Below are 56717 nucleotides of genomic sequence, written 5' to 3' on the forward strand. Positions count from 1 at the left end.
GACGAGCAGGCACAGCACCAGGGCCAGGGGGACGGGCAGCCCCCACTGGCTCTCGGCGGTCATCTGCCAGTAGGCGAAGGCCACCACCATCCCGATGGCTCCGTGGGCGAAGTTGAAGACGCCGGAGGTGGTGTAGGTGACGACCAGGCCGCTGGCGGCGATGGCGTAGATGGCCGCCGACTGCAGGGCGAAGATGACGAGGTACTGGAGGATCTCCTGCATCGCCCCCCGGTCCTACCCCTCGTAGGCCTGTTCCGACTCGACCACGCCGGCCGGGTCGCACTCGAAGCCCTCGTCGGGGAACTCGCGGGCGAACTCGCCGTCGGTGACCCGCAGGTAGAGGAAGCACTCGTTGTGGGTGCCGGCCCCCGGGTCGGTGGCCATCTGGAGCCCGCCGCCGTCCCACTCGTGGATGCCCTCCAGGGCGGCCACCAGGGACTCGCGGGTGACGTCGCCGCCCAGGGAGGCGGCGGCCGTGGCCCACAGGAACCCGGCGCTGAAGGCCTGCACGCCGAGGGTGCTGACCTTGTCGTCGCCGGCGCCCACCTCCTCCAGGTAGCGGCGGTAGAGGCCGAGCATCGGGGTGATGTCGGTCTCGGCGAAGGGCACCGTGTTGGTGAGCACGTAGGCGCCCTCGCTGACCGCCTCCTCGGCCACGGCCGGGTCGTAGTACTGCTGGCCCAGGTCGATGACCTCGAGCTCGACGCCCTGGGTCTCCATCTCGCGCATGAGGGAGAGCGTCTCGGACGAGGCGCTGACCGCGGTGAAGTACTCGATGCCCTCGGACTTCATCTGCGAGATCAGCGGCCCGAAGTTGGTCTCGCCGAAGGGCAGGGCCACGTCGACCAGGAACTCGAAGCCGGCCTCGGCCTCGCAGTTGTCGCGGATCTGCTCGCCCCGGACGCTGGCCGCCGGCAGGTCGGTGTAGACGATGGCCGCCTTCTTCACCGCCTCGGGGTAGAGCTCGGCCATGTACTGGCAGGGGCCCACGTTGAAGAAGTGGGAGCGGGTGCCGGGGATGGGCTGGAAGAAGTCCGCGGACTCGGACCGGGCCGAGGTGGCCGAGTAGGCGGCCACCTCGGGCAGGCCGCAGGCCTCCCGGGTCTCGATGCCGAGCTGGTCCTGCACCGAGCCGCTGCCGACCAGGGCGAACAGGTCGTCGTCGCAGGCCTGCTTGGTCACATCGTCGGTGGCGGTGATCTGCGAGTCGTAGGTGACCAGCTCGATGGTCCGGCCGTTGATCCCGCCGGCGGCGTTGCAGAACTCCACGAACGCCTTGACCGCCTCCTCGATCCCCACCGTGGGCAACGGCACCGTGGGGTTGGCCTTGTCGGAGATCACGCCGATGCGGATGGCGTCGGCGGTGACCCCGGGGGTGTCGGCCGGCGGCTCGCCCTCGGCCGCCTCCCCGGAGCACGGGTTCTCCAGGTCGCCGAGCATGGTCGACTCGGGCGTCGGCACGGCGCCCGAGGGGGCCGCCTCGCCGTCGGTGGTGAACGAGCCCAACCCCGGGCTCTCGGTCTCGGCGCCGTCGTCGGCGCGCGAGCCGCACCCGGCCGCGGCCACCAGGGCCAGCGCCAGGAAGATGTGACGGGCCCGGTGGCCCCTGCGGTCGGTCCTCCTGGTCATGAGGCGGTCCCTTCGGTCGTCGTGCGCGCTGGGCGGGTGGGGAGCGGGAGGTGGGCTCGTGGCATGTCGCCTCCGGTGGGCCGGGGTGCCCCTGGTCACACTACATCTGACGGAGCGTCAGATGAGGAGGGCGGGCGGGAGGTTCGCCGCCGGGCCCGCCCGTCCTCCCCCGGCCCGGTCGGTGGCGACGCACGGTCAGGCCGCACCCACGATCCGTGCCCCGAGGGCGACGAGGTGGGGGTGGGCCGTGCCCAGGACGTGCTCGGCCGCCTTGGCCGCCCGGAAGAACCGGTGCAGCGGGTAGTCGGTGTCGACGCCGACGCCGCCGTGGACGTGCTGGGCGCCGTGGACGACCCGCTGGGCGCCCTCGGTGGCCCACACCTTGGCCACGGCCAGGGCCTCCTCGGCCGGGAGCCCCTCGTCCAGCAGCCAGGCGGCGTGGGTGCTGGTGAGGCGGATGGCCTCGGTGTCGATGTAGGCGTCGGCCAGGCGGTGGGCCACGGCCTGGAAGGTGGCGATCTTGGCCCCGAACTGCTCCCGCTCGGAGGTGTAGGCGGCGGCGAGCCGCAGGGCCGCCGCGCACGTCCCGGCCTGGCGGGCGCAGATGCCCGCCGTGCCCAGGGCGGTGATGGTGGCCGTGACCTCGGCCCCGTCCCCCACCGCCCCCACCACGTCGGCCCCGGCGACCCGGGCACCGTCCAGGACCAGGGTGGACAGGGGCTCCAGGTCGGTGCCGACCTGGAGCTCCCTCTCCGTACCGGCTCCCGCGACCTCGACCACGAACACCGTGCTGGCCCCCTCGCCGGTGGCCGCCGGCACCAGGGCCCGAACGTTCACCCCGGCGCCGGCCAGGTGGGCGGCGGGGACCACGTGCTTGACCCCGCGCAGGACCCACCCGTCGCCGTCGAGCGTGGCCGTGGTGGCCGGCACCGCCGGGGGCAGGGGCGAGCCGTCCTCCACCAGCGCCGCGGTCAGCACCAGGGAGCCGTCGGCCACCCGGGGCAGGAGGGCCGCCCGCAGGGCCTCGGAGCCGTGGCGGGCCACCGGCAGGGCCCCCAGGGTGAGGGTGGCCCACAGGGGGACCGGCGCCGCGGTGCGGCCCACCTCCTGGCACAGCAGGGCCGCCTCCAGCACGCCGTAGCCCCCGCCCCCGTCGGCTTCGGGCAGGCACAGCCCCAGCAGGTCGGCCTGGGCCAGCCGGGCCCACAGGACGGGGTCGAAGCGGTGGCCCCCGGCCTCGGCCGCGGCCAGGGCCTCGGGGGTGGTGGCGTCGCCCAGGATGCGGGCCGCCAGCTCCACCAGCGCGGCCTGGTCGTCGGAGAGGGTCAGGTCCACGGCGTCTCTCCTACATCCGGGGGGTGCGGGGCATGGACAGGCCGAACATGGCGATGAGGTCGCGCTGGATCTCGTTGGTGCCACCGCCGAAGGTGAGGATGAGCGTGCCCTGGTAGGCCCGCTCCAGGCGGCCGGCCAGCAGCGCCTCGGGGCTGTCCTGGCGCAGCGTCCCCCGGGCCCCCAGGACCTCCATGAGCAGCCGGTAGGCCTCGATGAAGAGCTCGGTGCCGAACACCTTGGTGGCGCTGGCGTCGGCGGGGTTGGGTGACTGCCCGGCCGAGTCCAGGGCGGCCACCTTCCAGTTGACCAGGCGCAGGAAGTCGAGCCCGACCCGGACCCGGGCCAGGTTGACCCGCACCCACTCCTGGTCGGCCACCGGTCGGCCCCCGGGCCCCGGGGTGCCCACGGCCCAGTCCACCACCGCCTCGTAGACGGCTTCGACCATGCCCGGCGGCGCCAGGGAGACCCGCTCGTAGTTGAGCTGGTTGACGATCAGGTCCCAGCCCCGGTTGAGCCCGCCGATGACGGCGTCGTGGCCCACCCGCACGCCGTCGTAGAAGGTGTGGAACGTGCTGGCGTTCACCATGGTGGAGATCTTCGAGCACGAGAACCCGGGGTCGGTGGTGGGCACGGCGAAGATGGTGATGCCCCGGTGCTTGGCCGCGTCCGGGTCGGTGCGGGCGGCCAGCCAGACGTAGTCGGCGTAGTTGGCCAGCGACGTGTAGGTCTTCTGGCCGTCGATCACCCACTGGTCGCCGTCCCTCACCGCCCGGGTGGTGAGGCTGGCCAGGTCGGTGCCGGCGCCCGGCTCGGTGTAGCCGATGGAGAAGTGGAGCTCCCCGGCCAGGATGCGGGGCAGGAAGAAGGCGCGCTGCTCGTCGGTGCCGAACTCCATGATGGTGGGGCCCACGGTGTTGACCGAAAGGAACGGCACCGGGGCGCCGGAGCGCCACGCCTCGTTCATGAAGACGAACTGCTCGACCGGGCCGAAGCCCCGGCCCCCGAACTCGGTGGGCCAGCCCACGCCCAGCCACCCGTCGGCGCCCATGCGGCGCACGGCGGCCAGGCAGGCCGGGTGGCCGGTCTCGCCGGCGGTGGCGGCGGCGGCCACCTCCGGGGTCACGATCTCGGCGAAGTAGGCCCGCAGCTCCTTCTGCAGGGCGACCTGCTCCGGGGTGTAGGCGAGGTGCACGGCGGTGGCTCTTCTCCGGCGGTGGACGGCGCCCCGGGACGGCTGGGGGAGGTACCGGCCCGGGACTAGAACAGGTTCTAGTCCTTGCCGGACCGCCCCGCCACCGGCGGTGTACGGTCGGCGCCGTGCCGAGGGTCGAGCTCACCCGGCAGCTGCGCCGGTTCACGGGCGTCGACGGCGTCGCCACCGTCGAGGGCGCCACCGTGGGCGAGGTGCTCGACGCCTTCTTCGCCCTGCACCCCACCGTCCGGCCCTACGTGGTCGACGAGCACGGCGCCGTCCGCCGCCACGTCGTGGTCTTCCTCAACGGCCGGCAACTCGTCGACCGGACCGGCCTGGGCGAGGCCGTAGGCCCCGACGACGAGCTCCACGTCTTCCAAGCGCTGTCCGGCGGCTAGCCGCCCGTCCCGGAAGGATCCCCATGCCCGAACGCCTCTACGTCGGCACCCGCAAGGGCCTGGTCGTGGTCGACCGCCACCGCGACACCTGGGAGCCCGTCGACCTGCACCTGCCCAGCGTCCCGGTCACCGCCGTGTTGGTCGGCGCCGACGGCCAACTCACGGTGGGGGCCGACCACGGCCACTACGGCCCCAAGCTCCACCAGAGCACCGACGGCGGGACCACCTGGCACGACCTGGCCGTCCCCGCCTACCCGGCCCCGGAGGAGGTCGAGCTCGACCCGGTGCGGCGGGAGGAGGTGCCCTGGGCCACCTCGCTCCTGTGGGCCCTGGCCGCCGGCGACCCCGACGACCCCGGCGTGCTGTGGTGCGGCACGATGCCCGGCGGCCTGTTCCGCTCCACCGACGGCGGCGCCTCGTGGGAGCTCAACCTCCCCCTCTGGGACCAGCCCAGCCGGCCCGAGTGGTTCGGCGGCGGCTACGACCACCCAGCCATCCACTCCGTGGTCCCCGACCCCCGCGGGCCCGAGCGCCTGGTGGTGGGCGTGTCGTGCGGCGGGGCCTGGCGCACCGTCGACGGCGGGGCCAGCTGGGAGCCGGGCCGGGGCATGGCCGCCCGCTACATGCCGCCCGACCGGATCGACGACCCCACCATCCAGGACCCGCACCGCATCGTCCGCTGCCCGGCCGCCCCCGACGTGCTGTGGACCCAGCACCACTCGGGGATCTTCCGCTCCACCGACGACGGGGTCACCTGGACCGAGGTCACCGAGGCCGGGCCCTCCACCTTCGGCTTCGCCGTCGCCGTCCACCCCACCGACCCCGACACGGCCTGGTTCGTGCCCGCGGTGGCCGACGACCAGCGCATCCCTGTCGACGGGCGGTTCGTGGTCACCCGCACCCGGGACGGCGGCGCCTCCTTCGACGTGCTGTCGGACGGGCTCCCCCCGGCCCCGGCGTACGACCTGGTCTACCGCCACGCCCTGGAGGTCGCCCCCGACGGCGACCGCCTGGCCATGGGCTCCACCACCGGCAGCCTGTGGACCTCCGACGACCAGGGCGACTCCTGGGCCCTGACCTCGGCCCACCTGCCGCCGGTCAACGTGGTCGCCTTCGCCCCCTGATCAGCCCACCCGGTCGGCGACGTCTCGCACCGCGGCGGTGAGGACCCGCCCGAAGCCGGCCCGGGCACAGGCCATGTGCCCGTCGGCCACCCGGTGGACGGTGGCGCCGGGGATGCCCTCGGCCAAGCGGGCCTGCTCGGTCGGCGGCACGGCCCGGTCGTCGGTGGTGACCAGGACGGCGGTGGGCACGTCGATCTCCCCGATCCACCGCGAGGCGTCGTAGGTGCCGATGGCGGCGGCCGCCTCGGCCACCATGCGCCAGTCGTGGCGCCGCATCTCGGCCCGGGCCCAGAGCCGGAAGCTGTCGGGGCGGGCCCGCACCGGGGCCGGGACCCGGCGCTGCACGACCGCCGCCGGCACCCGGGTGAGCACCTGCCCGGCCCGGGTGGAGCCGGCCGCCGCCCCCATGGCGGTGACGAAGACCAGCTGCTCCCGCCGCCCGGCCACGAAGCGGTCGGCGGTGGCGCACAGGACCAGCCCGTCGACCTTCCCGGGGTGGCGGCGCCACAGGAGCTGGGCGATGGGTCCTCCCATCGAGTAACCGACGGCGATGGCCGAGCCGATGCCCAGGACGTCGAGCAGGGCGGCCACGTCGTCGGCGCAGTCGGCCAGGGTGAACCGGCGCCGGCTGCGCAGGCCCCGGCCGTGGCCCCGGTGGTCGACGGCCAGCACCCGGAACCGCCGGCCCAGCGGCCCGAAGGCCTGGAACCAGTTCAGGCCGCCGGAGGCCACCAGGCCGTGCAGCAGCACCACGGTGGGGGCGCCCGGTGGCCCCTCCACCTCGCGGACGAAGGTGGTGCCGCGGCCCGGCAGCTCGACCCGCCGGCCCAGCGGCAGGCGGGTCCCGGGGGCGCCACTCGGCCCCTCCCGCCCGGCCCGGCCACGGACCGATGGGGACGGCGCCGCCCGCGACATCAGCCCACGCTAGGGGCGACGGCGGCCCGAGCGGCCGATGCCGCCCAGCGGTAGTCGGCCTTTCCGGCCGGGGTGCGCTGCACCTGCTCCACCACCACCAGGTGCTTGGGGAGCTTGTAGCCGGCCAGGTGGGCCCGGGCGTGGCCCCGCAGCTGGTCCAGGGTGGGGGCCGGGTGCCCGGAGGCGGGCTGGACGACGGCGGTCACCGCGCTGCCCCACCGCTCGTCGTCCACCCCCACCACCAGGACGTCGGCCACGGCCGGGTGCCCGTGCAGGACCCCCTCGACCTCCTCCGGGTACACCTTCTCGCCGCCGGTGTTGATGCACTGGGAGCCCCGGCCCAGCAGGTGCACGGTGCCGTCCGCGCCCACCGTGCACATGTCCCCGGAGAGCACCCAGCGCACCCCGTCGACGGTGACGAAGGTGGCCGCCGTCCGCTCCGGGTCGCCGTCGTAGCCCAGGGGGATGTGGCCCGAGGTGGCCAGCCGGCCCACCACGTCGGAGCCCGGCTCCACCGGCCGCAGGTCGTCGTCCAGCACCGCGGTGGTGGGACCGACCGAGAACGAGGCCACGCCGCCGGCGGCCGCCGCGCCGGTGTCGCCCTGTCCCGGCAGGGTGCGGGCCGCGCCCTGGATGCCGGATTCGGAGGAGCCCATGCCGTCGGTGAGCACGCAGGCCGGGAAGGCCCGGACCAGCCGGGCCCGCACCGACGGGGACAGCGGCGCCGCCCCGTTGGCCACCGCGTAGAGGGAGGAGGTGTCCCACCGGCCCGGGTGGGCGGCCAGGCTGTCGAGCAGGGGTTTGGCCACCGCGTCGCCCACCATGGTCAGGACGTTCACCCCTTCGGCCTCCACCAGGTCCCAGGTGGCCTCGGCCTCGAAGGAGCCCGGCACCAGCACCGTGGTGCCCCCGGCGAAGAGCCACATGAACGTGGTCCACTGGGCCGCGGCGTGCATCAGCGGGGCGATGGGCAGGTAGACCATCCGCTCCACGAACCGCTCGGCCAGCTGGGCCAGGTCGGTGACCGGGCCGTGGACGCGCAGCGGGTCGCCCCCGCCCAGGCAGGCGTGGAAGGCGTCCTCGTGGCGCCACAGCACCCCCTTGGGCAGGCCGGTGGTGCCCCCGGTGAGCATCAGGTAGTGGTCGTCGCCGGAGCGGCCCCCGGTGGCCACCGGCCCGGCCGGCGCCGCGGCCAGGGCGTCCTCGTAGGGCACCGCCCCGGGCAGGTCGGCCCGGCCGTCCCCTCCGTCGCCGCCGCTTGCCTCGCCGTCCTCGCCGGCCCGGTCGTCCACCACCAGCACGGCGGCCATGCCCTCCACCACGTCGACCACGCCGGCCACCGCGCCGGCCAGCGAGCGGTGGACGACCAGGGCCGAGGCCCGCGACAGCTCCAGCACGTGGCGCAGCTCGCCGGCCACGTAGCGGACGTTCACGTTGACCGGGACGGCCCGCAGCTTGAAGGCGGCCAGCATGGCCTCCAGGTACTCGGGGGCGTTGCGCAGGTCGATGGCCACCCGGTCGCCGGGGCCGATGCCGGCGGCCCGCAGGTGGTGGGCCAGCCGGTCGGCTCGCTGGTCCAGCCGGCCGTAGGTGGGCCGGGCCGGGCCGCACACCAGCGCCGTCCGCTCCGGCACCCGGCGGGCCGCCCACTCCCAGATGTCGGCCAGGTTGGGCGAGGCGGGGGCGTCGCGCACGCGCCAGGCCTACGCCACGTCGAGGCCGTCGACCACGCCGGGCACCTCGCCCCCGACCGAGGCGGCGTGGGCCTGGCGGTAGCGGGTGGTGGAGTGCATCGGGTCGGTGTCGAAGCGGGGGATGACCTCCCGGCCGAACAGCTCCATGGACGCCACCACCGTCTCGGTGGGCAGCGTGTTGGTGGTGGGGCTGAAGGTGAGCTGGTCGAAGCCCAGGTCGACCCAGCGCTGGATGGACCGGGCGCAGTCGTCGGGGTCGCCGATGGCCACGTAGCCCTCGAACGAGAGCTGCTCGACCTGCTCGGGGGTGGGCTCGGGGATCTTGTTCGGCCACTCGGGCAGGGTCTTGGGCCGGGGCACGTTGTCGAGCCAGTGGTAGGCCAGGGTCGAGTAGTAGTTCATGCCCATGGTCGAGGCCACCTCGAAGGCCTTGGCCCGGTCCTCCATGCACAGCATGTTGGTCACGCCCATGATGTTGTCGTTGACGTAGTCGCCGACTGGCGTGGCCCCCCCGATGGCCGCCTTGTAGGCGTTGATGAGGGGCTCCATCTGCTGGGGCTTGCCCAGGGCGAAGCAGAAGGCGCCCAGGCCCAGCTCCCCGGCCTCGGTGAAGGTGCCGGGGCTGCCGGCCGCCACCCACATGGCCGGGTGGGCGGCGCCGTGGGGGCAGGGGAAGATCTTCCGCTCCGGGACCGAGAAGTGCTCGCCGTCGTAGGAGTAGGGCGCGTCGGCCCACATCTTGGGGATCTCGCGGATGGCCTCCCGCCACATGCCCTTGGTGTCATCCACGCTGGGGATGCCGAAGCCCAGGACCTCGGTCGACGACGAGCCCCGGCCGGTGCCGAACTCGAAGCGGTTGCTGGTCAGGTGGTCGAGCAGGGCGACGTTCTCGGCGATGCGCACCGGCTTGTTGACCGCCGGGGTGATGTTGAAGATGGCCGAGCCCAGGTGGACCCGCTCGGTCTGCGCCGCGCAGAAGGCCAGGAAGGCCTCGGGCCCGGGCATGTGGGAGTACTCGTCCAGGAAGTGGTGCTGGGGGCACCACACGTACTTGAAGGCGTAGGCGTCGGCCGCCTTGGCGATCTCCACGTTGCGGAAGATGCGCCGGTGCTCGGCGTGCGGGTCCCGGTCCCGCTCGAACTGGGGCACGAACAGCTGGGCGAACACTCCGAACTCCATGCCCCCCAAACTAGAACACGTTCTAGTTTGTGTCCAGCACCCCCCTCCCGTTCTCGGCACCTTTTCGTACCGCATGGGGACGAAAAGGTGCCGGGTTCCCCGGCGAGGAGTGGGAGGCGTAGGTTCTGACGGGTCGTCAGAACTCGTCCCCCGAGGAGGAAGCCATGGCCGGTCGGGAGCGGAGCGGGCCCCTGGCCGGGGTGCGCGTCGTGGAGTGCTCGATGCTGGGGCCGGGGGCCATCACCACCCACCTGGCCGACCTGGGGGCCGAGGTCATCAAGGTCGAGCCCCCGGCCGGGGACTACATCCGCCGCATGACCTGGCCCATCGTGGAGGGCACCTCGCTCATGCACCTGCACATCAGCCGGGGCAAGCGCTCGATCGTGCTCGACCTCCGCACCCCCGAGGGGGCCGAGGTGTTCCGCGACCTGGCCCGCGGGGCCGACGCCGTGGTCGAGGCCATGCGGCCCGGGGGCCTGGAGCGCCGGGGCCTGGGCTACGACGCGCTCCGGGAGGTCAACCCCCGCCTCGTCTTCTGCACCATCTCCGGCTACGGCGCCACCGGCCCCTACGCCACGCTGCCCAGCCACGGCATCGCCTACGACGCGTGGGCCGGCCTGGTCCAACCCGAGGCCACCGGCGACGGCTTCTGCGCCATCCCCGAGCACCCGTCGGTGGGCATCCACGCCGGGCCCCTGTTCGGGGCGCTGGGCATCCTGGCCGGCGTCACCCGGGCCCGGGCCACCGGCCAGGGGTGCCGGTTGGAGGTAGCCCAGAGCGACGCCGCCGCGGCCATGGACTGGCTGCGCAGCGAGACCTACCGGGCCTACGAGCGGCCCGAGGACGAGGTGACCGGCAACGAGGCCGACGGCTTCGAGCGCCGGGCTCCGGGCACGGCCGGGATGCGCGACGGGGTGCGCTACCAGTTCTACGAGAGCGCGGACGGGCACGTGCTGTTCATGGCCTCGGAGCGGGAGCTGTGGAGGAACTTCTGCGAGGGCATCGGCCGGCCCGAGCTGTTCGAGGCCCACCCCGGCTCGCAGTACGCCGACCACGCCCGGGGCGACACCGCCCTGCAGGCCGTCCTCCGCGACGTGTTCCGCCAGCGCACCACGGCCGAGTGGGTGGCCTTCGGCGACGAGCACGACACCCCCATCGCCCCGGTCAACACCCCCGAGACCATCGCCGCCGACCCCCAGTTCCAGGACCGGATGCCGTGGATCCCCCAGGAGGTGGTGGGGACCGACCAGCTCCCCTCCCCCCTCAAGTTCGCCGACGTCCCGCTGCCCGTGCCGGCCAAGGCCCCCACCGTGGGCCAGCACACCGACGAGGTCCTCACCGAGGTCCTGGCCTACACCCCCGACCGCATCGCCACCCTCCGCACCTCCGGCGCCCTCGGCCCCACCTGACCGGTCAGCGAGGGGCGAAGGGGCTCGACGGCGCCGGGACCATGAGCTCCTCGCGCCAGGCGGTGCACCACTGGCGGCGGGTCGCCGGCCAGCCGGCCACCGGCGGGCCGCCCTCGACGCCGGCCAGCAGGAGGGCGGTGTGGGCGGCCAGGTCGGCCACCCACACGGTGACCACCTCCACGTCGGTCATCAGCACCTCGAACGCCCCCACCAGGTGCACCCCGAAGGTGGCCGCGATGGGAGCCCACCGCTCGACCAGGGCGGCCAGGTACTCGGGGCCGGCCCCGGGGTGGACCCGGGTCAGCTCGTGCACCGCCACCTCGCCCCGGACCCCGGCCGCGGCCCGGGCCGCCGGGTCGGGGGCGGTGGGAGTCGCCAGCAGCAACCGGTCGATGCCGCCGGTGCGGTTCCGGTGGGCCTCGTCCCACCAGCCGGCCAGCTGCGTGTTGGCCGCTTTGGCCAGGTTGGTGCGCCGGGCCAGGCGCTCCCACCCGTCCCACCCGTCGACCACCTCCCACAGGTTGACCACCTGGGGCCAGCGGCCGGTGGTGCCCACCACCTCCCAGGTGCCGGCCAGGGCCAGGCCCCCGTCGGCCACCGCGGCGGCGTCGAAGCGCACCACGTGGTCCATGTAGGGCGCCGCCCCCCGCCCCACCACGTCCACGATCTCGTGCAGGTACAGCGGCCGCTCCACCGGCCCAGCGTGCCACCCCCGCCGCTCAGGCCGGGGCGGGGGTCATCCGGTGAAGCGGGCGTCGGCCGTCACCGGCTGGGCCGGCGGCGCCGTGCCCGTCTGGTCGGGCGGGACCACCACCACCCGGGCGGCCACGTCGACCACGTGGTCCACGCTGACCGTCCCGTCAGGCACGGTGGCGTCGCTGACCACCTTGAACTCGGCGTGGAGGGCATCGGCGGTGAGGTCGACCACGGTGTAGCCCCGCTGCCGGGCGTTGACGTACTCGACGTAGGGCAGCCCCCGGGCCAGGGTCTCGGCCACGTCGGTCAGGGCGGCGTCGGTGAAGGCCGAGGAGATCGACGTGCCCACCAGCTCGGTGCCGATGCGCTCGGTGGCCACGTCGTCGAGGTCGTGGTGCATGCGGGCCACGCCGGCGGCGTGGATGTCGCCGGTGCACACCACCGGGTTGGGCCGCTGGCGCAGCACCTCCCACACCCGCTGGCGGTCCTGCGGGTAGCCGTCCCACTGGTCGGTGTTGAAGTAGGGACCGAAGGGCAGCGGCGTGAACACCGTCTGCTGGCCCACCACGTCCCACACCGCGGTGGACCGGCCCAGGCCGGAGGTGAGCCAGGACCGCTGCTCGGCGCCCAGCATGGACCGGTCGACGGCGGTGCGCTCCGGGCAGTCGGCCAGCTCGCCGCCGCAGGGGGCCGGGTCGCGGTACTGGCGCCCGTCCAGCATGTGGAAGGTGGCCAGGTCGCCCCACGAGAAGCTGCGGTAGATCTCGAGGCCGGGCCCGGTGGGGGCGGTGAGGCGCACGGGCTGGTGCTCGAACCAGGCCCGGTAGCCGGCGGTGCGCCGGGCCCGGACCTGGGCCGCGGTCTGGCCGTCGGCCCCCCAGTCGCCGGCGTAGTTGTTGTCGACCTCGTGGTCGTCCCACACCGGGATCACCGGCGCCGAGGCGTGGGCGGCCTGCAGGTCGGGGTCGGTCTTGTACTGGGCGTAGCGGTTGCGGTACTCGGCCAGCGTGAAGCACTCGCCGGGGGTGTGGGCCCGGACCGGGCCGGAGCCGCCGTTCTCGTAGATGTAGTCGCCCAGGTGGAGCCACAGGTCGCAGCCCTCGCCGGCCAGGCTGCGCAGCGCCGTGTAGTAGCCGGAGGTGTAGCTCTGGCACGAGGCCAGGGCGAAGCGCAGGGCGGGGGTGCCGCCGGCGGGCAGGGTGCGGCCCCGCCCCACCGGGCTGGTGAAGGTCTCGGCGGTGAAGCGCACCCACCACTCGCCGTCGGGCTCGAGGCCGTCGACCACGACGTGGACGGTGTGGGCCAGGTCCGCGGTGGCCACCACGGCGCCGGACCGCACCACCTGGGCGAAGCCGGCGTCGGAGGCCACCTCCCAGCCGACGGTGACCGGGTCGGGGCCCACGCCCCCGCCACCGACGGGATCGGGGGCCAGGCGGGTCCAGGCCACGAAGCCGTCGGCGGTGGGGTCGCCGGTGGCCACGCCCAGGGTGAACGGGTCGTCGACCAGGGCCCGGGCCTGGGCGCCGAGCAGGGCGGGCAGGCCGGCGTTGCGGAGGCGGAGGGCGGCGACGGCGGCCGCCGTCCCCATGATGAGCGAGCGGCGGCCGATGGGCTCCATGGCCGGGCATGGTGCCACAGGCCCGGCGCCCCGGCCGGGGCAACGCCCGCCCGTGACGCCACCCCCTTAGAACGCGTTCTAGCATCGGCCCGTGGACCTGACCCTGACCGACGAGCAGGAGCTGATCCGCGACAGCGTGGCCCGGCTGCTGGCCAAGCGCTCCGGCCCCGAGCAGGTCCGGGCGGCCGAGGCCACCGGTTTCGACCCCGAGCTGTGGGGCGCGCTGGTAGCCGTGGGGCTGCCGGCCATGGCCCTCCCCGAGGACGTGGGCGGCGGCGGGTCGACCCTGGCCGGGCTGGGGATCGCCGTGGAGGCCTGCGGCGCGGCCCTGGCCTCGGCCCCCGTGGTGGAGGTGGCCGTGGCCGGCCGGGCCCTGGCCCGCCACGGCCGGGCCGAGGAGGCGGCCCGGGTGGCCGCCGGGGCGGTGGTGGTCGTCGCCCCCCGGCCCGCGGCCGACGGCGTCGCCACCCTGGTGCCCGGGGCGGGGGCCGCCGAGGGGGCCGTGGTCCTCCACCGCGGCCACCTGGTGCTCGCTCCCCACGACCCCGGCGCCCCGGTCCCCCGCGCCCTCAGCGCCCTGGGGGCGGCGGACGTGGCCGTCGACCACGACCTGGTGGTCCTGGCAGCCGAACCCGACGCCGAGGCCGCCCACACCCGGCTGGCCGACGAGTGGCGGTCCCTCACCGCGGCGTGGCTGGTCGGCCTGGCCCAGCACAGCCTGGACCTGGCCGTCCGCTACGCCACCGAGCGCCACCAGTTCGGCGTGCCCATCGGCTCGTTCCAGGCCCTCCAGCACCGCATGGCCGACCGGGCCACCGACGTGGAGGGGGCCCGCCTGCTGGCCCGCAAGGCCCTGTGGGCCCTCGACGGCGGCGAGCCCGAGGCCGCCGCCCACCCGGCCATGGCCTTCGCCCGGGCCGCCGAGGTGGCTCAGCGCACGGCGTCGGACGCCCTCCACGTCCACGGCGGCTACGGCTTCATGGAGGAGTACGACGTCCAGCTCGCCTTCCGCCGGGCCAAGGCCGTGCGTCTCCTCGTCGGCGACCCCCACGACGACCTGGCCGCGGTGACCGACCGCTGCTTCGGCCCCGTGGGGGCGCCCCTCCCCGACGCCGCCTCGGTCGTGCTGGGCCCGGTCGATCCGGCCCGCCGCCCGGCGCGCCCCCGGGCCGAGGGCCTGGACTTCCGCCTCCCCGAGGCGGTGGAGGCCTTCCGGTCCGAGGCCCGGGCCTTCCTGGGCCGCCACGTCACCGACGAGGTGATCGAGACCGCCCACCGCACCGGCACCGTCCACGACTGGGGCCTGCACCGGGCCATGGCCGCCGAGGGCTGGATCTCGGCCGGGTGGCCCGCCGAGTGGGGCGGCCAGGGCCGGTCGCCGCTGGAGATGAACGCCCTCACCGAGGAGATGTACCTCTCCGGCGCCCCGGTCGACGGCCTCGGCGTCGCCACCCTGGTGGCCCACACCCTCCTGCACGAGGGGACCGAGTGGCAGAAGGGCGAGATCATCCCCCGGATCCTCTCGGGCGAGGTGCTGGTCTGCCTGGGCTACAGCGAGCCCGACGCAGGCAGCGACGTCGCCGCCTGCGCCACCCGAGCCGTGCGCGACGGCGACGAGTGGGTGGTCAACGGCCAGAAGATGTTCACCACGCTGGCCCACGAGAGCCAGTACGTGTTCCTGCTGACCCGGACCGACACCGAGGCGGCCAAGCACAAGGGCCTGACCATGTTCGTGGTGCCCATGGACACGCCGGGCATCGGCGTCACCCCGGTGCCCACCATGGGCGGCGAGCGCACCAACATCACCTGGTACGACGACGTGCGGGTGCCGGACCGCTACCGGGTCGGCGAGGTCGACGGCGGGTGGAAGGTGATGATGACCGCCCTCGTCTTCGAGCGGAACTCGGCCTGGTACGGCGAGGCGGTGCGGCTCCTGGCCCACGGCCTCCGCTGGGCCCGGTCCACCGGGCGCATCGACGAGCCGTCGGTGCGGGAGCGGCTGGCCCGGGCCGCCATCGGCAACGAGGTGGCCAACCTGCTGGGGTGGCGGGCGGCGTGGCTGGCCTCCACCGGGGCCCTCCCGGGGGTCGAGGGCACCATGGCCAAGCTGGCCACCACCGAGCACTACCAGCGGGTGGCCGACGACCTCATGGACGTGCTGGGGGCGGAGGGCCTGCGCCGCCACGGCGAGCCCGGGGCCGCGGCCGACGGGTGGATCGAGGCCACCTACCGGCACTGCCAGGTGACCACCATCTACGGCGGCACCTCCGAGGTCCTCCGCGGCATCATCGCCGAGCGGGCCCTGGGCCTCCCCCGGGGCCGGGCCTGACCCCCGGCCCGAGCCGGCGCCAGCCCGCCCGGGGCGGTCCCGGGCTTTTCCGGGGTCGCCGGACCACCGGCTAGACCGTGGCCCACGTCCGCCGCGCGCACCGGCCCCCGGGCCGGTCGGCGGGCACCGCCTGTCGCACCGAGGAGACCGTCGTGCCGGAAGCCGTCATCGTCAGCACCGCCCGCACCCCGATCGGGCGGGCCATGAAGGGCTCGCTCAAGAACGAGCGCCCCGACGACCTCACCGCCTTCATCGTCGACACCGCCCTCAACCAGGTGCCCGAGCTGGACCGCCAGAGCGTGGAGGACCTGATCCTGGGCTGCGGCCAGCCGGCCGGCGAGTCGGGCTTCAACCTGGCCCGCATCGCCGCCATCCAGGCCGGCATGCCGGATGTCCCCGGTGTCACCATCAACCGCTACTGCTCGTCGTCGCTGCAGGCCATCCGCATGGCCGCCCACGCCATCAGGGCCGGCGAGGGCGACGTGTTCGTGGCCGCCGGGGTGGAGACGGTCAGCCGCTTCCTGAACGGCATGGCCGACGTGGGCGGGGCCAAGAACCCCCGCTACGCCGAGGCCGAGGCCCGCACCGCGGCCCGCCAGGCCGGCGGCCAGGGCGACTGGGCCGCCCCCGAGGGCCTCCCGGACGTGTACATCGCCATGGGCGAGACGGCCGAGAACGTGGCCGAGCTCACCGGCACCACCCGCGAGGAGATGGACGAGTTCGCGGCCCTGTCGCAGCAGCGGGCCACCGCCTCGCTGGAGAACGGGTTCTGGGAGCACGAGATCACCCCGGTCGCCACCAAGGACGACGAGGGCAACCCGGTGGTCGTGACCCGCGACGACGGCATCCGGGCCGGCACCACGGCCGAGGGCCTGGCCAACCTGAAGCCCGCCTTCCGCCCCGACGGGCGGATCACCGCCGGCAACGCCTGCCCCCTCAACGACGGGGCCGCGGCCGTGGTGGTCATGAGCGACACCCGGGCCGCCGAGCTGGGCCTCACCCCGCTGGCCCGCGTGGTGGCCTCGGGCGTCACCGGCCTGAACCCCGAGATCATGGGCCTGGGCCCCATCGAGGCCTCCAAGCAGGCCCTGGCCCGGGCCGGCATGACCATCGACGACATCGACCTGGTGGAGATCAACGAGGCCTTCGCGGCCCAGGTCATCCCGTCGGCCAAGGAGCTGGGCATCAGCTGGGACAAGCTGAACGTCAACGGCGGGGGCATCGCCGTGGGCCACCCCTTCGGCATGACCGGCGCCCGCATCGCCACCACCCTCATCCACGGCCTGCAGGACGCGGACAAGACCTTCGGCCTGGAGACCATGTGCGTCGGCGGCGGCCAGGGCATGGCCATGATCTTCGAGCGCCTGAGCTGACCGGGGGTCAGGAGGCTCCGTAGACCGGGGCCGGGGGCGGGGCCTGGGCCAGCAGCCCCCGGATGACGGGGCCCAGCTCGGCCGGGTCCCAGCGGGCGCCCTTGTCCGTCGCCGGGCCGTGCTGCCAGCCGTCGGCCACGCTCACCCGGCCTCCCTCGGCCTCGAACACCCGGCCGGTGACCCCGGCGCTGTCGGCCGAGACCAGCCAGGCCACCAGGGGCGAGACGTTGGCCGGGTCCATGGCGTCGAAGGCCCCGGGGTCGGTGGGCCGCGCCATCATCTCGGCGAAGGGCCCCTCGGTCATGCGGGTGCGGGCCGAGGGGGCCAGGGCGTTGGCGGTCACCCCGTAGCGCCCCAGCTCGGCCGCCTGCACCAGGGTCAGGCCCACGATGCCGGCCTTGGCCGCCGAGTAGGCGGCCTGGCCCACGCTGCCCAGCAGGCCGGCGCCCGAGGTGGTGTTGACGATGCGGGCGTCGACCACCTCGCCGGCCTTGGCCCGGTCGCGCCAGTGGGCGGCGGCGTGGCGGGACGGTGCGACGTGGCCCTTGAGGTGGACCCGGACCACCGCGTCCCACTCGTCCTCGGTGCTGGTGGCGAACATGCGGTCGCGGACCACGCCGGCGTTGTTGACCACCGCGTCGAGGCGCCCGAAGGCGTCGAGGGCGGCGCCGACCAGCCGGGCCGCGCCGTCCCAGTCGGCCACGTCGTCGCCGTTGGCCACGGCCTCGCCCCCGGCGCCCCGGATCTCCTCCACCACCTGGTGGGCCGGGTTGCCGGGGCTGGGGGTGCCGTCCAGCTCCCGCCCGAAGTCGTTGACCACCACCAGGGCCCCCTGGCGGGCCAGCTCCCGGGCGTGGTCCCGGCCCAACCCCCGGCCGGCGCCGGTGACGACGACGACCCGCCCCTGGCAGATCCCCTGGCTCATCGGTGGGCTCCTCGTGCCGTGCTTCTGACGGGTCGTCAGGTTACCGGGCCGGCCCGGTAGGGTCCCGCTCCGTGGACATCGGGGCGACCGCCTTCGCCACCGACCGGAGCTGGCACCCCGGTGAGCTGGCCGCCGAGCTGGAGGACCGGGGCTACGCCTCGCTGTGGATCCCCGAGCACACCCACATGCCGGTCAGCCGCCGGACCCCGCCCCCCACCGGCGAGGCCGAGCTGCCCGAGATGTACAAGCGCACCCTCGACCCGTTCGTGGCCCTGTCCTGGGCCGCGGCGGCCACCACCCGGCTGCGCCTGGGCACCGGCATCCTGCTGCCGGCCCAGCGCGACCCCATCGTCACCGCCAAGGCGGCGGCCACCCTCGACCTGCTCTCGGGAGGGCGCCTGGCCCTGGGCGTGGGCTTCGGCTGGAACGCGGACGAGCTGGAGGACCACGGCGTGGCCATGGCCGAGCGGCGGGCCGTGGTGCGGGAGCGGGTGGAGGCCATGCAGGCTCTGTGGGCCGACGAGGTGGCCTCCTACCGGGGCGATCACGTCCACCTGCCCCCGTCCTGGGCCTGGCCCAAGCCGGTGCAGGCCGTGGCCCGCCCCGGCAGCGACGGGGGCCAGGCCCGCCGCCCCGGCGTGCCGGTCCACCTGGGCGGCATGGCCAGCCCCACCGTGTTCGGCCACGTCCGGGCCTGGGGCGACGGCTGGATCCCCATCGGCGGGGCCGGCCTGACCACCGACGTGGCCCGGTTCCGGTCCGAGATGGCCGCCGCCGGCCGCGACCCGGGGGCCATGAGGGTCACCACCTTCGGCACCGTGCCCACGCCCGGGAAGCTGGCCCACTACCGCGAGATCGGCGTGGACGAGTGCGTGCTGCGCCTCCCCTCCGCCGGCCGGGACGAGGTCCTGCGCACCCTCGACACCTACGCCCCGCACCTCCCCTCCTGACGATGGCCAGCGCGGAGCCGACCCGGATCGAGGACCCGGACGACCCCCGGCTGGCCGATTACCGGGCCCTGACCGACCCGGCGCTGCGCAAGCGGTACGAGGCCGAGCGGGGCGTGTTCATCGTCGAGAGCCCCCTGGCCGTCGAGGCCCTGGCCGCCTCGCCCCACGCCCCGGCCACCCGGTCGCTGCTGGTCGGCGAGCGGCGGGCCGAGCGCATGGCCCCGGTGGCCGCGGCCCTGGCCGCCCACGGCGCCGCCGTCTACACCGCCCCGGCCGCGGTGCTGGAGGCCACGGCCGGCTTCGCCCTCCACCGGGGCGTGGTGGCGGCCGTGTCCCGGCCCGAGCCGGTGGCCCCGGCCGAGCTCCTGGCCGGGGCCGGCACCGTGTTGGCCCTGGAGGGCATCAACGACCACGAGAACCTGGGCGTGCTGTTCCGCAACGCCGCCGCCTTCGGCGTCGATGCCGTCCTCCTCGACCCCACCTGCGCGGACCCGTGGTACCGCCGGTGCGTGCGGGTGTCGATGGGCCACGTCCTGGGCGTCCCCCACACCCGGGCCACGGCCTGGCCCGACGAGGTGGCCGGCCTGGCCGCCACCGGGTGGCGGGTCCTGGCCCTCACGCCAGGGGCCGTCACCCTGGTCCACCGGGCCCCTCCGCTCGGGCCCCGCCAGCGGGCCGCGGTGCTGGTGGGGGCCGAGGGGCCGGGCCTGGCCGCCGCCACCCTGGCCGCCCCGGGGATCGAGCCGGTCCGGATCGCCATGGCCGCCGGCGTCGACTCGCTGAACGTGGCCACCGCCGCCGCCGTGGCCCTCAGCCACCTGCGCGGCCCGCTCCTGGACTGACTGTGAGGACCAGGGACGGCCGCCGGCCCCGGTGACGTGGGGCCGGGCTGGGCCCCGTCGGTAGCGTCGGGCCGACATGACCTCCTCCGACCCGACCTCGTCGTTCACCGCCATGATGGCCCTGGAGCCCCACGGGCCCGACACCTTCGTGGGCGCCGGGCCCCGCTACCCGTGGGGTGGGCTGTACGGCGGGCAGATCGTGGCCCAGGCCCTGCACGCGGCGTCGGCCACGGTCGAGCCCCGGTACCGGGTCCACTCCCTGCACGCCTACTTCATCCGCCGGGGCGACCACGCCGAGCCGGTGCGCTACGAGGTGGCCCGGACCCGCGACGGCCGTTCGTTCACCACCCGGACCGTCGAGGCCCGCCAGGCGGTGGGGGCCATCCTGTCCCTCTCGGCGTCGTTCCAGATCGACGAGGACGCCCCGGAGGCCCAGACCGCGGTCCTGCCCGACGTGCCCTCACCCGAGGAGGTCTCGGGCGAGTCGTGGAGCCCCCTGTACGAGCGGACCATGCTCGACACGGCGGAGCGGCCGGGCACGGCGGCGGGCTGGATGCGCCTGGCCCGGCCCCTGGAGGGCGCCGACGACACGCCGGCCCTGCACGCCGCCGCGTTGGCCTACATGTCCGACGACGTGCCCACCGATGCCGCGGTGACCCTCGACCCCCGGCGCACCGGGGACGGCTACGACGAGATGGTGGCCTTCAGCCTGGACCACGCCATCTGGTTCCACCGCCCCGTCCGGGCCGACGAGTGGTTGCTGCACGACCTGCGGTGCCACGGCCTCATCTCGTCGCGGGGGCTGTCCATGGGCCACGTCTTCGCCGCCGACGGAACCCACGTGGCCACCGTCAGCCAGGAGGTCCTGCTCCGGCCCCGTCGCTGAGGCGAGGGCGGGCCGCCCTCAGAGGCGCTCGATGATGGTGACGTTGGCCTGGCCGCCGCCCTCGCACATGGTCTGGAGGCCGTAGCGGCCACCGGTGCGCTCCAGGTGGTGGAGCAGGGTGGTCATGAGCCGGGCCCCGGTGGCGCCCAGCGGGTGGCCGAGGGCGATGGCCCCCCCGTTGGGGTTGACCTTGCCCATGTCGGGCTTCAGCTCCCGCTCCCAGGCCAGCACCACCGAGGCGAAGGCCTCGTTGATCTCGACCGCGTCCATGTCCTCCATGGACATCCCCGTCCTCTCCAGGGCGTGGCGGGTGGCGGGGATGGGGGCGGTGAGCATGAAGACGGGATCGTCGCCCCGGACGCTCATGTGGTGGATGCGGGCCCGGGGGGTGAGGCCGTGGTCGGCCACGGCCTGCTCCCCGGCGATGAGCAGGGCGGACGAGGCGTCGCTGATCTGGCTGGCCACCGCGGCCGTGACCCGGCCCCCCTCCACCAGCGTGGGGAGGCTGCGGATCTTGTCCCAGTCCGGCTCCCGGGGCCCCTCGTCGTGGGCCAGGTCGCCCACGGGGGCGATCTCGGCCTCGAAGCGCCCCTCGGCCCGGGCCCGGAGAGCCCGGGCATGGGACTCGACAGCGAAGGCCTCCATCTCGTCGCGGGAGATGTCCCAGCGCTCGGCGATGAGCTCGGCCCCCCGGAACTGGCTGACCTCGCCGTCGCCGTAGCGGGCCACCCAGCCCGGCGAGGTGGTGAAGGGGTCGGGGAAGCCCAGGCCGGTGGCCAGGGTCATGGCCGAGCCGATGGGGATCTGCGACATCTGCTGCACGCCCCCGGCCACCACCAGGTCGTTCACCCCGGCCATGACGGCCTGGGCCGCGAAGTGGACGGCCTGCTGGGCCGAGCCGCACTGGCGGTCGACGGTGGTGCCGGGCACGTGCTCGGGGCCGCCGGCCACCAGCCAGCAGGTGCGGGCGATGTCGCCGGCCTGGCCGCCGACCGAGTCGACGTTGCCGAAGACGACGTCGTCCACCGCCCCGGGGTCGATGCCGGTGCGCTCCAGCAGGGCCCGGATGGACAGCGCCCCCAGGTCGGCCGGGTGGAGGTGGCTGAGGCCCCCGCCCCGCCGGCCCACCGGCGTCCGCACCGCGTCGACGATGTAGGCCTCGGGCATGGTGGGCTCCTTCGGGTCAGAGGCCGAGGGCGGTGGCCACCCGGCGGCGGTGCCAGGCGGCGTCGCCCCAGCTGCGGGCCAGGGCCTCGGCCCGCTTGAGGTACAGGTGGAGGTCGGCCTCGACGGTGTAGCCGATGGCGCCGTGGCACTGGAGGGCGTGGCGGCCGGCGGCCCGGGCCGCGTCGGAGGCCAGGGCCTTGGCCATCGACACGTCCCTCCCGGCCGTGGGCTGCCCGGTGGCCAGCGACCACGCCGCCCCGTACACCGCGGGGGCGGCGAAGCGCAGGCCCAGGGCGGCGTCGGCCAGGTGGTGCTTCACGGCCTGGAACGACCCGATGGGCGCACCGAACTGCCGGCGCTCGGTGGCGTAGGCCACGGTGAGGTCGACCATGCGCCGCCCCAGCCCGACCAGCTGGGCGGCCACGGCCAGGGCGCCCCCGTCGAAGGCGGCCTCGGCCTCCTCGGGCCCACCCAGGGGGCCCCCGGCCACCCCCCCGTCCAGGCGGGCCAGGCGGCGGCCGGCGTCGACGGCGTCGGCCGGCGCCCGCTCGCCCACCTCGACGGCGCCGGCGGCCACCCCGGCGGTGACCCGCTGGGCCCGCCACGGTTCGGGCTGGCCGGGCCGGTGGTCGAGACGCACCAAGTAGCCGATCTCGTCGGCCCAGGCCACGGTGGCCGAACCAGGGGGCACGGCGCCGCCCGGGCGGGAGCCGTCCAGCAGCCCCGGCAGCACGCCGTCGGGGTCGCCGACCCGATCGAGGAGGGGCGCCACCACGGCCACCGTCTCGGCGAAGGGGTGGGGCAGGGCGGCGTAGCCCGCCTCCTCGGCCAGGAGCACCCAGTCGACGGGGCCGAGGCCCAGGCCGCCCCGGGCCTCGGACACGGCCACGCCCAGCACGCCCATCTCGGTCAGGGCCGCCCACGAGCGGTCGGCGGCGGCCCGGGCCCCCTCGCCCTTGCGGGCGCCGCTCGTGTCGGTGCCCTCGGGCCAGGCCGCCCGCACCACCTCGGCCGGGCACTCCCGGGCCAGCAGCAGCCGCACGGCGTCGCGCAGGGCGACCTGGTCGTCGGTGAAGGCGAAGCGCAAGGCGCTACCGCCTCGGCAGGCCGAGGACCCGCTCGGCGGCGATGTTCCGCTGGATCTCGTTGGTCCCGGCGTAGATGGGTCCCGACAGGGCGAACTGCCAGCCCTTCGACCAGGGGCCGTCGAGCTCGGCGTCGGGGCCGAGGATGTCGAGGGCGGTCTCGTGGAGGGCCACGTCGAGCTCGGACCACCAGATCTTCACGAAGCTGGAGGCGGCCCCGGCCGGGCGCCCCTCGGCGTCGTCGGTGACGGTCTGGAGGGTCTGGAGCCGGTAGGCCTCGGCCTCCATCCACCCCTGGGTCACCCGGTCCCGCAGGCCGGGGTCGAGGTCCCGGCCCTCGTCCCGGCGCTGGCGGTACAGGTCGACCAGGCGGGCCGCGGTGGCGGTGAAGCGCCCTGGCGAGCGCAGGGTCAGGCCCCGCTCCGAGGAAGTGGTGGCCATGGCCACCGACCAGCCGGCGCCCACCTCGCCCAGCACCGGGCCCCCGGGGAGCGAGTCGTCGGGCAGGAAGGCCCCGTCGAAGGTCACCTCGGCGAAGCCCTCGTCGCCGTCGAGGCGCCCGAAGCCCCGGACCGTCACCCCGTCGAGGCCCAGGGGCACCATCAGGTAGGTGAGGCCCCGGTGGCGCTCGCTCCCCGGCTCGGAGCGGAACAGGCCGAACAGGTGGGTGCAGAAGGCGCCCCGGGTGGTCCAGGTCTTCCGGCCCTCCAGCACCCAGCCCCCCCGCTCGTCGTCGCGGCGGGCCCGGCTGGTGAGGGAGGCCAGGTCGCTGCCGGCGTCGGGCTCGCTCCAGCCCTGGCACCACCGGTCGTCGCCCCGGGCCATGCGCCGCAGGACGTGGGCCTGTTGCTCGGGGGTGCCGAAGGCGAACACGGTGGGGGCCAGGAGGAAGATGCCGTTCTGGGTGACCCGGGGCGGGGCGCCGGCGGCGTGGTACTCCTCCTCGAAGACGAGCCACTCCCACCGGCTGGCGCCCCGGCCGCCGTGCTCGACCGGCCAGGAGACCACGGCCCACCCGGCGTCGAACAGCGTGCGCTCCCAGTCCAGGTGCTGGGCGAAGCCCTCGGCGGTGTCGCCGGAGAGGGGGCGCCCGCCGTGGCGGTCCCGCCAGGCCGGCAGGGCCTGGGCCAGCCAGGCCCGGGCCTCGGCCCGGAACGCCTCCTCGCTCTCCGACCAGGTCAGGTCCACGACCCGACGATATCTGACGACCCGTCAGGTACGGTCACCCGGACCGGGGGGACGGGCTACCAGCGCTTGCGGCGAGCCGACCATCCCCACACCGCCACCAGCACCCCCAGCAGCACGCCGGCGATGCCCACGAACAGGCCCAGGAGCCCGGCCACGCTGGGCCGGCCCGGCACCACCAGCAGCTCGACCTGGTCGGCCCGGGAACCCACCTCGTCCCGGTAGCGGCAGGTGACGGTCACCTCCCCGGCGGGCGTGGAGAACCAGCCGATGGTGGAGTTGCTGCCGATGGTCTGCGAGGCGCCCTGGCGGGCCCCCCGGAAGGTGGCGGTCCGCCCGCCGGGCAGGGCGGCCTCGCAGTCGATGTCGGCGATGGTCCGGTCCCGCTGGTTCTCCTCCTCCTCGAAGAACCCGTCGAAGTGGGCGTACACCGTGTAGTCACCGGCGGTCGGGGCGGTGAAGGCACCCGGCACCACCACCCCCTCCCCCACCGCGCCCTGGGCCACGGCCTTCTCGGTCAGGCCGCTCCCCTGGGAGGCGAGGCCCACGATGGCCACCACCGTGGCCACCAGGCCCACCACCGCCACCAGCAGGCCGAGGGCCAGGCGCACCCGACCCCGGCGACGGCCCGACGGGCGACTCCCGAACGGATCGACGGGCACGCCGCCGGGACCCACCTCCGAGGGCGGGATCGGCGGCGGCCCGGCCGGCGGCACCGGCACGGAGGTGGCCGGCGGGGGGCCGGCCCCCGGGCCCACCGGGGTCACGTCGGGGTTCGACCAGCTCACGACGGGCCGCCCCCCACCAGGGGCCAGCAGTAGCGGTAGGGCGGGAGCTTCTCGTCGCCCAGGGTGTCGACCCAGTCCACGGCCTGGGCCACCCGGATGGCCCCCCGCAGGAACGACGACGAGATGTCGGACAGGTCGTCGTCGGGGTGCAACGGGGCGCGGGTGCCGGTGCCCTTGTGCAGGTGGGCCTGGAGCACGTGCTCCTGGTAGGCCCGCCAGCGGTCCCGGCCGGCCCCGTGCTCGGGCCGGTCCCGGTACACCAGCACCACGTGCTCGCAGGCGTGGGTCCGCATGCGGTCCTGCCCGTCGGCGCAGGCCTGGCGGGGGCCCAGGTTGGTGGTGAACAGGCCGCCCGGCACCAGCGACGAGGGGCGGTCGAAGGTAGCCTGCACGCTGTAGCAGTCCTCGGGGCCCACGCCTACCACCTCCAGGTAGGAGCGGATCAGCTCCTGGGGGGTGGAGGGCAGGTACGGGAAGGGCGAGGGCACGGCCGGCGGGTGGTGGATCTTGGGGTGGACGACCCGGGCCACCTCGCCCCAGTTGAGGACCTCTACGTGGACGCCGCTGGCCGCCGGGTCGGCCACCGCGAAGGGGGCCGAGGCGGCCAGGCGCTCGAACATGCCGCTGGCCTCGGGCGGGTGGATGGCCACGATCCCCCGGACCAGGGGGCGCAGGTGGTCGTGGTCCTCGTCGCCGTTGCGCAGGGCCCGCACCTCGGACATGCGGGCCAGGCCGAGGCAGCGCTCGGGGCCGATGCCGGCCCACAGGCAGAAGGCCACGGCCAGGTCCTCGTCCAGCACCGCCGGCTCCCCGGCCCGCCGGGTCACCCAGTGGTCGGCGGCCCGGAACGAGGTGGCCACCGGCGGGCCGGCCGCCGGGGCCGCCGGGACGCCCTGCGGGCCGGGGGCGTCGGGCGGCAGGTGGACGACGTCCCACTCCACCACCCGGCCCTGCTCGGAGTGGGGGGTGATGGGGCCGCTGATGCGGTCCGGCACCCGGTAGAGGCCGTAGACCCGCTCGGGGTGGGCGGCCAGGCCGCTGGCCCCCAGGTGGGCCAGCACCTCGGAGAGCTGGGTGGCGCCCCGGGTGGCCAACCGGCTGATGGCCACCGGCCGGGCGTGCGGGGCCCGGTAGGGGGCCCGGGCCTCGGCGCGAGCGGCCCGCTCCTCGGCCTGGATGCGCACCCGCTGGGCCGGGTCGTCCTCCTGGGGCACCGCGTCGCGGTTGAAGGTCTGGTTCAGCGCGTTGGCGAAGTCGCCCTTCTGGGCGGCCCTCGTCTGGCGGACCAGGGCCCACGGCCCCTCCTCGGCCGCGATGCGCTGCATCTCGTCGGGGCTGGGCTGCTCGGCGAGGCTGGCGCCGTAGAGGTGGCGACCGGCGGGTCCCCGCAGCACCCGGTGCTGGTCCTCGATGGCCAGGGCCTGGCCGTGGGCGGCCATGCTCTCGGCCTGGGCCTGGCGGACGTGGGCCATGTTGGCCTCGTACGCCGCCCGCTGCTCGGGGGTGAGGGCGGCCAGGCTGGCCTCCATCTGCTCCGGGGTGGGCGGGTTGCGGGCCGCCTCCAGCCCCTGCTTGAGGTTGGACGGCGTGAAGGCCGTCGCCACGTTCTTCAGGAACCCCATCGCGCCCGCGACCTCCTGGGTGGTGTGGCCGCACGCTACCCCCGGGGCGCGACCCCCCCGGGCCGGGCTCAGCCGGCCAGCCGGGCCAGGGTGGCCCGGGCCTCGGCCACGATGCGTTCCATCAGCTCGGCCACGGTGGGGACCTCTTCGATCACCCCGGCGACCTGGCCGGTGGGCAGCACGCCGGCGTCGGGGTCGCCGTCGACCAGGGCGGCCTTGACCAGCATGGGGGCGTTGGCCGCCATGGCCAGCTGGGCCAGGGTCAGGTCCTGGCTCCGGCGCATGGCCAGGCCCTCGGCGATGAGGTCGCGGGTCGAGGTGCCGGTCAGGCGGCGGAAGGCCAGGGCGTTGGCCAGGGCCCGGGGCAGCCGGGTGAGGGTGGTGGCCCGGGTGAGGCGGTCGACCAGCTCGGTGCGGATGACCCGCTGAGGGGCGCCGTCGAGGGCGTCGGTGACCACCGTGTCGGTGACCGCGGCGGCCAGGTAGCGCTGCTTGACCTCGTCGGGCACCCGACTCTCGGCGGTGAGCAGGAAGCGGGTTCCCATGGCCACGCCGTCGGCGCCGTGGGCCAGGGCCGCCACCAGGCCCCGCCCGTCGTGGAACCCGCCGGCCCCCAGGACGGGGATCTCGGCCCCCACCGCGTCGACCACGGCGGGCAGCAGCAGCGAGGTGGGCACCGGGCCGGTGTGGCCGCCCCCCTCCCCGCCCTGGGCGATGACGGCGTCGACGCCCCACCCCAGCATCTTCTCGGCGTGGCGCCGGGCCCCCACCGTGGGCATGACCAGCACGCCGGCGTCGTGGAGGCGGGCGATGACGTCCCGGCTGGGGGCGCCGGCGAAGGACACCAGCCGGATCCCCTCGGCGGCCACCAGGCGGATGCGCTCGTCGAGGTCGGGCTGGTCGGGCCGGAGGTTGACCCCGAAGGGCGTGTCGGTGGCCTCCTTGACCGAGCGGACCGCGGCCCAGAGCTGGGCCCGGTCCATGGTGACGCCGGCCAGGACGCCGAACCCGCCCGCGGCGCTGGTGGCCGCGGTCAGGTGGGCGCCGGACACCCAGCCCATGCCCGTCTGGACCACGGGGTGGCGGCACCCCAGGAGGGTGCAGGCCCGGGTGGCGAGCGGGTCGGCCATCGGCTCGCACCCTAGGAGGGCGGCGCCGGTCGGTGGGCCGGCGGGCCGCCGCGGCCCGACCCGACCGGGCCGGGCTCAGCCAGTCGGGCCCGGCCGGTGCCCGGCGGGACCGGCCCGGTGGGCGACACTGGGCCGGTGCCCGACCGCCGCCGGTCCTCGACCCTCGTCACCGGGCTGGTGGTGGTGCTGGCCATCGTGGCCGTGGCCGTGGTGGCCGGGACCTGGTTCCGGGGCCGGCCCTCGGCCCTCGACCGGTTCTACGAGCTGCCCGACCGGGGCGTGGTGGTGGCGGCCGAGCGGGGGCAGGTCCTGCGCGAGGAGCCCATGGACAACGCCGGCACCGGGGCCGTGGCCTACCGGGTGCTGTACCGGACGGTCGGCGTGGGCGACGCGCCGGTGGCGGCCAGCGGGTTCGTGGCCTGGCCGTCGGCCGAGGCGCCGCCGGGGGGGTACCCCATCGTGGCCCTGGGCCACTCGACGGTGGGCCTGGCCGATGGTTGCGCCCCGTCCCGGGAGGGCCTGGGCGAGGTCAACCGGGCCCAGGCCGTGGCCTTCCTGGAGGCCGGCTTCGCGGTGGCCGCCGCCGACTTCCCGGGCCTGGGGCCGGAGGGTCCCCACCCGTACCTGGTCGGGGAGCCGACGGCGGCCAGCGTCATCGACGTGGTGCGGGCCGCCCGCCGCAGCGCCGGCGACCAGCTCGGAGCGCGGGTCGTGGGGTGGGGCTACTCGCAGGGCGGCCACGCCGTGCTGTGGGCCCGGGCCCGGGTTGCGACCGAGGCCCCGGAGCTGGACTGGCGGGCCACGGTGGCCCTGGCCCCGGTGATCGACCCGGCCCGGCTGGTGGCGGCGCCGGGGCTGGGCCCGGTGCTGGCCGTGGCGGTGGCCATGGGCCAGGCCACCCGCGGCCTCGACGTCGAGCCCCTGCTCACCGAAGCGGGCCGGGAGGGCCGGGACGACCTGGAGCGGGAGTGCGTGGCCGACGCCCTGGGCGACGCCACCGAGCGCGACGGCCCCGTGCTGGTCGAGGGCGAACGGGGGTGGCTCGAAGACTTGGCCCGCGAGGTGCCGCCGGTGGCGGGGGCCGGGCCGGCCCTGGTGCTCTACGGCGATCGGGACGACACCATCGACCCCGCCGTGGTCGGGGCCTGGGTGGCCGAGGGCGCCGGGGCCGGGGTGGAGGGCCAGGTGCTGCCCGGTCGGGGCCACGGCGGCCTGGAGGCCGACACGGCGCCGCGCAGCATCGAGTGGCTGCGGGCCCGGCTGGCCGGCTGATCAGGTCCAGGTGAAGGCGAAGACGGCCTCGTCGGTGGCGGTGCGCTGGCCCCCGGCGGCGGCGTGGAGGGCCATGGCGGCCTGGTTCGAGGTGTGGGTGACGACGAAGCCCCGCTCGATGCCCTGGGTTCGGGCGTGGTCGCCCACCGCGGCCAGGAGGGCGGGGCCGATCCCCTGGTTGCGGTGCCGGTCCGACACGCCCACCTCGTAGATGCACAGGTGGCGGAGGACGGTGTGGCGGCGGTAGAGCTCGCAGGCGTACAGGAAGCCGACGGGGTCCTCGCCGGCGAAGGCCACGAAGGTGGCGGTGCGGTCGTCGGCCAGGAAGGTGGAGGCGTCACCGGGCAGCAGGGGCTCGAGCTCGGTGCGGTCCTCCATGCTGCCGAACCGGTCGTTGTGGCGGGCCAGGTGGGCCAGGACGGCCTCGTCGCCGGGGCGGAGGCGCCGGACGGTGACGGGCACGGGGACCGACGAGGCGGACGAGCCACGGGAGCGGAGCTTCACCGGGCCCCATCGGCCGGCGCCCGACGGCCTTGAGCGCCGCGTGGTGACTTGAACGCTGTGCGTGGGGGCAGGTCTTCAGGCCGGGTCGGGGACCTCCCGGAACCGGGCGCCCCCGGGGTCGATGACCTGGTCGAGGAGGGCCAGCTCGTGAGCGCTCGGGGGCCGGCTGGTGGGGACGTCGTCGGGGAGGGCGAGGGGGAAGCCGGTGGCCGCCACCACCTGCTCGACGGTGATCCCCGGGTGCACCTCGCGCAGGCGCATCCGGCGGTCCGGCGTCTCGAAGTCGAAGGTGCCCAGGTCGGAGACGACCCGGCGGACCTCGTGGAAGCGCCCGGCCACCGGCCCCAGCTCGGCGGCCCGGTCCCACCCGATGCCGCACACCACGTCGACCGCGCCCACGAACACCCGGGGCCCGTGGCGACCGATCCAGTAGCTGGTGACGTCGTTGACGGTGTTGCCGGGGGCACCGCGCACCCCGAGCAGCTGGACGTCGGGGCGGTGGGGGTCGGTGCCCAGGGCGGCGATGTTCTGGTTGCCGTGGCGGTCGACCTGGGTGGCGCCCATCATCACGTGGCGCCGCCCGCTCCACACCACGTCGAACATGCGGCGGTAGGGGTTGTGGGCCTCGACCGACCAGCCGCCGGCCGGGGCCGAGACGGTGGTGTCGGCCACCAGGGCGGCCTCGCCGTCGGTCATCATCAGGTCGGGGGCGAAGCTGGCCCGGGCCAGGCGACCGCCGATCATGGGGACGACCCCGATGGGGTTGGCCAGGATCTCGCCGTCGCCCCGGAAGCACTCGGCCACGGCCACCACGCAGTGGTCGGCCCGCCGGGCGGTCCCGTCGCTCACGACGCGGCCCACCCCTCCAGCAGGGCGGCTCGGGCCGCCTCGTCCTTGGCGGTGGCGAACCACCGGGCCTGCCAGGCCTCGTCCCTGTCGTAGTCGGGGGCACAGCCGGTGGGCCGGGCGCCGCCGGGGGCCTCGACCACCCCGGTCACGAACATGCGGTTGACCCGCAGGCGGGTGATGTCTCCGGCGGCGCCGGACAGCTCGGCGGTGGGCACGGTCCGCTCCAGGCTCACGTAGCCCTCGGCGGCCGCCTCCAGCAGCAGGTCGTCGAAGTAGAGGTCGGGGCCGGTGAAGGCGGCGTTGCCCCGGGTGTCGCCCACGTTGAGGTGGACCCAGGCCGCGTCGAGGGCGATGGCCGGCTGGGCCACCAGCTCCTCGCCCGGGCCGCCGTCGGGCCCGGGGTAGGGCGAGCGCACGGTGCGCAGCGAGGGATCGAGGCGGAACAGGTCCGACCCCAGGCCCACCCGGGTGGGCAGGAACGGCAGCCGCCACGCCGCGGCCTGGAGGCCGAGCAGCATCATCCCCTCGTCCAGCTCGGTGCACTGCAACCGGCCGGCCTGCCGGGCGGCCCGGAAGTGAGGGTCGAGGCCGGGCCCGTCGCCGCCGGTCAGCGGGTTGGGCACGTCGGGCGAGACGAAGGCGAAGGTGAGGTGCCGGAGGCGACCGGCGGCGGCCAGGACGCCGATCTCCGGGCCGCCGTAGCTGACGACGTGGAGGTCGGTGACGTCGCTGCGGAGCAGGGCCTTGACCAGGGCCATGGGCTTGCGGCGGCTGCCCCACCCGCCGATGCCCAGGGTGCTGCCGCTCCGCAGGCGGGCCACCACCTCGTCCGCGGTCATGGACTTGTCGGTGGGGGTCGCCACCGACGGCGGGGCCGGGCCGCTCATCGGGTGGTGTCGGTGTCGCGACGCTCGACGAAGGCGTCGCGGTGCTCGTCGGCCACGCCCGAGAGGTTGAGCTCGAAGGTGAAGCCCTGCTCGTAGCGGTAGGAGCGGCGGACGTCCCACAGGTCGATGCCGTTGAGCGACTCCTTGGCCGCCCGCACCACCGTGGGCGACTTTGCCGCGATCAGGCCGGCCACCTCCCGGGCCGTGGCCCGCAGCTCGTCCCGGGGCACCACCGACAGGACCGAGCCGAAGGCGGCCAGCTCCGCCGCGGTGGCGGTGGCCGCGGTGTACACCATGGCCCGGGCCCGGTGGTGGGGGACGAGGCGGCTGAGGTGGGTGGCGGCGCCCAGGGCGCCCCGGTCCACCTCGGGGAGGCCGAAGGTGGCGTCGTCGCTGGCCACGATGACATCCGCGTTGCCGACCAGGCCGATGCCCCCGCCCAGGCAGTGGCCGTGCACGGCGGCGATGACGGGCACGGCGCACTCGTAGACGGCGGCGAAGGCGGCGAAGCAGCCCCGGTTGGCGCCGATGAGGGCCTCGTGGCCGGCGGTGGCCTGCATCTCCTTGATGTCCACCCCGGCGTTGAAGCCCCGGCCCTCGGCCCGCAGGACCACGCAGCGCACCTCGGGGTCCCGGCCCAGGGCGGTGAGGCGGTCGGCCAGGTCGAACCACCCGGCCACGGTGAGGGCGTTGACCGGCGGGTTGTCCATGACGACCTCGGCGATCCCGGCGTCGTCGACCGTGTGGGTGGTGGGCATCCGCAACCTTCCTGATGGGTCGTCAGATCCTGGCCGGCACCGTACCGCGGCGGCCCCGGATCGGGGCCGATACCGTCCGCCGGGTCCGCCGGGCCGGCCGAGGCCCCCTCTCCCTGGAGGATCTGCCGTGGCCCTCACCATCGACCTCGCCGGCCAGGTCGCCCTCGTCACCGGGGGCGGTCGGGGCGTGGGCCGGGGCATCACCGAGCGCCTGGTGGCGGCCGGGGCCACGGTGGCGGTGGCCGGCCGCTCCGAGCCCGACGACCTCCCCCCCGGGGTCGGGTTCCACGCCGCCGACGTCCGGGACCCCGACGCCGTCGAGGCCCTGCTCGACGCGGTGGTGGCCCGGCACGGGCGCCTCGACATCGTCGTCAACAACGCCGGGGGCTCGCCGTCGGTGGCCGCGGCCGACGCCTCGCCCCGGTTCAGCGCCAAGGTGGTGGAGCTCAACCTGCTGGCCGCCCTCCACGTCGGCCACGCCGCCCGCCGGGTGATGGACCGGGGCGTGATCGTCAACGTGGCCAGCCTGTCGGGCCTGCGCCCCTCCCCCGGCACCGCGGCCTACGGGGCGGCCAAGGCCGGGCTGGTGAACCTGACCCGCACCCTGGCCATGGAGTGGGCCCCGGACCTGCGGGTCAACAGCGTGTCGGCGGGCATGGTCCGCACCGACGCCTTCGACCACTACTACGGCGGGCCCGAGGGGGCGGCGGCGGCCGAGGCCACCGTGCCCATGGGCCGGGCCGCATCGCCGGCCGAGGTGGGCGACGCCGTGGTGTTCCTGGCCTCGCCGCTGGCCGCCTACGTCACCGGCGCCGACCTGGCCGTCCACGGCGGCGGCGAGACCCTCGCCCTCCACCGCGTCCTGGGCCACTGAGCCCGACCCGCACCTCCACCGGGCCGTCCCGCCCGCGCTCGGTCCCCGCTCGTCGGAGCGTCACGGGGGCGAGCGGGGCGTGGGGGCGTCCCGGGAGCGCGCCGCCGCCACAGCAGCGCGCTCCCGGCTCGCGAGGGCCGCGGAGCCTCCCGGCGGGCCGCCGCGGCCTGCGTCCGGGGGCTCCTCTCGACCGCTTGGGACCCTACCGAACGTCTGTTCCCCATGCAAGCGCGGGACGGGTGATCCAGCCTCGGCGGGCGCAGGCGGCAATAGCCTCCACCCCATGAGGGACAGGGGGGGTCGTCACCGTCGGGCCAAGGGCCCGGGAGGGCCGGCCCGACCGTCGCGCTCGGGCCGGGTCACGGCCCCGCCGGCGGCCGACGGGGTGGCCTTCACCGGGCCGGCGCCCGAGCGCCTGCTGGGGCCACTCCTGTCGATGCTGCGGGCCACCGCACCGCCCGAGGCGCCCGGGCGGGCGGTGGGCATCGAGGTGTGGGCCGACCGCCTGGCCGAGACGGTGTACGCCGAGGGGGCCATGCCCCGGGACTTCTACGCCGAGCTGGGCGGGGGGCTGGCGGCGTCGGAGGACGTCGACGCCCCGGCCGCCCTGGCCGCCCTGGCCGTGGCCCTCGCCCACCGCGACGCCGAGCCCCTGCGCGCCGTCCACCGCGACCAGGTCCGGGCCCGGCGGGGCACCGCCGACGAGGACACCGATCAGGGCATCGGCCGGGCCGTCCCGGTGCGGGCCCGCGAGATCGTGGCCCTCAACGGGGACGGCGTGACCGTGGTGGTCGACGTCGACCAACCGACCGCGCCCCACTCCGTGAGCGTCCACGTGGACCACAACCTGATGGGCGTGGCCACCGACGCCGGCGCCGGCCCACCGTGGACCGACGGCCACAGCGACGACGAGGGCACGGTGGTGGCCGAGGTCTCCCTGGCCGATGCCCGGGCCCGCATCCGCCACGCCCTGGACATGGCCGGCCACTCGCCCGGGGCACCGGGGGCGGCGGAGATGGACTCGGTGCGGGCCCTGGTGGAGCGGCGCCTGGCCCTGCTCCCCAGTGGGGGTGGGGTGCCGGCCCGGCCCACGGTCACCGAGGAGGAGATGGACGACCACGTGCAGGCCTTCTTGGCCTCCCCCGAGGCCGGCGCCCTCGACGACCTGGACCGGGCCGAGGCGGGGTGGATCGCCGAGCTGTGGATCGACCACGCCGTCAACGACACCATCGGCGGTCCCCTGCGGGTGAGCCCGACGTTGGTGGAGCTGTTCGGCATCGCCTCCCTCCCCCACTCCGGCGGCGTGGACGAGGCCACCCTGGCCGCCGCCCCCGCGGTGCTCGACGCCTGGATCCGCTACGCGGCCCGGGTCACCGACGTGGACGACCGCGGGCGCGACGAGGCCCTGGCCGCCCTGGCCACCATCACCCCCCACCTGGCCTCCCCCCGCCGGGCCACCCCCCTCGACCGAGCCCTGGGCGGCCTCCCGCCTGACACCCCCCACCCCTGACGGGGCCGTCCGGGCATCACCTCAAGGGCGGGGGGAGGTCGGCCGATGGTGAGCGATGGAGGAGCCACGACGAGAGCGACGGCTGGGGCAGCGGCACGTGTTGGGGCCGGTGGCGGTGCGCTGGCGGCTGGACGACGCCCCGGCCACCGAGGACGGTGGGGCCACGCCCGAGCGGGCCGGCCTGCTCGACCTGTCGGTCAGCGGGGCCCGGATCATGGCCCGGGACTGCGACGACCTCGCCGTGGGCGACATCACCACCGTGCAGATCCGGGGCGCGGCCGGGCCGGTCATCGTCCGGCGCATCACCCCCAGCAGCCAGTCCGGGTTCAGCACCTTCGGCCTGGAGTTCGCCGACCCGACGTCCAACCTGCCCCAGCTCGTCCACCAGGAGCTGGCCCAGCGCACCTCGTCGCTGGGCCCCCCCGACCCTTCCTGAGCGGCTGAACGGTCGAACGGCCGAACCAGCCGGAACCCGACTGAGCAGGGACGGGCCGGTGCCGGCGGCGATCAGGCCCGGTCGGGGGGCGACGCGGCGCGGTCGACGGCGGCGCCCATGGCCACCACCCAGTCCAACAGCTCCTGGCCCGCGGGCGCCCCCTGGAGGAGGTCGAGGCAGGCCTGGCGCTCGTCGTCCGGGACCCGCACCACCGAGCCCACCACCTGGTCGGGTCCCCGGCCCGACGGCACCACCAGGGCCAGGACGACCTGCCCCTCGATGAGGGTCAGGTCGGGCCCGAGGCGCACCTCGACGGTCTGGTCGGCCTCCAGGTCGCGCAGGACGGCCCCGCCGTCCCCCGACCGCTCGACCAGCCACAGGGCCCGGCTGTGGGACGACCACCGGTCCATCAGGGTCGCCTCGTCCGCCGGCAGCAGCGGGCCCATCTCGGCCACCGCGTCGACCAGCCGCCCGTCCTCCACCAGGTGGGCGTCGACGGCCAGGAAGGCCAGGGGGTCCTCGACCGGGTCCGGTGACGAGAACCACGGCATGGTCCGCCGGGCCGCCCGCAGGCACCAGGTCTGCGCCTTCCACCACACCAGCTCGACCCGCTCCTCCAGGGCGACGGGCCGGGGGGTGGCCAGGCAGCACTGCTTGTACTTGCGCCCCGAGCCGCACGGGCACCGGTCGTTGCGCCCCACGCCCTCCACCACGGGGCGCCAGCGGGCCACGTAGGCGGCCGCCTCCCGATCGCCCAGGCGCCGGAAGGCCGACGCCGCGCCCTCCAGGTCACCGGCCACGGCCCGCAGGTGGCCGCGCAGGGCCAGGGGGCCGAACCAGGTGTCGGGGTCGGCGTCCAGGAGGGCGGTGTCGAGCTCGGCCATCGCCGCGCCGGCGTCGCCCGCCATCAGCGCCAGCTCGGCCTCCAGCCACGCCGCCCCCAGCGCCTCGGGCACCGCGGCCCGCGCCTGCCTGACCCCGCCGGCCAGCACCTCCAGGTCACCCTGGTCGCCGCTGCGGGCGTGGTCGACCAGGACCTGGGACACCTCCGGGTCGGCCAGGAGCCGGCCCACGACCCGGTGGCGGTCACCCTCGGGCAGGTCGTCACCGGCGGCCCCCATCAGCAGCAGCCAGGCCGTGCCCACCGCCTCGGCCAGCCGGCCACCGCCCGGATCGAACCGTCCACCGCCCATCACCTGGTGGCCGGCCCGGACCACGGCCAGGACCTCGTCGGTGACACCGGCCCCGGCCAGGAGGCCGCCCGCCGACCGGAGGCCGGCCGCGTCCAGAGCCTCGCCCATCGGCACCTGCAGGCCGCGCACGGCAACGGGGTGGTCGGCGGTCACGGCCAGGAGGGTGGAGACCAGGTCGACCACCCACCCGTCGCCCCCGGTGCCCTCGGCCCCGGCCACGTGGTGGCCCTGCTCGACCGCCACCGACGTCACCGCCGCGGCGAACACCTCGGCGCCCCGGTCACCCTCACCGTCGCCCGGGCCGGGGCCCTCGCCGTCGCCCCGGTCGCCGTCGCCCTCGGCGTCAGCCAGGCGTCGGAGCTCCAGCTCGCCGGCCACCAGCGCCAGGCCGACCTGGTCGCCGGCCGCCAGGTCGGGCTCCCACCCGGCCGGCAGGCCCACCGACGGCACCGCCGGGGCCTCGGGCCGGGCCCGATCGAGGTGGCTCGCCACCGGGCACGACTCGCCGCCGACCCGCACCGTGGCCGCGTCCGGGGCCCCGGCCAGGGGGACGAACAGGTCGTCGGTCAGGTCGACCCGCCGGGCCGCCACCTCGTCCTCGCCCAGCCGGTGCCGGGCCACGACGCCCTCCACCAGCCGGAGACCATCGGCGATCCGCCCGTCGGGCAGGTCGACCAGGCGGGTGGCGTCGACCAGCGAGGCGACCGCGTCCACCCCCGCGGCGTCGTCGAGGTCGACTTCCAGCCGGGCCAGCAGCTCGTCGGGCTGGCAGGGACCCTCGGCCAGCGCGGCGAGGAGGGCATCGAAGGTGACGGTGGGGCGGGGCACGGCGGGACGCTACCGGTGGGCCCCCGGAGGCCACCCGGTCCGCCGGCTCTCACCAGGCTCGGAGCCGACACGTGCCGCCCCGGCGTGGGGGGCCAGCGGCGACCACGCCCTACGCTCCTCCGATGGCCGAGAGCCGCCTCCACCTCCTGCGGCGCCGGATGGTCAACGCAGCCCTCCACCGGGGGTACCGGTGGGCCCGCTCGGCCGGCGCCATCGCCCCGGGCACGGCGGCCGCCGGGCGCTTCGGCTCGTTCGGGCCGGGCAGCCTCGTCGCCTTCCCGTGGTCGACCCTCTACGGCGAGGGCCAGATCCACCTGGGCCGGGACACCTTGGTGGGGGCCTGGTCGACGCTGGCCACGGGCTACTCACCGGAGCAGGGCACGGTGCCGCCCCGCGCCCTGGTCATCGGGGACCGCTGCGTGATCGGCCTGCGGGCGGGCATCGTGGCCCACGAGTCGATCGAGATCGGCCACGACGTCTGGTTCGGGCAGGACGTGTTCGTCACCGACTCGAACCACAGCTACGCCGACCTCGACGTCCCCATCGGCCGGCAGCTCGGCAAGCACCAGCCGGTCACCATCGGCGACGGCTCGTGGATCGGCCACGGGGCGGTGATCCTGCCCGGGGCCCGCATCGGCCGCATGGCCATCGTGGCCGCCGGCTCGGTGGTGCGGGGCGAGGTCCCCGACCGCTGCATCGTGGGGGGCGTGCCCGCCCGGCTCCTCCGGGTGATCTCCGAGGACGAGCGCGAGGGTGGCCCGGCCGGCCACCCGGACCTGCTGCGGCCGGCGCCCTGAGCCCGGGCCGCCCGGGCCCGGTCCACCGCGACGGGGACCGGGCCCGGGCGGAGGGTCAGGAGGCGTAGCCCACCGAGGACGACCGGTTGCTCATGCCGGGCAGGTCCCAGACGATGCCCCAGCCGCCGGTGGTCACCAGGTTGTCGCCGCCCATTCCGGCCTCGTCGAAGTGCTTGATGACGCCGCAGGCCCGGTGGCGGGTGGAGCTGATGGCGTTGTTCCACGGGTCACCGGCACTGAAGGAGATGCTCTCGTTGCAGTTCCCGGTGACGGTGAGGGCCGGAGTGACGCCGCCACCGCCGTCGTAGTGGGTGGCCACCGTGGTGGACCGCAGCATGCTCCCGGCCCACTCGCCGGGCTCGACCCACTCGCAGGCCACGTCGGAGGTGACCCCGGCCTCGACCTCCTCGTAGGAGAGGGTCGAGGTGGTGCAGCTCAGGACGAGGGCCGGCTCCTGGGCGACGGCGGCACTGGGGCTCTGGGCCACCACGGCGACCGGCGTGAGGGTGCAGGCCGCGGCGATCCGGGCCAGCACGGGACGGGTGAGGAGGGGGTGGGCCATCGGGGCTCCTTGTGTGTGTCGGTGTGTCGGTGGTGGGAGGAGGTGGGGCGGGGCGCGGCGCGTTGGGGCGCGGCGCTCGCCGATGGGGTTCAGCCGGCTTCGGTCGGCCGGGGGCTGACCTCGGCCAGGCGGTACAGGACCGTCGTCGGGTCCTCGGTGACGGTGCTGGGCCCGTCGACCCGGATGGCGAGGGGTCGAGCGGTGCGGGGGTCGAGCAGGACCTCCACCCGGTCCCCGTCGACGGTGGCCACGAAGGCCACGCCCCTGCGGCCGGCAGCATCGGAGCGCCGGCCGTCGGGGATGAAGCCCAGGTCGTCCATGATGGCGACCAGGGCGACCCGCACCTCGGGGGCCACGGTGGGCACGGCGAGCAGGAAGGCGACGTGCTCGGGTCGAGGGGTGCCCTCGCCCCGCACCTCCAGGGTGTGCCGGAGGGCGGCCAGCAGGGCGTCGGGGTCGGCGGGCAGGGCCGCGACCTCGTCGGGGACGAAGCCGGCGACGGTCAGGGACCCGGGCCTGCCGACGTGGTCGGTCTCCTGGCCGTTCCCGTCCTCCCCGGGCAGGGGCAGGGTCCGGGCCCGGCCCGAGCCGTCGCCGGCGATCCACTGCTCGTGGCGGAAGGCCAGCACCCCGTCCTCTCGCTGGGCCTCGTCGGGGATCTGGTCCATCACCAGGTGGAGGTAGGGGTGCTCCGGGTCGAGGGCGACGGTCGGTTGGAGCCGGGCCACCGCGGCCAGCTGGGCCAGGGTGGGAACGGGCCGGAGCGGCGTGCCGGGAGGGCCGGCGATCACCTGGTCCGAGGAGCCGGCGCCGGGCAGCAGGAGGCTGGCGACGACCAGGGCGCAGGCCAGGACGGCCGCGGCCATGGTTGCGGGCCGCAGCCAGGGCAGGGCCGGGAGGTCGGGCCGGCCGGCGGGGCCCATCGCCACCCGCCGGCGGACCTCGGCCAGGATGCGGTCCTCGACGTCGGGGGCCAGCATCGGGGGCACGTCCCAGCGGTGTCGCCCGGACCTTCGGGTCAGGCCGATCACGAGAGGGGCTCCGACCCGATGTCGGCGGCCAGCCGGCGGCGAGCCCGGTTGAGCCGCGACCGGACGGTGCCGATGGGGACGTCGAGGTGGTCGGCCATGCCCTGGTAGGTGGCGCCGGGCTGGGCGGCCAGGAGCAGCACCTCCCGGTCGATGCGCTCGGCCCGCCCCAGGGCCACGTCGACCAGGGCCATCCGCTCGGCCGCGGCCAGGGCCTCGGACACCTCCTCCTCGACCACGTCGGCCAGGCTGGCCAGGCGACGCTGGGCGGCCAGGGCGACATGCGCCCGGGCTCGGCGTCGCTCCTGGCGGAAGTGGTGGCGCATCACGTTGAGGGCGATGCCGTGGAGCCAGCCCTGCACCGTGCCCCGATCGGGGTCGTAGGTGTCGCGCTGGGCCCACGCCTCGACGAAGGTCTGGGCCGTCAGCTCCTCACCGAGGTCGTAACCGACCCGGGCCCGGAGGTAGCGGTGCACCGAACGGACGTGGGCCCGATACAACTCGGAGGCGTTGCCGGCCCAGGTGGGTGTCGACGCCGTCGGGCACGGCGCGGCCGAGGGATCGGCTCCTTCGCTCTGCACCCACTCACCCCCACGTGCTGTGACCGCCTGATCCCAAGTGGCAGGCATCAGAGCACTTTGCGCATTGCCGACCATGCGCGATCTAGGGGATTCGCCGCTACCTCATGTCGGGCACGAACAGCGGGCCTACCGCCACGACGTGGGTCTCGGCCCGGATCGGCGCGAGCCGACACCCAACTCTCGGCAAGGGTGGCCCGGGCACGGGCCGACCTCGCCAACCCTCCCAAGGTGTTGGAGGCGGCGACAGCGGGGGCCCGCTCCCGGCCCGAGACCCCTCAGCGGGCCGGGGCAGCAGGGACGCCCGGGGACCGGCCGTACCCTGCCGGGATGGACCTGCGCCGTCGCACCCCGGTGGTGACCGCCCTGGTCGGAACGGCGCTGGTGGCGGCGCTGGCCGGCTGCGGGCGTGAGCCGTCGTTCGAGGACCGCACCGCCCGCCTGGCCGTCGACGGCCAGGTCACCACCTTCGAGGTCGACGGTTGCCTCCTCGACGGCCAGACCGCCTACGTGGCCGGCCACGACGCCGACGGCAGCACCGTGCAGGCGGTGATCGGCGTGGAGGTGGACGGCACCACCGGGGTGCCCGCCTCCACCGGCATCAGCGTGGCCGGCACCGGGGACGTGCCGTCGGTGGCGGCCTTCGGGCCCGAGGCCTGGCAGCGCCGGGGGGAGGACGGGGACCCACCCGGCCGCATCGCCACCGCCGGCATCAGGGGATCGCGCCTGCGGGCCAGCGGCGACGCGGCTCTCGTCGGCCCCGACGACCGCCCCCGCCGCACCGGCACCGTGGAGCTGACCTTCGACGCCCGCTGCGACGAGACCGACGAGGAGTAGTCGGCACGGCCGGGCGGCGGCCGCCCTGGCTACGGTCGGTGCCGTGGAGCGGACGGTGCACCTGGTGCGGCACGGGCGCACGGCGTGGAACCGCGTGCACCGGACGATGGGGTGGCGCGACGAGCCCATCGAGGACGACCAGCGGGCGGCGGCCGAGGCCGTGGCGGCGCGGCTGGCCCCCGGGCTGGGCGACGCCGGCCCGCCGGGTCACGGCGCAGGCCGGGCCCGCGTGCTCTCCAGCCCGGTGCGGCGGGCGGTGCAGACGGCGGGACCGACGGCGGCGGCGCTGGAGGTCGACGTCGAGTTGGACGAGCGCCTGGGCGAGCTGCGGGTGGGGTCGTGGGAGGGGCTGCTGGAGAGCGAGGTGGCCGAGCAGCACCCCGAGGCCTGGGCCACCTGGCGGAGCAGCCCTCACACCCTGGAGCTCGAGGGGCGGGAGACGCTGGACGCCCTTTACGGGCGGGTCGGCGACCTCCTCGACGAGCTGTCCGCCGACGCCGCCTCAGCCCACCGCCCGGTCGTCGCGTTCACCCACGACGCCGTGGTCCGGGCCGCGGTGGCCTGGGCCGTCGGGGCCGGCCCCACCTCCTACCGCAGCATCGAGGTGGCCAACTGCTCGCTCACCACGCTGGCCGTCGGCGAAGGCCGGCGTCGCCTCGTCCGGGCCAACGACACCTGCCACCTCGGGCCCGGGGTCGGCTGAGCGCTCGACCACGATCCCGGTGGCCCGCACCCGCCGCACGGTCCGCCCGATGGCGGCCAGGTCGGCCTCGTGGGGGATGCCGGAGCCGGTGAAGGTGGACGTGGGGGCCCGGTGCACCCCCCGGAAGCGGGTGCCGCAGGCCCGGGCGATGGCGGCGTCCCGGGTCGAGTCACCGACGAAGAGGCACCGGTCCGGCCGCACCCCCAGGCGGCGCACCGTGGCCGCCAGCTGCACCACCTTGGGGTGGTCGGGCCGGAAGCCGTCGACGTGGGCCAGGCGGGGCGTCAGGCCCCGCTGGTCGAGCCAGTGGCGGACGGCCACGGCGGTGGAGCTGCTGCACACCGCCACCGGCACGCCGACCCGGTCCAGCTCGGCCAGGAGCGCTTCGAGGTCGGCGAAGGTGGCGATCCGGTCCATGAGCTCGACCTTGGCCCGCTCGAAGGCCTGGACGACGAGACCGGCCCGCCCGTCGCCCGGGGCGATCTCCTCCATCTGGGTGCGGAAGTCGAGGCCGCTGCTGGCCAGGTACCGGCGGCGGGCCACGGCCGGGTCGAGCCCCATCTCCCGCCCCAGCAGCTCGACGGCCAGGTCGGCCAGATGCTCCATGGAGTCGGCGACGGTGCCGTCGAAGTCGAGGACGACGGCGTCGACGTCGGCCCACGGCGCCGCCTCGACCAGCCACGAGCGCCGCAGCCGCTCGACGACGATCCCCCACGTCATCACGGCCAGCACGCCCATGGCCACGGCCAGGGCCGGCGGCCACCAGCTCGCAACGGCGGCGGCCACGGTGACGGCCAGCAGACGCACGTCGCGACCCTTCCCGGCGCCGAGTAGGGCCCCGGTGAAGTCGTGGCCCAGGTCGAGGGCGGCCTTGGCCGAGGTGTAGCTCACCATCAGGTGGCCGACCAGGGCGGCACCCACCACGACCAGGACGAGGACCTGGGTGCCCCGGCCCGGGTCGAGGGCACCCTGCAGGAACACCGCCGCGCCCAAGAAGATGGCCCCGTCGGCCACCCGGTCCAGGACCGGGTCCAGGAACCCGCCGTAGCGCGACCCGGATCGGCGCAGCCGGGCCACCTCGCCGTCGCTGCCGTCGAGCACGCTGGCCGCCTGCACCAGCAGGGCGCCCAGGAGGGGCCAGCCACCGCCGAGGGCCACGGCGGCGGCCAGGGCAACGGCCACCGAGAGCAGCGTCACCTGGTTGGCGGTGATGCCGGGCGCCAGCCACAGCAGCGCCGGGGTCACCACCCGCTGGGACAGGGCGCGGTTGAGCCGGGCGGCCACCAGCCCGTCCCGGGCCTTGCCCCCGCCCCGGTGGAGACGCCGGCCGGCCCGCCGGTGGTCGGCTCGGGTGTCCACGTCGTCCCACCGCAGGCCCGACACGGGGCAGGTCCGGAGGAGGCCCTGGTCGGCCAAGCGCTGCATGGCGCCCGAGAGCGAGGTGTCCCCGTCGGTGGCGGCGGCGGCGATGGCGCCGAACACGGCCGGGGTGCAGAGGAAGGCGCCGGTGTCGAACCCGTCGTAGGGCGCGAGGTGCTTGGCGATGCGCACGACCCGGCCCTCGGCGGTGGCGACCCGGGTGACGTCGTCGAGGTCGACATCGGGGCGCCGGGCGACGTCGTGGTCGACGGCCAGCACCGCGCCCTCCGGGGGTACCTCGGCCGCGGCCAGCGCATCGAGCAAGCCGTCGTCGAGCACGTGGTCGGCCATGGCCAGCAGGAAGTCCTCGCCGCCCAGCGCCGCCTCGGCGGCCAGGACCGACAGGCCGTTGCCCTCGGTGAAGCGGGGGTTGCGCACGCAGCGGACCGGGATCTCACGCCGGGCGCTCACCTCGGCGCAGAACCGCTCGACCTCCTCGGCCCGGTGGCCGGTGACCACGACGACCTCGGTGGCCCCGGCCCGGTGCAGGCCGGTGACGGCCCTCTCCAGGAGGGGCACCCCGGCCACGGCCACCAGCGGCTTCGACCGCCCCCGGCGGGCCCCGAGCCGCGAGCCCGTACCGCTAGCCAGCACCAACGCCTTCATTCGGTGAGAACTCCCTTCGGGACGAGGCGGGTCAACCCGAAGGGAGGCAAGAGCCGCCTGCGAGGGCCAAAAGCGATCGGAGCCTAGCTCCGTTGTCACGTTCCGTTCACCGGACGTCCACCCGGGACGGCTCCGCCCGCCGGGCCCGACGACCGGCCGACCGACCTCGCACGCGGCCCCGGGCCGACGTGGCACGATCTCGCCGTGACCAGCCGACCGGCGGCCGCGCCGCACCTGGAGGACCTGGCGTGGCTGCGCCGCGTGCGCGACCGGATCGACCGCGACCACGCCCAGCCGCTGGACGTCGAGGCGCTGGCCCGCGGCGCGCACATGTCGGCCGGGCACCTCAGCCGCCAGTTCCGGCTGGCCTACGGCGAGTCGCCGTACAGCTACCTGATGACGCGGCGCATCGAGCGGGCCATGGCGTTGCTCCGTCGGGGTGACCTCAGCGTCACCGACGTCTGCTTCACGGTCGGCTTCTCGTCGCTGGGGACCTTCAGCACCCGCTTCACCGAGTTGGTCGGCATGCCCCCGAGCACGTACCGGCGCCAGGCCATCCGGGCCACCGCGGGGATGCCTCCGTGCGTGGCCAAGCAGGTCACCAGACCGATCAGGAATCGAGAAGCACGGTCATCGAGCCGCTCGTAGGTTGCCGGCCATGGACATCACCATCCACACCACCTTCCTCCCGCACAGCGACCCCGAGGCCTCCCTGGCCTTCTACCGGGACGTCCTCGGCTTCGAGGTCCGCAACGACGTGGGCTACGAGGACATGCGCTGGATCACCGTCGGACCCCCCGGCCAGCCCGGCACGTCCATCGTCCTGACGCCGCCCGCCGCCGACCCCGGCGTCACCGACGACGAGCGCCGGACCGTGACCGAGATGATGGCCAAGGGCACCTACGCCAGCATCATGTTCGCCACCCCCGACCTCGACGGCACCTTCGAGCGCATCCAGGCCCACGAGGTCGAGATCGTCCAGGAACCGACCGACCAGGACTGGGGGGCCCGGGACTGCGCCCTCCGCGACCCCGCCGGCAACATGGTCCGCATCCAGCAGCTCGGCTGAGCCGCCGGCGGCCCCCCACGGACGGAGAGACGAAGGACCATGGCCAAGAGGACCACCAACACGGCGGCCACGCCGCACGCGGCCGACAGCCACGACCTGATCCGCGTGCAGGGCGCACGGGTCAACAACCTCAAGGACGTGAGCGTCGAGCTGCCGAAGCGACGGCTGACCGTGTTCACCGGGGTCTCCGGCTCGGGCAAGAGCTCGCTGGTGTTCGGCACCATCGCAGCCGAGTCGCAACGGCTCATCAACGAGACCTACAGCGCCTTCGTGCAGGGCTTCATGCCCACCCTGGCCCGGCCCGAGGTCGACCTGCTCGACGGCCTGACCACGGCGATCATCGTCGACCAGGAGCGGCTGGGGGCCAACCCCCGCTCCACCGTCGGCACCGTCACCGACGCCAACGCCATGCTGCGGATCCTGTTCAGCCGGCTGGGGCAGCCGCAGATCGGTCCGCCCAACGCCTACTCCTTCAACGTCCCGTCGGTGACGGCCAGCGGCTCGATCACCGTCGAGCGGGGCGGCAAGACCAAGCGGGAGAAGGCCACCTTCAACCGGCTGGGTGGCATGTGCCCCACCTGCGAGGGGCGGGGAGCGATCAGCGACTTCGACCTCACCGCGCTGTACGACGACACCAAGTCGCTCGACGAGGGTGCCATCACCATCCCCGGCTACAGCATGGACGGTTGGTACGGCCGCATCTTCCGGGGCTGCGGCTACTTCGACCCCGACAAGCCGATCAAGAGGTTCACCAAGAAGGAGCTCCACGACCTGCTCCATCGGGAGCCGACCAAGATCAAGGTCGAGGGCATCAACCTGACCTATGTCGGACTGATCCCGCAGATCCAGAAGTCGTTCCTGTCCAAGGACCGGGAGGCGATGCAGCCCCACGTCCGGGCGTTCGTGGACCGGGCCATCACCTTCACCACCTGCCCCGACTGCGACGGCACCCGGCTGGCCGAGCCGGCTCGCACCTCGAAGATCCAGGGGGCCAACATCGCCGAGGTCTGCGCCCTGCAGATCAACGACCTGGCCCAGTGGGTGCGGGGGCTGGACGAGCCGTCGGTGAAGCCGCTGCTGGAGGCGCTGGGCGAAACGCTCGACTCGTTCGTGGAGATCGGGCTGGGCTACCTCAGCCTCGACCGGCCCTCGGGCACGCTGTCGGGCGGCGAGGCCCAGCGAACCAAGATGATCCGCCACCTCGGCTCCTCGCTCACCGACGTCACCTACGTCTTCGACGAGCCCACCATCGGGCTGCACCCCCACGACATCGAGCGGATGAACGAGCTGCTGCTCCGGCTGCGGGACAAGGGCAACACGGTGCTGGTGGTCGAGCACAAGCCGGAGGCCATCACCATCGCCGACCACGTGGTCGACCTGGGCCCCCGGGCCGGCACCGAGGGCGGCGAGGTGGTGTTCGAGGGCACCGTGGAGGGGTTGCGGGGCAGCGACACCCTGACCGGGCGGCACCTGGACGACCGGGCCGCCCTCAAGGAGGGGGTGCGGACGGCGTCGGAGGTGCTGGAGGTCCGCGGCGCGGACACCCACAACCTCCAGGGTGTCGACGTCGACATCCCGCTCGGGGTCCTGTGCGTCATCACCGGGGTGGCCGGCTCGGGCAAGAGCTCGCTGATCCACGGATCGGTGGCCGGCCGGGACGGGGTGGTGGTGGTCGACCAGGCCGGCATCAAGGGGTCGCGGCGGAGCAACCCGGCCACCTACACCGGGCTGCTGGAGCCGATCCGCAAGGCCTTCGCCAAGGCCAACGGGGTCAAGCCGGCCCTGTTCAGCGCCAACTCCGAGGGGGCCTGCCCCACCTGCAACGGGGCCGGCGTCATCTACACCGAGCTGGGGATCATGGCCACCGTGGCCACCACCTGCGAGGACTGCGAGGGCAAGCGCTTCCAGGCCGCGGTGCTGGAGCACACCTTCGGTGGTCGCGACATCAGCGAGGTGCTGGCCATGTCGGTGGCCGAGGCCGAGGGTTTCTTCGGCGACGGCGAGGCCGCCACCCCGGCGGCCCACAAGGTCCTCGACCGGCTGGCCGACGTGGGGCTCGGCTACCTGCGTCTGGGCCAGCCGCTGACCACGCTGTCCGGTGGCGAGCGCCAGCGGCTCAAGCTGGCCACCCACATGGGCGAGAAGGGCGGTACCTACGTCCTGGACGAGCCGACCACCGGCCTCCACCTGGCCGACGTCGAGCAGTTGCTGGGCCTGCTCGACCGGCTGGTCGACGCGGGCAAGTCGGTCATCGTCATCGAGCACCACCAGGCCGTCATGGCCCACGCCGACTGGATCATCGACCTCGGCCCCGGCGCCGGCCACGACGGCGGCCGCATCGTCTTCGAGGGCACCCCCGCCGACCTGGTCGCCGCCCGCTCCACCCTCACGGGCGAGCACCTGGCGGCCTACGTCGGCGCCTGAGGCATCCTGCCGGCGCCCGGCGACGGGGGGCCTCCCGGTCAGGGGCCGGCGGGCTGGAACAGCTCGACGACGTTGCCGGACGGGTCCTCGAGCAGGATCTGGGAGCCTCCGGGACCGGTGACCGTGTCGTTGCGGAAGGTGAGCCCGGCCTGGCGGAGACGGGCGACCTCGGCTGCGAGGTCGTCGACGACGAAGTGGATGCGGTTCCAGCCGCCGGGGCTCGGCTGGGCCCCGTCCGGCATGGGCCGTCCCGCGGAGCTGGCCGGGCCACTGAGCAGCAGCCGCAGGTTCCCGCGGGTGACGTCCGCGAAGGCGGGGGCGGCGCTGGTGCGCACCTCGAAGCCGAGGTGCTCGGTGTAGAAGTCGATCGACGCCTGGACGTCGTCGACCATGTAGCGGACGTTCACGGTCTGGTCGGGCTCCGTCATGGTTCCTCCTGGTGGGTGGATGGAGAGCGTTCGGTTCGGCTGGCCAGGTCGGCCAGCAGGAACCCGATGCGGGTCTCCAGCTCGGCGGCCACCTGCCGGAAGGCCGGGTAGGTCGCCTCGTCGTCGGCGCCGGCGTCCCCGGCGGTGGGGTCGGGGAGGCTCCAGTGGCTGGCCTCGGGCGGGCCGGGGAGCTCGGGGCAGACCTCGCGCACCCGGTCGCACAGGCTGATCACCCGATCGAACCGCTGCCCGGCGACCACGTCCAGGTGCGTCGAGCCCCGGCCGGCCAGGTCGATCCCGTACTCGTCCCACATGACCCGCACCGCGTTGGGGTGCAGGGGCTTGGGGTGGCTGCCGGCGCTGGCGGCCTCGACCAGCCCCCCGGACCGAGACCGGGCCAGGGCCTCGGCCATCGGGGAGCGGGCGCTGTTGCCGGTGCACAGGAACAGCACCCGCGCCCTCGTCGCCTCCGGCTCCGCAGGGTCGGGGGCCGGCGGGGCGAGGCGAAGGCCGGGGTGCAGAGCTGCGCCGGTGGCGGCCAGCAGCGAGCGGACCCGGGGGAGGTCGACGGTGTAGTAGGCGTCGCGACGGTCGGCCGAGCTCCGCCGGGCCGTGACCAGGCGGGTCTCCCGCAACTTGCCGAGGTGGTACGAGACCAGGTTCTGGGGCTCACCGAGCAGGCCGGTGAGCTCGTGCACCCGCCGGTCGCTGCGACCGAGCTCGCTCAGCAGCCGCCAGCGCACCGGATGCCCCGCCAGCTGCAAGAACGCCGGCGCCACGACCTCCCCCTCGTCCTGCGCTCCACGCACAGGCCCCAAAGTACATCAATCTGATTTGATGTACCAGGCCACTCGGTTCGCCAACGTCGGACTCTGCGATGAGTTCGCCACTCACGGCCCGTCCAAGCTCGTGTCGCGGTAGGAACGCAGACGTGACACCCGAGCAAGAAGGACATCACCATGCCAGAGCTTCTCGTCGACTTCATCACGTCCCTCGACGGCTACGCGTCGGGGGAGGGCTGGCCCGGCTTCTGGGGTCTCGAGGGCCCTGAGTACCTCGCCTGGCTGGGCGAGCAGCCCGAGGTCACGTACGTGATGGGAGCGAACACCTACCGGCTGATGTCGGGCTTCGCCGCCGGAGAGACCCCCGCGGGCCAGGACGAGTTCACCGCCGACGAGGAGGCGTCCGTCGACGGACTCACGCGAGCGTCGAAGGTGGTGTTCTCCTCGTCGCTCGACGAGCCGCTCACGTGGGCCAACTCCACGCTCGTCCGCGATGACGCGGTCGAGGCGGTCCGGGCGATGAAGGAGAGCGCGTCGGGGCTCATCAGCACCATCGGCAGCCTCAGCCTGTGCCGGTCCCTGCTGCGAGCTGGGCTCGTCGACCGCTTCCGGGTCGTGGTGTTCCCGGTGATCACCGGTGCGACGGGAGCAGAACGCATCTACGACGGCTACCCGGATGTCGCCCTCGAGATGGTCGATCACCGCACCTTCGACGGCCGCATCCAGCTGGTCGAGTACCGGCCCCGCGTGCTCGAGCACCCACCGCTCGACCCCACCGCGTGAGTCGCCAGGACCTGCCCATGTCGAGCTCCATGGCCCGCCGTCTCTTTCATCTGGTCGAGCCCGTAGCGGTCGTCACCTACATGGCCGACGAGCCGACCGAAGCAGTGATGGCGCTCGGCGCCGGCAACGTGTGGGACGCCTACTTCGCGGGACGGGCTGCCCCGTTGGGCCGGGACATACCGCCCGAGGTGGTCCACGCGCTCTTCTACAACTTCGCCGACGGTGAGGTCGCCCGTCACCTCCCGCGCGTCTGGGACAGGGTCGATCCCGACGCCGCCAACGCGGCGCGCCAACGGGGCTCGGTTGCCGCACTGCGCCGAGTCCTGGGCGACCTCGCCGAGAGTCCCGACGTAGCCCGTGCCGGCGACCTCGTGATCAAGGCGGGGACCAGCGCCCCGACGGAGGGACGGGCCCTCTACGCCGCGGTCCGGACGCTGCCAGTGCCCACCGAGCCGCTGGCGCGGCTCTGGCACGGGGCCAACCTGCTCCGCGAGCACCGCGGCGACGGCCACGTCGCCGCGCTCGTGACGGTGGGCATCGGCGGCACGGAGGCGCACGTGCTGCACGCGCTCTCCGAAGGCATGCCAGCAGACCAGTTCGGGCGGGTCTGTCACCTGCCCCGAGCCCAGCTCGCCGGGGTCGTGGACGCGATGCGCACCCGCGGCCTCATCGGCGCCGACGGCTGGCTCACCGCCGCCGGCCGGCAGACCAAGGAACGGGTCGAAACGCTCACCGACGAGCTCGCCGCTCCGGCCTATGACATCCTCGAGCCGGACGAGCTCCACCAGCTCATCGAGGACCTCGAGCCCCTGGCCGCAGTCCTCGTCGCTGCCGGAGCGTCTCGGCGAGGGCGTCGAGCGCCATGACCCAGCCGGTGGCTCCGGGCGAGTCGGCGGGGATCCCGCGGTGGATGAGCACGACGCGCGTCGTCCCGCCGAGGTCCTCCAGCTCCACCTGGACCTCGGTCTCGGCGGGGTGGCTGGACGGCACCGGAACCGCTCGACCGCCCTCGTCGACGACCGACTCGGAGTAGACGAGGAGGCGGTGCTCCTCGACCTGGAGGTACTGGCCGGCGAACCACATCCGGCGCGGTCCGTCGGGCGTGTCGACCTCCATGCAGACCCGCCGGGCGCCGCCCACCCGGACGTCCATCTCCGCCACCGGGATCGATGCGCCGAACGGGCCGTACCAGCGCTGGTAGTGCTCGGGCACGGTCCACATGCGCCACACCACGTCGACGGGGGCGTCGAAGGTGCGCTCGATCCGGACCTGGTCCAGGCTGTCGTCGTTCATCGGTCATCCGTTCCCGAGCTCGCTCTGAGCTCGTCCAGGTAGGCGTCCATCTGGTCGAAGCGGGACTCCCACAGCGGGCGATACCGTTCGGTCCACGTCGCGACCGCCTGCAGCGGAGCCGGGTCGAGCGCGCACGGGCGGTACTGCGCCGTCCGCCCCCGTACGACCAGGCCGGCCCGCTCGAGCACCTTCAGGTGCTTCGAGACGGCCGGGAGCGTGAGGGTGAAGGGCTCGGCCAGCTCGTTCACCGTCGCTGCACCCTCGGCCAGCCGGGCCAGCAGCGCCCGCCGGGTCTCGTTCGCCAGCGCCGCGAACGTCTCGCTCAGCCGCTCCTCTTCCACCACTGCGGCCGTCGACATGTTTCCACCTCGGTTGATTAACTGATGCGGAAACTATAGGTGGCCCGGATCGACGTCAACCCTCGGCACGGGCGAAGGCGAGCGACTCGTCGAGGAGAGCGGACCAACGGGCTGGACGACGAGGCCGCACCTCCGGAACGACGAAACCCCTGGCCAGGGCACGTTTCCGTGCTCTCGCCAGGGATTTCGATCGTGGCACCCCCAACGGGATTCGAACCCGTGCCGCCACCTTGAGAGGGTTGGGCGATCGGCCCTCCGGCGGCGCTTCCACAGCGTCCCAACCCCATCCGAGTCATCGCCATCCTCCCCAGGTCAGAGGCCTGCGGAGTGGCTGAACAGAACCGGCGATCGTTGACTTTCCGACGGGCCGATGGGCACAATTCGGGCACATTCCTGCTCGAAGCCCGCAGGGCGTCCGTCGGACGCAAGAGAGCTTCCTCATCCCGCCAGGGCCTAGTGGTCCCGGAGAGGAAGCCTCATGCCGCGTCGGCGCTACAGCAAGCCCATCGCCTCCTTCGAGTATGGGACGCGCATCTACGCGCCGTCGGAGGGCGAGCCCCGCTACCGGGTCATCGCCAAGGACCCGACCGGCAAGCGGATCTTCCACCGCTTCTCGACCGAGGACGAGGCTCGCCGTCGAGCCCGAGAGATCGAGGCGACCCTGGCCAGTGCGCGGGTCATGCCGGGCCGGCTCCAGGCCCCGGCCACGGTCGACCAGCTCACCGACCGCTACCTCGCCAGCCTCGGGTCACGATCGACGCGGTACCAGGAACGACAGGAGTACCTCCTGCGCATGTGGGTCCGCCCAGTCCTGGGCGGGCTCCGCCTCAACGCCTGGACCCCCTCGGACTCAGAACAGGTTCTCGATCGGGCACGCGGCAGCCTCGGGCCCGCCACGGTGCAGAACGTCGGATCGGCCATGCGCTCGCTGGTCACCTTCGCCTTCAAGAATCGCTGGCTGACCCGTGAAGCCGACCCCATGTGGCTCGTGAGCTACAGCCCCAAGGCGGAGCATCAAGGCGAAGCTGTCGGGTTCATCCCCCGGGCGGCCCTACCCGTCGAGGACGACTGCCAGCGGCTGTTCGCCGCGCTCGTCGATGCGGGGCATCCGCAGTGGGCTCTCGCCATGGACCTGAAGCACCGCAGCGGCGTCCGCTGGGGTGAGCTGATCGCCCTCCGACCGCTCGACCTCACCTTCGGCTCCCAGCGGGTGGTCCGCATCCGCCAAGCGGTCGAGCAATTCCGCCACACCCTCACGGTCAAGGAGACCAAGAACCGCCAGAAGCGGGAGTCGGTCTTCCCGGCCAGCCTGGAGGCGTCGCTCAAGGCGTGGTACGCGGAGGTCGAGCGCACCCGGGGACCGGACGGCCTGCTGTTCCCCGGCTCGGACGGCTCCTTCGCCAACCGCCGCACCTTCCAGCGCACGTGGGCCCGAGCGGCGCTGGCTGCCGGGCTGCCGGGCTGCCCATGAACTCCAAAACCTCGGCCGTGTGGCACCCCCACGACCTCCGGCACTTCGCCGCCTGCTGGATGCTCTTCGACGTCGGCCTCGACCCGGCGGCCGTCAGCGCCATGCTCGGCCACGCCAACGCCGCCTTCACCCTCAGCCGCTACGTCGGCGTCCGAGGCGATCTCGCCACCACCGCCACCGCCGCGACCGATACCTGGTGATCTAAAAGATCCCGACTCTGAAGTCTGGCGGATCGGGCGTGATGAACTCGGGCACGAAGTCCCCCAGTTGTCGTAGTACACCAAACGGCGGGGACGCATCCGCGAGCATCGGGATGACGGGAGTTGCGAGGATGCGGCGATCCTTCGATGGGCAGCGTGGGCTATCTTGCTGATCCACTGGCGACGGGAGCGCAGGGCGCGGCGTGGCGCTTGGTCGGAGGGACGGATCAGCCAGACACTCGTTCGATGATCATTGGAGCCACATCGATTCCTGGGCAGAGGGGAGAGCAAATGAGGGACCTGGTTTGTGGGGCAATGGAGCACGTCTGTGCAGGGCGGTGGCGTGATCACATCCCCGGCCATTCAGCAGCCGTCTACGAAGCAGGCACCGGCATGTACGTCTCCTATGGAGGCCCATTGGTGCTCTTCGCGTGCGGCGTGGCCACCAACCTCACGGTGAACCGCGACACCGTGCGTGCGGTATCCGAACTAGAGAACAAGGTGGGCATCGGGGCGCTCCACTTCGGCGAGCAAATGAATGACGGCGTCTGCTTGCTGTTGACGGTCCGCCTGCACCCTCGCTGGCTGCAGTCCGCCGACTTCTCCGCGAAGCAGATCCTCATCGACGTGCTCAGCAACCTTCCGACCATGGCAAGGGACTGCGGAACGACCTTGCTCGACAGCGGAGTGGGCGGGAACCTCTGGATCGATGACGACGACGACGCCTGGCCGCTCATCGTCGCCGGGCATCTGTGATGCGCGGGGCCAGGCGAGCAAGGGTCACCGACCGCGATGGGTTGCTTGGGTGATCGCCATCGCAACCCATCGGATGGGCGCTGAGGCAGATCGGATCGTAGGTCGCCTCGCGCAGCACGGTCGGCCGACCGTTCGCCTCAACACCGGCGACCTCGAGGGTGAGGCGGCGATCAGGATCACCGCCGAAGGACAGACGGCTCACGCTCACTGCGACGGTCGCACCGTCGCGGCGGCCTCCATCACGAGCGCTTGGCTCCACCAGCTGCCGCCGCTCTCGCCCACGCGCGGGGCCGGAGACGTCAACGAGCTCGCGGCCGAGAGCAGCCGCCTTCGGATGTGGGAGGCCTACTTCTCGTTCGTGCCGCCCGAACGGTGGCTCTCGCCGCCGACCCGTCTCGTCACCGCAGGCAATAAGGTTCTGCAGCTCGTCGCGGCGTCCAGGGCTGGCATCACCGTGCCCGAGACCCTCGTAGGCAACGAGCATCGGGGGTGGCAGCCGCGGCCGCCGTTGCTGGCGAAGTACCTCGGCGACTCGGCGCCCCTGTGGGCCGCCGGGCGGTCCGGACATGCTGCGGTGACCATCGCCGTCGACCTCGATGACATAGACGACCGTTCCCTCCGCAGCGCCCCGGCGATCTTCCAATCCCTGGTGCCGTCGGCCGAGGAGCTGCGGGTGGTGGCAGTCCGTACTCGAAGCGAGCCAACGGCCCGCACGTTCGCAGCCAGCGCGACCAAGCCGGAGGGTATCGTTGACCTCCGCCTTTCGAACGACGGCCTCCCCGACTATCGGCGTGCCGAGGTCGGCCCCGACGTGACCGAGCGCCTGACCACGATGATGGACCTGATGGGCGTCGGGTTCTGCTCGGCCGACTTCGTCGTCACCCCTGCGGGCGACCACGTCTTCCTCGACCTGAACTCCACCGGCGCCTGGTGGTGGATCGATGACCTCCACGAAGGTGAGGTCACGGAGGCCATCTCCGCCGCGCTGATTGCCCTCGAGGACGGAACGGCAACGGGCGTCATGAGCGGCACGCGGTGACGACCCTGTCCTTGCACGACCCCGTCGAGCAGTGGTGGAAGCGGGCATGCACCTCACCGAACCCGCTACTGATGGACGACGGCACGTGGTTCGTCCACGAGCCCAGCCAGGTTCGAGACGTGTTGCGGCGGTGGACCGAGTTCAGCAACGACGTACCGAGCGAACGAGACCGGACGCTGGACTTCCTGTTGACCGCAGATCCGCCGACCCACGCCGTCGAGCGGGTTGCGTTCCTCCAGCACTTCGGACCCCACCTGCACCACCCGGACCCGACGCTGCGCGCGGCCTTCACCCACTGCTTGGACGACGCGCTGGCCTCGGGGGAGCCCGTCGACCTCCTCACGCAGGTCTGTGAACCCTTCGGCGCCTGGCTCGGCTCCGAGACGCTCGGCGGGCTGGACCTCGGTGTCGGTGGAGGACGGGATCCAGAAGCCGGCTCCAGGGCCCATCTCACGTCCGAGATCTTCAACGGTTCCGGGGGTCCCGCGGCTGCGCTGTGGCGCCACCTCGTGGAGGCCGGCGATGCCCCCGAGACGGCAGAGGGAAAGGTGGTCGGCTTGCTGACCGCCTTGGTGGTGGCGTTCACGAGCACGCTTCCCGCGCTGGTCGCGCTGGTCGCGTGGGCCGAACTCTCGGCGAGGTCGGACACCCTCGGACCCGGCGGCTTCGAGGCGGGAGCGGCCGGTGCGGGGGGTCCGCTCCTCGGCCTCTATCGAACCGTAGTTCGCGCCGCAAACGTTGGATCCCGTCGGCTCGACCCCGGGGATCGCGTGCTCGTGTCATTCGCCTTTGCGGCACGATCAGAGGGAACGGCGAACCCACCGCATCCACTCGTCTTCGGGCATGGGAACCATCGGTGCCCGGCATCGGCGCTGTCCGCCCGAGCGACCACGGTCGCGACCTCCGTCCTGGCCAACCGGTCCGGGGTCCGCCTCGTTCCAGGTTGGATACCCGAGTTTCGACAGGGCTCGCACTTCACGCCACTCATCGACCTGATGATCGCCGAGGAACACCATGATCTCGCTGGGTGACGCCGAGTGGTCGCTGGCCGGCAGCGGATGGATACCGAAGGGCGCGGCAGATCCCCATGAGGAGTCGTCCATCGACCAGGCGGAGCCGGTGTGCCGCTCGGCCGGTGGCGTGCTGGGTGCCGCGCGCCACGGCGCTCGCCGGTACGTCACCGAGGGACCCTCACCGTCGTTCGTGGATGTACCGGATCTCGGCCGCTGCTCAGTCCTGTCCATGTGGGTGCTCTGCTACCAGCCGGGAGACTTCGCCGCGTTGCACACCGACCGACCGGACTCAACGTTTACCGCATTGCAGGTCCTCGGCGGCCGGCCGGACCCGCTACTCATCTGTCCCGACCTCGCCGCGCTGACGGATCAGGACCTCTGCGCCACCGCCCGACGAGACCCGTTCCCCGTTGGGCGGTCTCTCGCCCTACCGACCGACGGCTGCCTAATCATGTCGGGGGCCAACGTTCCCCACTACCGTCCGCCGGCTACGAGCAGGTTCGAGGTCTTGTCGGTGAGCCTCGGCCCGCTAGGTGCCTAGCCATCGAGCGACACATAGCCGTACTTGACCAGCACGGCCACGGCGGCTTCGAGCTCTACCTTCCCGAGCTCCGTCTCCTCACGGAGTGAGGCGACCGTCGCACCACCGCGCTGCGCCATCACCGTTGCCGCCGCCTCGATCGCTGCCCCGATGCCGAGGCGCTCCACGAGCGCCGCTCCCAGTAGCTGGTCCCACCTCGCCCGACCCTGTCCCACCCACCGCAGCCGGGCGACTGACACCACACGTGAGGTGAACGGCCCGAACAACAGATCGAATCCCCCGTCGGAGATCGCTGCGCGCCACGCGCCCTCCCGGCTTCGACGAAGGCTGTCGAGCCAGAGGTGGTGGTAGCGCGCACCAACGGTGCCCGGCGCGAACCGCTCGGCGCGAACCGCCGCCTCGTTGCCAAGCCGGTGGCGAAGGGCGGGATCAGCAAGCCGAATGATGGCGTCGCAGAGCGCATCGCGATCAACGCTCACGAACTGAGCGGCGACTTCGTGTGCCTCTTGCCAGGGCAGCAGGTCGAGGGCCAGGTCAGGGACCTGCGAACGCATGGTCGTGGTCGGCACGGTCAACCCGGTGACCTCGTGGATCACGATCTCCGACACCCCGCTGAAGTCGCTGACCACGCAAGGTAGGCTGGAGGACTGCGCCTCGGCCGCGGCGAGACCGAAGATCTCCTGGTGGCTGTCATAGAGAGAGGCGAAGATGTCCGCTCCGGCCAGCAGGCGCCTGATCTCGGCGTCGGAACGATCTCCTCGGATCTGGACCAGCTCGCCGATCCCCAGGAGTTCCGCTTGGCGGCGAAGCTCCGAACCGTACGCACCATCGTCGGCCCCTGCGAGCACGAGGCGGATCCTCGGAAGCACGTCCGCGAGGCGGGCGATCGCATCGAGGAGCGGCTCGAGGACCGCCTTGTCGTATGGCGAGAGTCGACCGACACTGAGCACGCAGAGTTCGTCGGCTTCGAGGCCCAGCAGTGCGCGGGCTTCGGCTCGCTGCCCGTCGGAGGTGCGCTTGACGTAGGTCGGCAGCGGAATGGTGACGACGGATCCGGGCCACGCCGGATCGGTCATCCCGATCATCGACTCGATCACCCGGGCACCTTGCCCGGAAGATGCGACGAGCGCGTCGCCGGGTGACGCCGCCTCGGCGCAGGTGATCTGCGACGCTTCCCGAAGATACCGATAGCCGAGGCTGTGGTGGTTCGCCGTGATCGGCGCCTGACAGCGCACGATTCGGCGCAATCCATACGGTGCCGGATCGAAGACCTGACCGAAGTGGTGGATGACCAGGTGAGGGTCGTCGGCAAGACCGAGGTCCAGGATTGCGCCCGTCGGAGCAACCCGCAACCCCTCTATCGGACCGAGGAGATCCTCGACCTGGTGAACGTTGCGAGCGGGACAGAGTACCGTCGCTGACACCAATGGCTGCGCCAGGACGGTGC

55 protein-coding genes and 1 pseudogene (1 of these 56 only partly in view) are annotated in these 56717 nt (G+C 74.4%); 26 read left to right on the top strand and 30 right to left on the bottom strand.

Going from position 1 to position 56717, the window contains the following annotated elements; translation table 11 throughout:
• From VEW93_01520 to VEW93_01535, 4 genes are all read right to left on the bottom strand, one after another.
• Positions 1–222: the 5' end (the start) of an ABC transporter permease gene (locus tag VEW93_01520; protein ID HYI60465.1), read on the bottom strand. Its footprint begins 1848 nt before the window's first position; only the first 222 of its 2070 coding nucleotides appear in the window; the start codon lies at positions 220–222; the stop codon falls past the left edge of the window.
• 12 nt (positions 223–234) lie between these two features.
• A complete protein-coding gene (locus tag VEW93_01525; protein HYI60466.1) occupies positions 235–1629 on the bottom strand; it encodes an ABC transporter substrate-binding protein in 1395 nt (464 codons plus the stop codon).
• 195 nt (positions 1630–1824) lie between these two features.
• Positions 1825–2964 (bottom strand): acyl-CoA dehydrogenase family protein, encoded by a 1140-nt coding sequence (locus VEW93_01530; GenBank protein ID HYI60467.1) that lies wholly within the window; start codon positions 2962–2964, stop codon positions 1825–1827.
• Between the two features lie 10 nt (positions 2965–2974).
• Positions 2975–4156 (bottom strand): acyl-CoA dehydrogenase family protein, encoded by a 1182-nt coding sequence (locus tag VEW93_01535; GenBank protein HYI60468.1) that lies wholly within the window; start codon positions 4154–4156, stop codon positions 2975–2977.
• Between the two features lie 125 nt (positions 4157–4281).
• On the opposite strand from VEW93_01535, the gene VEW93_01540 reads away from it, so the two are divergent.
• Positions 4282–4554, top strand: coding sequence for a MoaD/ThiS family protein (locus VEW93_01540; GenBank protein ID HYI60469.1), 273 nt, complete (start codon positions 4282–4284; stop codon positions 4552–4554).
• A 23-nt stretch (positions 4555–4577) separates the two neighbouring features.
• Complete coding sequence (locus tag VEW93_01545; GenBank protein HYI60470.1) at positions 4578–5678, top strand: hypothetical protein; 1101 nt, start codon at positions 4578–4580, stop codon at positions 5676–5678.
• Here the strand turns inward: VEW93_01545 and VEW93_01550 are convergent, their stop codons facing one another.
• Genes VEW93_01550 through VEW93_01560 form a run of 3 tightly spaced genes read right to left on the bottom strand, consistent with a single transcriptional unit; the run spans position 5679 to position 9466 of the window.
• Positions 5679–6593, bottom strand: coding sequence for an alpha/beta hydrolase (locus tag VEW93_01550; protein ID HYI60471.1), 915 nt, complete (start codon positions 6591–6593; stop codon positions 5679–5681).
• Positions 6593–8287 carry an acyl-CoA synthetase gene (locus VEW93_01555; GenBank protein HYI60472.1) on the bottom strand — a complete coding sequence of 565 codons (1695 nt, stop codon included), beginning with the start codon at positions 8285–8287 and terminating at the stop codon, positions 6593–6595. Before VEW93_01555 ends, VEW93_01550 begins: the two co-directional genes overlap by 1 nt.
• Before the next feature lie 9 nt (positions 8288–8296).
• Positions 8297–9466, bottom strand: coding sequence for an LLM class flavin-dependent oxidoreductase (locus VEW93_01560; protein HYI60473.1), 1170 nt, complete (start codon positions 9464–9466; stop codon positions 8297–8299).
• 164 nt (positions 9467–9630) lie between these two features.
• Here VEW93_01560 and VEW93_01565 point away from each other — a divergent pair, with 164 nt between their 5' ends.
• Complete coding sequence (locus tag VEW93_01565) at positions 9631–10875, top strand: CoA transferase (GenBank protein ID HYI60474.1); 1245 nt, start codon at positions 9631–9633, stop codon at positions 10873–10875.
• A 4-nt stretch (positions 10876–10879) separates the two neighbouring features.
• On the opposite strand, the gene VEW93_01570 is transcribed toward VEW93_01565, so the two are convergent.
• Together VEW93_01570 and VEW93_01575 are read right to left on the bottom strand one after the other, a co-directional pair.
• Positions 10880–11569, bottom strand: coding sequence for a hypothetical protein (locus VEW93_01570; GenBank protein ID HYI60475.1), 690 nt, complete (start codon positions 11567–11569; stop codon positions 10880–10882).
• Between the two features lie 42 nt (positions 11570–11611).
• Entirely contained in the window at positions 11612–13189 is a 1578-nt protein-coding gene (locus VEW93_01575; GenBank protein ID HYI60476.1) for an alkaline phosphatase D family protein, read from the bottom strand.
• Positions 13190–13280: 91 nt separating this feature from the next.
• Here VEW93_01575 and VEW93_01580 point away from each other — a divergent pair, with 91 nt between their 5' ends.
• Together VEW93_01580 and VEW93_01585 are read left to right on the top strand one after the other, a co-directional pair.
• Positions 13281–15518 carry an acyl-CoA dehydrogenase gene (locus VEW93_01580; GenBank protein ID HYI60477.1) on the top strand — a complete coding sequence of 746 codons (2238 nt, stop codon included), beginning with the start codon at positions 13281–13283 and terminating at the stop codon, positions 15516–15518.
• 152 nt (positions 15519–15670) lie between these two features.
• Positions 15671–16891, top strand: coding sequence for an acetyl-CoA C-acetyltransferase (locus VEW93_01585; protein HYI60478.1), 1221 nt, complete (start codon positions 15671–15673; stop codon positions 16889–16891).
• Between the two features lie 7 nt (positions 16892–16898).
• On the opposite strand, the gene VEW93_01590 is transcribed toward VEW93_01585, so the two are convergent.
• The gene (locus VEW93_01590) at positions 16899–17816 is read right to left on the bottom strand and encodes an SDR family oxidoreductase (protein HYI60479.1); all 918 of its coding nucleotides are present in this window, start codon (positions 17814–17816) and stop codon (positions 16899–16901) included.
• A 71-nt stretch (positions 17817–17887) separates the two neighbouring features.
• Here VEW93_01590 and VEW93_01595 point away from each other — a divergent pair, with 71 nt between their 5' ends.
• The 3 genes from VEW93_01595 (at position 17888) to VEW93_01605 (ending at position 20494) form a co-directional block, all read left to right on the top strand.
• Entirely contained in the window at positions 17888–18766 is an 879-nt protein-coding gene (locus tag VEW93_01595; GenBank protein ID HYI60480.1) for an LLM class F420-dependent oxidoreductase, read from the top strand.
• A gap of 2 nt (positions 18767–18768) precedes the next feature.
• Positions 18769–19608, top strand: coding sequence for an RNA methyltransferase (locus tag VEW93_01600; GenBank protein ID HYI60481.1), 840 nt, complete (start codon positions 18769–18771; stop codon positions 19606–19608).
• Between the two features lie 76 nt (positions 19609–19684).
• Complete coding sequence (locus VEW93_01605) at positions 19685–20494, top strand: acyl-CoA thioesterase domain-containing protein (GenBank protein ID HYI60482.1); 810 nt, start codon at positions 19685–19687, stop codon at positions 20492–20494.
• A gap of 18 nt (positions 20495–20512) precedes the next feature.
• Here the strand turns inward: VEW93_01605 and VEW93_01610 are convergent, their stop codons facing one another.
• The 6 genes from VEW93_01610 to VEW93_01635 all read right to left on the bottom strand — a co-directional run bounded on the left by VEW93_01610 (position 20513) and on the right by VEW93_01635 (position 27471).
• Positions 20513–21661 (bottom strand): acetyl-CoA C-acetyltransferase, encoded by a 1149-nt coding sequence (locus tag VEW93_01610; protein ID HYI60483.1) that lies wholly within the window; start codon positions 21659–21661, stop codon positions 20513–20515.
• 16 nt (positions 21662–21677) lie between these two features.
• Positions 21678–22748 (bottom strand): acyl-CoA dehydrogenase family protein, encoded by a 1071-nt coding sequence (locus tag VEW93_01615; GenBank protein HYI60484.1) that lies wholly within the window; start codon positions 22746–22748, stop codon positions 21678–21680.
• Positions 22749–22752: 4 nt separating this feature from the next.
• A complete protein-coding gene (locus VEW93_01620; protein HYI60485.1) occupies positions 22753–23934 on the bottom strand; it encodes an acyl-CoA dehydrogenase family protein in 1182 nt (393 codons plus the stop codon).
• A gap of 56 nt (positions 23935–23990) precedes the next feature.
• On the bottom strand, positions 23991–24593 hold the full coding sequence (locus tag VEW93_01625) for a hypothetical protein (protein HYI60486.1): 603 nt from the start codon (positions 24591–24593) through the stop codon (positions 23991–23993).
• A 122-nt stretch (positions 24594–24715) separates the two neighbouring features.
• Positions 24716–26341, bottom strand: coding sequence for a hypothetical protein (locus VEW93_01630; GenBank protein HYI60487.1), 1626 nt, complete (start codon positions 26339–26341; stop codon positions 24716–24718).
• 68 nt (positions 26342–26409) lie between these two features.
• Positions 26410–27471, bottom strand: a complete 1062-nt coding sequence (locus VEW93_01635; protein ID HYI60488.1) for a nitronate monooxygenase — start codon at positions 27469–27471, stop codon at positions 26410–26412.
• A 135-nt stretch (positions 27472–27606) separates the two neighbouring features.
• On the opposite strand from VEW93_01635, the gene VEW93_01640 reads away from it, so the two are divergent.
• The gene (locus VEW93_01640) at positions 27607–28743 is read left to right on the top strand and encodes a lipase family protein (GenBank protein HYI60489.1); all 1137 of its coding nucleotides are present in this window, start codon (positions 27607–27609) and stop codon (positions 28741–28743) included.
• Here VEW93_01640 and VEW93_01645 read toward each other — a convergent pair whose 3' ends face one another.
• The 4 genes from VEW93_01645 to VEW93_01660 form a co-directional block, all read right to left on the bottom strand.
• The gene (locus VEW93_01645; protein ID HYI60490.1) at positions 28744–29205 is read right to left on the bottom strand and encodes a GNAT family N-acetyltransferase; all 462 of its coding nucleotides are present in this window, start codon (positions 29203–29205) and stop codon (positions 28744–28746) included. It lies immediately after the preceding gene.
• Between the two features lie 117 nt (positions 29206–29322).
• A complete protein-coding gene (locus tag VEW93_01650) occupies positions 29323–30096 on the bottom strand; it encodes a CoA-transferase (GenBank protein HYI60491.1) in 774 nt (257 codons plus the stop codon).
• A complete protein-coding gene (locus tag VEW93_01655) occupies positions 30093–30983 on the bottom strand; it encodes a CoA-transferase (GenBank protein HYI60492.1) in 891 nt (296 codons plus the stop codon). Before VEW93_01655 ends, VEW93_01650 begins: the two co-directional genes overlap by 4 nt.
• Positions 30980–31741 (bottom strand): enoyl-CoA hydratase family protein, encoded by a 762-nt coding sequence (locus VEW93_01660; GenBank protein ID HYI60493.1) that lies wholly within the window; start codon positions 31739–31741, stop codon positions 30980–30982. The genes VEW93_01655 and VEW93_01660 overlap by 4 nt, the downstream gene beginning before the upstream one ends.
• 127 nt (positions 31742–31868) lie before the next feature.
• Between VEW93_01660 and VEW93_01665 the strand changes: the two genes are divergently transcribed.
• From VEW93_01665 to VEW93_01675, 3 genes are all read left to right on the top strand, one after another.
• Positions 31869–32615 carry an SDR family oxidoreductase gene (locus tag VEW93_01665; GenBank protein ID HYI60494.1) on the top strand — a complete coding sequence of 249 codons (747 nt, stop codon included), beginning with the start codon at positions 31869–31871 and terminating at the stop codon, positions 32613–32615.
• 283 nt (positions 32616–32898) lie between these two features.
• Positions 32899–34125, top strand: a complete 1227-nt coding sequence (locus VEW93_01670; GenBank protein HYI60495.1) for a hypothetical protein — start codon at positions 32899–32901, stop codon at positions 34123–34125.
• Positions 34126–34180: 55 nt separating this feature from the next.
• Complete coding sequence (locus VEW93_01675; protein HYI60496.1) at positions 34181–34561, top strand: PilZ domain-containing protein; 381 nt, start codon at positions 34181–34183, stop codon at positions 34559–34561.
• Between the two features lie 71 nt (positions 34562–34632).
• Here VEW93_01675 and VEW93_01680 read toward each other — a convergent pair whose 3' ends face one another.
• Positions 34633–36582 (bottom strand): SEC-C domain-containing protein, encoded by a 1950-nt coding sequence (locus VEW93_01680; protein HYI60497.1) that lies wholly within the window; start codon positions 36580–36582, stop codon positions 34633–34635.
• Positions 36583–36704: 122 nt separating this feature from the next.
• Here VEW93_01680 and VEW93_01685 point away from each other — a divergent pair, with 122 nt between their 5' ends.
• A complete protein-coding gene (locus VEW93_01685) occupies positions 36705–37379 on the top strand; it encodes an acyltransferase (GenBank protein ID HYI60498.1) in 675 nt (224 codons plus the stop codon).
• A gap of 55 nt (positions 37380–37434) precedes the next feature.
• Here the strand turns inward: VEW93_01685 and VEW93_01690 are convergent, their stop codons facing one another.
• The 3 genes from VEW93_01690 to VEW93_01700 form a co-directional block, all read right to left on the bottom strand.
• The gene (locus VEW93_01690) at positions 37435–37941 is read right to left on the bottom strand and encodes a hypothetical protein (protein HYI60499.1); all 507 of its coding nucleotides are present in this window, start codon (positions 37939–37941) and stop codon (positions 37435–37437) included.
• Between the two features lie 89 nt (positions 37942–38030).
• Complete coding sequence (locus VEW93_01695; GenBank protein HYI60500.1) at positions 38031–38921, bottom strand: hypothetical protein; 891 nt, start codon at positions 38919–38921, stop codon at positions 38031–38033.
• 47 nt (positions 38922–38968) lie between these two features.
• Positions 38969–39550 (bottom strand): RNA polymerase sigma factor, encoded by a 582-nt coding sequence (locus VEW93_01700; GenBank protein ID HYI60501.1) that lies wholly within the window; start codon positions 39548–39550, stop codon positions 38969–38971.
• Between the two features lie 327 nt (positions 39551–39877).
• Between VEW93_01700 and VEW93_01705 the strand changes: the two genes are divergently transcribed.
• Together VEW93_01705 and VEW93_01710 are read left to right on the top strand one after the other, a co-directional pair.
• Positions 39878–40384, top strand: coding sequence for a hypothetical protein (locus VEW93_01705; protein ID HYI60502.1), 507 nt, complete (start codon positions 39878–39880; stop codon positions 40382–40384).
• Positions 40385–40427: 43 nt separating this feature from the next.
• Entirely contained in the window at positions 40428–41087 is a 660-nt protein-coding gene (locus VEW93_01710) for a histidine phosphatase family protein (protein HYI60503.1), read from the top strand.
• Between the two features lie 177 nt (positions 41088–41264).
• On the opposite strand, the pseudogene VEW93_01715 reads toward VEW93_01710, so the two are convergent.
• Positions 41265–43112, bottom strand: a pseudogene (locus tag VEW93_01715) (NTP transferase domain-containing protein).
• 204 nt (positions 43113–43316) lie between these two features.
• Here VEW93_01715 and VEW93_01720 point away from each other — a divergent pair.
• The 3 genes from VEW93_01720 to VEW93_01730 are packed head-to-tail and all read left to right on the top strand — an operon-like array spanning position 43317 to position 46605.
• Positions 43317–43760, top strand: coding sequence for a helix-turn-helix transcriptional regulator (locus VEW93_01720; protein ID HYI60504.1), 444 nt, complete (start codon positions 43317–43319; stop codon positions 43758–43760).
• Positions 43761–43770: 10 nt separating this feature from the next.
• Positions 43771–44181: a VOC family protein gene (locus VEW93_01725; protein HYI60505.1), complete on the top strand. Its 411-nt coding sequence runs from the start codon at positions 43771–43773 to the stop codon at positions 44179–44181.
• 39 nt (positions 44182–44220) lie between these two features.
• Positions 44221–46605: an excinuclease ABC subunit UvrA gene (locus tag VEW93_01730; protein HYI60506.1), complete on the top strand. Its 2385-nt coding sequence runs from the start codon at positions 44221–44223 to the stop codon at positions 46603–46605.
• A gap of 38 nt (positions 46606–46643) precedes the next feature.
• Here VEW93_01730 and VEW93_01735 read toward each other — a convergent pair whose 3' ends face one another.
• Positions 46644–47033, bottom strand: coding sequence for a VOC family protein (locus VEW93_01735; protein HYI60507.1), 390 nt, complete (start codon positions 47031–47033; stop codon positions 46644–46646).
• Positions 47030–47842, bottom strand: a complete 813-nt coding sequence (locus VEW93_01740; protein HYI60508.1) for an ArsR family transcriptional regulator — start codon at positions 47840–47842, stop codon at positions 47030–47032. Before VEW93_01740 ends, VEW93_01735 begins: the two co-directional genes overlap by 4 nt.
• Before the next feature lie 150 nt (positions 47843–47992).
• Between VEW93_01740 and VEW93_01745 the strand changes: the two genes are divergently transcribed.
• Both VEW93_01745 and VEW93_01750 read left to right on the top strand, forming a co-directional pair.
• Positions 47993–48598, top strand: a complete 606-nt coding sequence (locus tag VEW93_01745; GenBank protein ID HYI60509.1) for a dihydrofolate reductase family protein — start codon at positions 47993–47995, stop codon at positions 48596–48598.
• A gap of 17 nt (positions 48599–48615) precedes the next feature.
• Positions 48616–49464, top strand: a complete 849-nt coding sequence (locus VEW93_01750) for a hypothetical protein (GenBank protein HYI60510.1) — start codon at positions 48616–48618, stop codon at positions 49462–49464.
• Here the strand turns inward: VEW93_01750 and VEW93_01755 are convergent.
• Complete coding sequence (locus tag VEW93_01755; GenBank protein HYI60511.1) at positions 49388–49891, bottom strand: SRPBCC domain-containing protein; 504 nt, start codon at positions 49889–49891, stop codon at positions 49388–49390. The genes VEW93_01750 and VEW93_01755 overlap by 77 nt on opposite strands.
• Positions 49888–50250 carry a metalloregulator ArsR/SmtB family transcription factor gene (locus VEW93_01760; protein HYI60512.1) on the bottom strand — a complete coding sequence of 121 codons (363 nt, stop codon included), beginning with the start codon at positions 50248–50250 and terminating at the stop codon, positions 49888–49890. The genes VEW93_01755 and VEW93_01760 overlap by 4 nt, the downstream gene beginning before the upstream one ends.
• 478 nt (positions 50251–50728) lie before the next feature.
• Between VEW93_01760 and VEW93_01765 the strand changes: the two genes are divergently transcribed.
• From VEW93_01765 to VEW93_01790, 6 genes are all read left to right on the top strand, one after another.
• Positions 50729–51721: a tyrosine-type recombinase/integrase gene (locus tag VEW93_01765; protein HYI60513.1), complete on the top strand. Its 993-nt coding sequence runs from the start codon at positions 50729–50731 to the stop codon at positions 51719–51721.
• Complete coding sequence (locus VEW93_01770) at positions 51718–51921, top strand: tyrosine-type recombinase/integrase (GenBank protein ID HYI60514.1); 204 nt, start codon at positions 51718–51720, stop codon at positions 51919–51921. The genes VEW93_01765 and VEW93_01770 overlap by 4 nt, the downstream gene beginning before the upstream one ends.
• A gap of 291 nt (positions 51922–52212) precedes the next feature.
• Positions 52213–52677, top strand: coding sequence for a hypothetical protein (locus VEW93_01775; protein ID HYI60515.1), 465 nt, complete (start codon positions 52213–52215; stop codon positions 52675–52677).
• A gap of 49 nt (positions 52678–52726) precedes the next feature.
• Positions 52727–53716 carry a hypothetical protein gene (locus tag VEW93_01780; protein HYI60516.1) on the top strand — a complete coding sequence of 330 codons (990 nt, stop codon included), beginning with the start codon at positions 52727–52729 and terminating at the stop codon, positions 53714–53716.
• A complete protein-coding gene (locus VEW93_01785; GenBank protein HYI60517.1) occupies positions 53713–54747 on the top strand; it encodes a hypothetical protein in 1035 nt (344 codons plus the stop codon). Before VEW93_01780 ends, VEW93_01785 begins: the two co-directional genes overlap by 4 nt.
• Positions 54731–55270: a hypothetical protein gene (locus VEW93_01790; GenBank protein HYI60518.1), complete on the top strand. Its 540-nt coding sequence runs from the start codon at positions 54731–54733 to the stop codon at positions 55268–55270. The genes VEW93_01785 and VEW93_01790 overlap by 17 nt, the downstream gene beginning before the upstream one ends.
• On the opposite strand, the gene VEW93_01795 is transcribed toward VEW93_01790, so the two are convergent.
• A complete protein-coding gene (locus VEW93_01795) occupies positions 55267–56622 on the bottom strand; it encodes a glycosyltransferase family 4 protein (GenBank protein HYI60519.1) in 1356 nt (451 codons plus the stop codon). The two genes, VEW93_01790 and VEW93_01795, sit on opposite strands and share 4 nt — an antisense overlap.
• Positions 56623–56717 lie beyond the last annotated feature (95 nt).

The organism is Acidimicrobiales bacterium (assembly GCA_035630295.1).
Lineage (GTDB): Bacteria > Actinomycetota > Acidimicrobiia > Acidimicrobiales > Iamiaceae > Iamia.

Coding starts and splice junctions, on each gene's coding strand:
- VEW93_01705 (HYI60502.1), top strand. CDS start 39,878: ATGGACCTGCGCCGTCGCACCCCGGTGGTGACCGCCCTGGTCGGAACG.
- VEW93_01660 (HYI60493.1), bottom strand. CDS start 31,741: ATGCCCACCACCCACACGGTCGACGACGCCGGGATCGCCGAGGTCGTC.
- VEW93_01790 (HYI60518.1), top strand. CDS start 54,731: ATGATCTCGCTGGGTGACGCCGAGTGGTCGCTGGCCGGCAGCGGATGG.
- VEW93_01600 (HYI60481.1), top strand. CDS start 18,769: ATGGCCAGCGCGGAGCCGACCCGGATCGAGGACCCGGACGACCCCCGG.
- VEW93_01635 (HYI60488.1), bottom strand. CDS start 27,471: ATGGCCGACCCGCTCGCCACCCGGGCCTGCACCCTCCTGGGGTGCCGC.
- VEW93_01760 (HYI60512.1), bottom strand. CDS start 50,250: ATGTCGACGGCCGCAGTGGTGGAAGAGGAGCGGCTGAGCGAGACGTTC.
- VEW93_01545 (HYI60470.1), top strand. CDS start 4,578: ATGCCCGAACGCCTCTACGTCGGCACCCGCAAGGGCCTGGTCGTGGTC.
- VEW93_01775 (HYI60515.1), top strand. CDS start 52,213: ATGAGGGACCTGGTTTGTGGGGCAATGGAGCACGTCTGTGCAGGGCGG.
- VEW93_01690 (HYI60499.1), bottom strand. CDS start 37,941: ATGGCCCACCCCCTCCTCACCCGTCCCGTGCTGGCCCGGATCGCCGCG.
- VEW93_01560 (HYI60473.1), bottom strand. CDS start 9,466: ATGGAGTTCGGAGTGTTCGCCCAGCTGTTCGTGCCCCAGTTCGAGCGG.
- VEW93_01770 (HYI60514.1), top strand. CDS start 51,718: ATGAACTCCAAAACCTCGGCCGTGTGGCACCCCCACGACCTCCGGCAC.
- VEW93_01575 (HYI60476.1), bottom strand. CDS start 13,189: ATGGAGCCCATCGGCCGCCGCTCGCTCATCATGGGGACGGCGGCCGCC.
- VEW93_01725 (HYI60505.1), top strand. CDS start 43,771: ATGGACATCACCATCCACACCACCTTCCTCCCGCACAGCGACCCCGAG.
- VEW93_01630 (HYI60487.1), bottom strand. CDS start 26,341: ATGGGGTTCCTGAAGAACGTGGCGACGGCCTTCACGCCGTCCAACCTC.
- VEW93_01735 (HYI60507.1), bottom strand. CDS start 47,033: ATGACGGAGCCCGACCAGACCGTGAACGTCCGCTACATGGTCGACGAC.
- VEW93_01755 (HYI60511.1), bottom strand. CDS start 49,891: ATGAACGACGACAGCCTGGACCAGGTCCGGATCGAGCGCACCTTCGAC.
- VEW93_01765 (HYI60513.1), top strand. CDS start 50,729: ATGCCGCGTCGGCGCTACAGCAAGCCCATCGCCTCCTTCGAGTATGGG.
- VEW93_01670 (HYI60495.1), top strand. CDS start 32,899: ATGAGGGACAGGGGGGGTCGTCACCGTCGGGCCAAGGGCCCGGGAGGG.
- VEW93_01605 (HYI60482.1), top strand. CDS start 19,685: ATGACCTCCTCCGACCCGACCTCGTCGTTCACCGCCATGATGGCCCTG.
- VEW93_01695 (HYI60500.1), bottom strand. CDS start 38,921: ATGCTGGCCCCCGACGTCGAGGACCGCATCCTGGCCGAGGTCCGCCGG.
- VEW93_01610 (HYI60483.1), bottom strand. CDS start 21,661: ATGCCCGAGGCCTACATCGTCGACGCGGTGCGGACGCCGGTGGGCCGG.
- VEW93_01525 (HYI60466.1), bottom strand. CDS start 1,629: ATGACCAGGAGGACCGACCGCAGGGGCCACCGGGCCCGTCACATCTTC.
- VEW93_01565 (HYI60474.1), top strand. CDS start 9,631: ATGGCCGGTCGGGAGCGGAGCGGGCCCCTGGCCGGGGTGCGCGTCGTG.
- VEW93_01550 (HYI60471.1), bottom strand. CDS start 6,593: ATGTCGCGGGCGGCGCCGTCCCCATCGGTCCGTGGCCGGGCCGGGCGG.
- VEW93_01685 (HYI60498.1), top strand. CDS start 36,705: ATGGCCGAGAGCCGCCTCCACCTCCTGCGGCGCCGGATGGTCAACGCA.
- VEW93_01590 (HYI60479.1), bottom strand. CDS start 17,816: ATGAGCCAGGGGATCTGCCAGGGGCGGGTCGTCGTCGTCACCGGCGCC.
- VEW93_01675 (HYI60496.1), top strand. CDS start 34,181: ATGGAGGAGCCACGACGAGAGCGACGGCTGGGGCAGCGGCACGTGTTG.
- VEW93_01750 (HYI60510.1), top strand. CDS start 48,616: ATGTCGAGCTCCATGGCCCGCCGTCTCTTTCATCTGGTCGAGCCCGTA.
- VEW93_01745 (HYI60509.1), top strand. CDS start 47,993: ATGCCAGAGCTTCTCGTCGACTTCATCACGTCCCTCGACGGCTACGCG.
- VEW93_01730 (HYI60506.1), top strand. CDS start 44,221: ATGGCCAAGAGGACCACCAACACGGCGGCCACGCCGCACGCGGCCGAC.
- VEW93_01655 (HYI60492.1), bottom strand. CDS start 30,983: ATGAGCGGCCCGGCCCCGCCGTCGGTGGCGACCCCCACCGACAAGTCC.